Source organism: Flavobacterium pygoscelis (assembly GCF_023162025.1).
Taxonomy (GTDB): domain Bacteria; phylum Bacteroidota; class Bacteroidia; order Flavobacteriales; family Flavobacteriaceae; genus Flavobacterium; species Flavobacterium pygoscelis.
Map to the genome: position 1 here is coordinate 233,616 of NZ_JALNUB010000002.1, position 57,671 is coordinate 291,286.

General features: G+C 31.7%; 39 protein-coding genes and 1 other RNA gene (1 of these 40 only partly in view). 13 read left to right on the plus strand and 27 right to left on the minus strand.

Annotated elements, in window-relative coordinates:
- Positions 1–211 precede the first annotated feature (211 nt).
- Both MW871_RS03305 and tamL read left to right on the plus strand, forming a co-directional pair.
- Complete coding sequence (locus MW871_RS03305; RefSeq protein WP_282454593.1) at positions 212–5,215, plus strand: translocation/assembly module TamB domain-containing protein; 5,004 nt, start codon at positions 212–214, stop codon at positions 5,213–5,215.
- Entirely contained in the window at positions 5,208–7,502 is a 2,295-nt protein-coding gene (gene tamL, locus MW871_RS03310) for a translocation and assembly module lipoprotein TamL (protein WP_248427550.1), read from the plus strand. The genes MW871_RS03305 and tamL overlap by 8 nt, the downstream gene beginning before the upstream one ends.
- 193 nt (positions 7,503–7,695) lie before the next feature.
- Here the strand turns inward: tamL and MW871_RS03315 are convergent, their stop codons facing one another.
- Positions 7,696–9,315 (minus strand): ABC-F family ATP-binding cassette domain-containing protein, encoded by a 1,620-nt coding sequence (locus MW871_RS03315; RefSeq protein ID WP_188050390.1) that lies wholly within the window; start codon positions 9,313–9,315, stop codon positions 7,696–7,698.
- Between the two features lie 273 nt (positions 9,316–9,588).
- Between MW871_RS03315 and MW871_RS03320 the strand changes: the two genes are divergently transcribed.
- Complete coding sequence (locus MW871_RS03320; protein WP_188050389.1) at positions 9,589–10,305, plus strand: ion transporter; 717 nt, start codon at positions 9,589–9,591, stop codon at positions 10,303–10,305.
- 150 nt (positions 10,306–10,455) lie between these two features.
- On the opposite strand, the gene MW871_RS03325 is transcribed toward MW871_RS03320, so the two are convergent.
- The 4 genes from MW871_RS03325 to MW871_RS03340 form a co-directional block, all read right to left on the minus strand.
- A complete protein-coding gene (locus tag MW871_RS03325; RefSeq protein ID WP_248427551.1) occupies positions 10,456–12,528 on the minus strand; it encodes a beta-N-acetylhexosaminidase in 2,073 nt (690 codons plus the stop codon).
- A 27-nt stretch (positions 12,529–12,555) separates the two neighbouring features.
- Positions 12,556–14,493 (minus strand): glucosamine-6-phosphate deaminase, encoded by a 1,938-nt coding sequence (gene nagB, locus MW871_RS03330; protein ID WP_248427552.1) that lies wholly within the window; start codon positions 14,491–14,493, stop codon positions 12,556–12,558.
- Between the two features lie 388 nt (positions 14,494–14,881).
- The gene (locus tag MW871_RS03335; protein ID WP_248427553.1) at positions 14,882–16,462 is read right to left on the minus strand and encodes a RagB/SusD family nutrient uptake outer membrane protein; all 1,581 of its coding nucleotides are present in this window, start codon (positions 16,460–16,462) and stop codon (positions 14,882–14,884) included.
- Between the two features lie 128 nt (positions 16,463–16,590).
- The gene (locus tag MW871_RS03340) at positions 16,591–19,632 is read right to left on the minus strand and encodes a SusC/RagA family TonB-linked outer membrane protein (RefSeq protein ID WP_248427554.1); all 3,042 of its coding nucleotides are present in this window, start codon (positions 19,630–19,632) and stop codon (positions 16,591–16,593) included.
- A 340-nt stretch (positions 19,633–19,972) separates the two neighbouring features.
- Between MW871_RS03340 and MW871_RS03345 the strand changes: the two genes are divergently transcribed.
- The 3 genes from MW871_RS03345 to MW871_RS03355 all read left to right on the plus strand — a co-directional run bounded on the left by MW871_RS03345 (position 19,973) and on the right by MW871_RS03355 (position 23,541).
- The gene (locus tag MW871_RS03345; protein ID WP_210646261.1) at positions 19,973–21,025 is read left to right on the plus strand and encodes a sensor histidine kinase; all 1,053 of its coding nucleotides are present in this window, start codon (positions 19,973–19,975) and stop codon (positions 21,023–21,025) included.
- Positions 21,015–21,716 (plus strand): LytR/AlgR family response regulator transcription factor, encoded by a 702-nt coding sequence (locus tag MW871_RS03350; protein WP_248427555.1) that lies wholly within the window; start codon positions 21,015–21,017, stop codon positions 21,714–21,716. Before MW871_RS03345 ends, MW871_RS03350 begins: the two co-directional genes overlap by 11 nt.
- 163 nt (positions 21,717–21,879) lie before the next feature.
- Positions 21,880–23,541: an MFS transporter gene (locus MW871_RS03355; RefSeq protein ID WP_248427556.1), complete on the plus strand. Its 1,662-nt coding sequence runs from the start codon at positions 21,880–21,882 to the stop codon at positions 23,539–23,541.
- 85 nt (positions 23,542–23,626) lie between these two features.
- On the opposite strand, the gene fsa is transcribed toward MW871_RS03355, so the two are convergent.
- The 3 genes from fsa to ffs form a co-directional block, all read right to left on the minus strand.
- Complete coding sequence (gene fsa / locus MW871_RS03360; protein WP_035672771.1) at positions 23,627–24,283, minus strand: fructose-6-phosphate aldolase; 657 nt, start codon at positions 24,281–24,283, stop codon at positions 23,627–23,629.
- 202 nt (positions 24,284–24,485) lie between these two features.
- Complete coding sequence (locus MW871_RS03365; protein ID WP_248427557.1) at positions 24,486–25,289, minus strand: SDR family oxidoreductase; 804 nt, start codon at positions 25,287–25,289, stop codon at positions 24,486–24,488.
- Positions 25,290–25,399: 110 nt separating this feature from the next.
- Positions 25,400–25,497, minus strand: an RNA gene (gene ffs / locus MW871_RS03370) — signal recognition particle sRNA small type.
- A gap of 88 nt (positions 25,498–25,585) precedes the next feature.
- On the opposite strand from ffs, the gene MW871_RS03375 reads away from it, so the two are divergent.
- Positions 25,586–26,659, plus strand: coding sequence for a glutaminyl-peptide cyclotransferase (locus MW871_RS03375; RefSeq protein WP_248427558.1), 1,074 nt, complete (start codon positions 25,586–25,588; stop codon positions 26,657–26,659).
- Between the two features lie 203 nt (positions 26,660–26,862).
- Positions 26,863–28,101: an imidazolonepropionase gene (hutI, locus tag MW871_RS03380; protein WP_248427559.1), complete on the plus strand. Its 1,239-nt coding sequence runs from the start codon at positions 26,863–26,865 to the stop codon at positions 28,099–28,101.
- Between the two features lie 47 nt (positions 28,102–28,148).
- Here the strand turns inward: hutI and MW871_RS03385 are convergent, their stop codons facing one another.
- Positions 28,149–29,033: a hypothetical protein gene (locus MW871_RS03385; RefSeq protein WP_210646255.1), complete on the minus strand. Its 885-nt coding sequence runs from the start codon at positions 29,031–29,033 to the stop codon at positions 28,149–28,151.
- A gap of 91 nt (positions 29,034–29,124) precedes the next feature.
- Between MW871_RS03385 and MW871_RS03390 the strand changes: the two genes are divergently transcribed.
- Both MW871_RS03390 and MW871_RS03395 read left to right on the plus strand, forming a co-directional pair.
- Positions 29,125–30,165, plus strand: coding sequence for a formimidoylglutamase (locus MW871_RS03390; RefSeq protein ID WP_188050378.1), 1,041 nt, complete (start codon positions 29,125–29,127; stop codon positions 30,163–30,165).
- A gap of 130 nt (positions 30,166–30,295) precedes the next feature.
- Complete coding sequence (locus MW871_RS03395; RefSeq protein WP_188050377.1) at positions 30,296–31,549, plus strand: DEAD/DEAH box helicase; 1,254 nt, start codon at positions 30,296–30,298, stop codon at positions 31,547–31,549.
- Between the two features lie 132 nt (positions 31,550–31,681).
- Here MW871_RS03395 and MW871_RS03400 read toward each other — a convergent pair whose 3' ends face one another.
- The 3 genes from MW871_RS03400 to aroC all read right to left on the minus strand — a co-directional run bounded on the left by MW871_RS03400 (position 31,682) and on the right by aroC (position 36,485).
- Positions 31,682–33,880, minus strand: coding sequence for a response regulator (locus tag MW871_RS03400; protein ID WP_248427560.1), 2,199 nt, complete (start codon positions 33,878–33,880; stop codon positions 31,682–31,684).
- A 170-nt stretch (positions 33,881–34,050) separates the two neighbouring features.
- The gene (locus tag MW871_RS03405) at positions 34,051–35,331 is read right to left on the minus strand and encodes a dicarboxylate/amino acid:cation symporter (protein ID WP_188050375.1); all 1,281 of its coding nucleotides are present in this window, start codon (positions 35,329–35,331) and stop codon (positions 34,051–34,053) included.
- A 95-nt stretch (positions 35,332–35,426) separates the two neighbouring features.
- Positions 35,427–36,485 carry a chorismate synthase gene (gene aroC, locus MW871_RS03410; protein ID WP_188050374.1) on the minus strand — a complete coding sequence of 353 codons (1,059 nt, stop codon included), beginning with the start codon at positions 36,483–36,485 and terminating at the stop codon, positions 35,427–35,429.
- 363 nt (positions 36,486–36,848) lie between these two features.
- Here aroC and MW871_RS03415 point away from each other — a divergent pair, with 363 nt between their 5' ends.
- The gene (locus tag MW871_RS03415) at positions 36,849–37,355 is read left to right on the plus strand and encodes a hypothetical protein (RefSeq protein WP_188050373.1); all 507 of its coding nucleotides are present in this window, start codon (positions 36,849–36,851) and stop codon (positions 37,353–37,355) included.
- A 47-nt stretch (positions 37,356–37,402) separates the two neighbouring features.
- On the opposite strand, the gene MW871_RS03420 is transcribed toward MW871_RS03415, so the two are convergent.
- From MW871_RS03420 to MW871_RS03480, 13 genes are all read right to left on the minus strand, one after another.
- On the minus strand, positions 37,403–37,834 hold the full coding sequence (locus MW871_RS03420; RefSeq protein ID WP_248427561.1) for a protease complex subunit PrcB family protein: 432 nt from the start codon (positions 37,832–37,834) through the stop codon (positions 37,403–37,405).
- A 70-nt stretch (positions 37,835–37,904) separates the two neighbouring features.
- Positions 37,905–39,038, minus strand: a complete 1,134-nt coding sequence (gene bshA / locus MW871_RS03425; protein WP_248427562.1) for an N-acetyl-alpha-D-glucosaminyl L-malate synthase BshA — start codon at positions 39,036–39,038, stop codon at positions 37,905–37,907.
- A 79-nt stretch (positions 39,039–39,117) separates the two neighbouring features.
- Entirely contained in the window at positions 39,118–41,139 is a 2,022-nt protein-coding gene (locus tag MW871_RS03430; RefSeq protein WP_248427563.1) for a heavy metal translocating P-type ATPase, read from the minus strand.
- Positions 41,123–42,316 carry an MFS transporter gene (locus MW871_RS03435; protein WP_248427564.1) on the minus strand — a complete coding sequence of 398 codons (1,194 nt, stop codon included), beginning with the start codon at positions 42,314–42,316 and terminating at the stop codon, positions 41,123–41,125. The genes MW871_RS03430 and MW871_RS03435 overlap by 17 nt, the downstream gene beginning before the upstream one ends.
- Positions 42,317–42,353: 37 nt before the next feature.
- Positions 42,354–42,992: a phosphatase PAP2 family protein gene (locus MW871_RS03440; RefSeq protein WP_248427565.1), complete on the minus strand. Its 639-nt coding sequence runs from the start codon at positions 42,990–42,992 to the stop codon at positions 42,354–42,356.
- A gap of 158 nt (positions 42,993–43,150) precedes the next feature.
- The gene (locus tag MW871_RS03445) at positions 43,151–46,147 is read right to left on the minus strand and encodes a serine hydrolase domain-containing protein (protein ID WP_248427566.1); all 2,997 of its coding nucleotides are present in this window, start codon (positions 46,145–46,147) and stop codon (positions 43,151–43,153) included.
- A 15-nt stretch (positions 46,148–46,162) separates the two neighbouring features.
- Positions 46,163–46,645 carry an ABC transporter ATPase gene (locus tag MW871_RS03450; RefSeq protein ID WP_188050367.1) on the minus strand — a complete coding sequence of 161 codons (483 nt, stop codon included), beginning with the start codon at positions 46,643–46,645 and terminating at the stop codon, positions 46,163–46,165.
- Positions 46,646–46,677: 32 nt separating this feature from the next.
- A complete protein-coding gene (locus MW871_RS03455) occupies positions 46,678–47,421 on the minus strand; it encodes a phosphatase PAP2 family protein (RefSeq protein WP_248427567.1) in 744 nt (247 codons plus the stop codon).
- Between the two features lie 64 nt (positions 47,422–47,485).
- On the minus strand, positions 47,486–48,277 hold the full coding sequence (locus tag MW871_RS03460; protein ID WP_188050365.1) for a (Fe-S)-binding protein: 792 nt from the start codon (positions 48,275–48,277) through the stop codon (positions 47,486–47,488).
- Between the two features lie 68 nt (positions 48,278–48,345).
- A complete protein-coding gene (locus MW871_RS03465) occupies positions 48,346–49,680 on the minus strand; it encodes a 4Fe-4S dicluster domain-containing protein (protein WP_248427568.1) in 1,335 nt (444 codons plus the stop codon).
- Positions 49,681–49,685: 5 nt separating this feature from the next.
- On the minus strand, positions 49,686–50,651 hold the full coding sequence (locus MW871_RS03470) for an MlaD family protein (protein WP_248427569.1): 966 nt from the start codon (positions 50,649–50,651) through the stop codon (positions 49,686–49,688).
- Positions 50,652–50,701: 50 nt separating this feature from the next.
- The gene (locus tag MW871_RS03475; RefSeq protein WP_248427570.1) at positions 50,702–51,856 is read right to left on the minus strand and encodes an N-acetylmuramoyl-L-alanine amidase family protein; all 1,155 of its coding nucleotides are present in this window, start codon (positions 51,854–51,856) and stop codon (positions 50,702–50,704) included.
- A gap of 49 nt (positions 51,857–51,905) precedes the next feature.
- A complete protein-coding gene (locus MW871_RS03480; RefSeq protein WP_210646245.1) occupies positions 51,906–53,072 on the minus strand; it encodes an N-acetylmuramoyl-L-alanine amidase family protein in 1,167 nt (388 codons plus the stop codon).
- Between the two features lie 129 nt (positions 53,073–53,201).
- Here MW871_RS03480 and MW871_RS03485 point away from each other — a divergent pair, with 129 nt between their 5' ends.
- Both MW871_RS03485 and MW871_RS03490 read left to right on the plus strand, forming a co-directional pair.
- Positions 53,202–55,898 (plus strand): putative LPS assembly protein LptD, encoded by a 2,697-nt coding sequence (locus MW871_RS03485; RefSeq protein ID WP_236023933.1) that lies wholly within the window; start codon positions 53,202–53,204, stop codon positions 55,896–55,898.
- Positions 55,899–55,956: 58 nt separating this feature from the next.
- Complete coding sequence (locus tag MW871_RS03490) at positions 55,957–56,337, plus strand: RidA family protein (protein WP_248427571.1); 381 nt, start codon at positions 55,957–55,959, stop codon at positions 56,335–56,337.
- Between the two features lie 65 nt (positions 56,338–56,402).
- Here the strand turns inward: MW871_RS03490 and MW871_RS03495 are convergent, their stop codons facing one another.
- Positions 56,403–57,254, minus strand: coding sequence for an N-acetylglucosamine kinase (locus MW871_RS03495; RefSeq protein ID WP_188050360.1), 852 nt, complete (start codon positions 57,252–57,254; stop codon positions 56,403–56,405).
- Positions 57,255–57,381: 127 nt separating this feature from the next.
- On the minus strand, positions 57,382–57,671 hold the 3' end of the coding sequence (gene gap, locus MW871_RS03500) for a type I glyceraldehyde-3-phosphate dehydrogenase (protein WP_248427572.1). Its footprint extends 715 nt past the window's final position; only the last 290 of its 1,005 coding nucleotides appear in the window; the start codon falls outside the window, past its right edge — the gene reads right to left on this strand; its stop codon occupies positions 57,382–57,384.

Here is a 57,671-nt window from a genome sequence, read left to right on the forward strand (position 1 = left end):
TAGACAACTACTTTTTTTATTAAATTTCAGTTCAACAAATACACTTTAGTATTAACATTAGAAAGTAAGAAACCCTAAATTTTATAATTTTAATCGTAAATTTTATAAAGAGTTGTACCGCTAATTTTTGATCTTTACCAACTAGTGCGTTTAGCGATGAAATTGTAATTCTGATTTAATTTTGCTATTTTTAACCAAAAAATTGCCTCGATTGAAAAAATATTTAAAGAAAAGTCTCAAAATTTTGCTTTGGATAATAGGATCTATTATTCTATTATTCCTTCTATTGGTTATCGCACTTCAGATTCCTTCTATACAAAATTTAGCAAAAAATAAAGCGGTTACCTACCTGCAGGAAAAAATTAAAACTAAGGTTCAGATAAATAGGATCGAAATTGGTTTGCCTAAAAAAATCATTTTGGAGGGCGTTTATTTTGAAGATCAGAAAAAAGACACGCTTCTTGCTGGAGAAAAACTAGCAGTCGATATCAGTTTATTTCAATTACTAAATAATAAAGTAGAAATCAACTCTGTTCATTTAGAAGGAATTACAGCTAATTTAAAAAGAGATTCGAAATCTGTTTTTAACTTTGACTACATTATAAAAGCATTTACTTCTCCTGATAAGCCAAAAAGTGATTCTCCTCCTATGGAATTTTCTGTAGCCGAAATAGAATTAGATCGTATCCGTTTGAAGTATAATGATCAAATTACCAAGAATAATATAGATGTAAATCTGACTTATTTTCAAACAAAGATTAAGACTTTTGATTTAGCCCAAATGAATTTTGAAATTCCTAAAGCTAAAATCAATGGTTTAAAATTAAAATTGCAGCAAGGTATTGCTGACGCATCCAAAAAAACTAAAAAAGCTACTGTAAATAATGAGCCAGAATCATTGCTAAAATTAAAATTAGGTGAAATTGATTTGGCTAAGATTGACTTTGATTATAAAAGTGAAGAGACCAAATTAGCTACTACTTTTTATTTGAAAAAACTGCTTGCAAAAATTGATAAAATGGATCTCAATAATCAATTTGCTATAGTGGAACGTTTGGATATAAAAGGACTAAAAGGAAATCTATCTATTGATAAATCAGACAAAATAGAATCTAAAAAACCAGCATCAAATGATGATTCCAATAACTGGCAAATAAAAGTAAATACAACAGAATTAGAAAAAATTAATTTTCGTTTTGACAAAAATAGTGTTGCTGCAACTCAAAAAGGAATTGACTACAATCACTTAAATATTACCAATCTTAATTTAAAAGCTAAAGCCTTAAATTACAACCCTGAAAATATTTCGGGAACGGTAAATTCATTAACGGTAAAGGATAAAAGCGGTTTAAACATACAAGCTATGACCACAGAATTTTTCTATGGTAATAAGAATGCTTTTTTTAAGAAATTATATTTAAAAACTCCCCAAACCGAATTAAAAAATGAAATTAGAATAGGATATCCATCAATAGCTTCTTTAGCAAAAAATCCTGGAGAATTAGGACTAAATGCCAATCTTAAGAAAAGTAAGTTAGGCATCAAAGATATTTTGCTCTTCGCTCCTACTTTGGCAAATACGAGTCCCTTTAATAGTAATCAAGATGCAATTTTGTTAATTGATGGTGTCATTAACGGAAAACTAAAAAATTTAGAATTTCCTGGTATTAACATCAGCGGATTTGGGAACACCAATTTGATAGCCAGCGGAAGCATTGTTGGTTTGCCCGATATTAATAAAACTGTTTTCGATTTAGACATTAAAGAATTAAATTCAACACAGAAAGATTTTCTTAGTTTTTTACCAAAAGGGACAATTCCGAACTCTATACAATTGCCCTCTAAATTTAGCGCAAAAGGAACCTTTAAAGGAATGATCGCTAACTTTAGTACAAAAATGAATTTGACAAGTAGTTTTGGTAATGCCAAAATAAATGCCTCTTTTGATCAAAGCAGAAAAAAATACGAACGATATAATGCACAAACTGAATTAATTAATTTTGATTTGGGTAAATTAATCAAAAATGATTCAGTTGGAAAAGTTACGCTAAAAGCTAACATTAAGGGAACAGGTTTTGATCCCAAAACCGCCACAGCATCATTAAACGGGAATATTATAAAAGCCTATTATAATAAATACACTTATACAAACCTTATTTTAAAAGGTGCAATTACCAACGGAAAATTTAATGCAGTTGCCTCAGCAAATGATCCTAATCTAACCTTTGACTTAGTGAGTAATGGAAGTTTTAAAGATAAATATCCTGTTGCAAAATTAAAGTTGAATGTAGATATTGCGGATTTAGAAAAACTAAATCTTCATGCTGGACCATTAAAAATAAGAGGCGCAATAGACGCTGATATTCAGTCGGCAAATTTAGATTATTTAAACGGATCTGTTTACGCACACAGCATCAGTGTTGTTGATGCAAAAGAAGAATTTGCTATTGATTCTATAAATATTATTGCAAAATCAACAGCTGAGAAAAATATATTATCTATAAAATCTCCTTTTTTAGTTGCAGATGTAGATGGGAAATATAGTTTTTCTAAAATAGGTAAAGCGCTCAGTAATTCTATTGCAAAATATTATGATGCAAATCCTAAATCTAAAAAAACAGTAGTTGAGAAGCAGCAATTTACTTTTAAAGTGAATGTAAAAGATGATCCAATTTTATACAAGTTAATTCCAAATTTAAAAAGTTTAGAACCCATAATTATTAAAGGAAAATACAATTCAGTTAATGATTCCATTGTTATTAATGGTGCAATTCCTAAACTTATTTATGGAGAAAATACGATTACTAATGCTGTTTTAAAAGTAGAAACAAAAGACAAATCCTTAGTATATAATGTAGTCATCGATGATATACAAAACAAACAATTTCAATTGCCTTACACTAGTATTTCTGGAGTAGTAGAGAAAAATAGCGTAGGTTATACTTTGCAGGTAAAAGATTTAAAAGAAGTAGAACGCTATTTAATTGCTGGAACTTTAAAAAGTATAGATGGTAGCAATGAAGTTAGTCTTGATCCGAGTAAATTAGTGCTAAATTACGACGGATGGTCCATTGCACCCGAAAATGTAATTCGTTTTGGAGACAAAGGCATTTATGTTGGACAATTTGATTTGAGTAAAGCCGGAAGCACCATAAAAATACAATCAGAAACGAATGTTCCCAATGCTCCTATTGCGGTCAATTTTAAGGATTTTGAAATTAGCACCATCACTAGTTTCATCGAGAAAAAAGATTTACAATTCAGAGGTACAATTAATGGAAATGCAGAAGTTAAAAATTTAGATAAAAGTCCGCTTTTCACTTCTGATTTAAATATTGAAAATTTTGCATTCAAAAACGATACAATTGGTACAATTAGTATAAAAGTCAATAATAACATTGCCAATCGATACGATGCAAAAATTGCCATAACGGGGCAAGGCAATCAATTAAATCTGGAAGGATTTTATAAAGCCACTGAGGCAAGTTTTGATATGGATCTGAATATTGAAAAATTGAATTTAAAAAGTATTCAAGGATTTACATTAGATAACCTAGCGGAGAGTACTGGATTCTTGAACGGAAACTTTAAAATCACAGGTAATACAAAACAACCTTTGATTCTTGGAGAGTTAAAATTTAATGATGTTGGCTTTAAAGCAACTGCCCTCAACGCCACATTTAAATCTATAAATGATAAAATTAGATTTACAAGCGATGCCATTATTTTCAATGATTTTACTGTTAAGGATCAAAATGATAATGACTTAGTAGTGAACGGAAAAATAAACAGTAGTAATTTTAGTAATTTTGGTTTCAATTTAACTGTAGATGCTGATAATTTCCAAGCAGTTAATTCAAAGGCAAAAGACAACGATTTGTATTATGGTGCCCTTTTTATGGACAACCATCTAAAAGTAACAGGAACACTTGATAATCCGATTGTAGAAGGAACTATCAAGATTAATAAAGACACCAAATTTACAGTAGTATTACCACAATCTGATCCGTCTATAGCGGATAGAGAAGGAATTATAGAATTTATAGATCAAGATAAACCTAAAATAGTTCAAAAATTGGCTTTATCCGATGTCAGTAGTGAAATGGATATTAAAGGTATAAATGCGTCTGTAAACATCGAAATTGATAAAGATGCAGAACTATCAATGGTTATTGATAAAGCAAATGGAGATTTCTTAAAATTAAAAGGAGAAGCACAACTTAATGGTGGTATTGACCCTTCTGGAAAAACTACGCTGACTGGTAGATATGAATTATCCCAAGGAAGTTACGAAATGAGTTTTAACGCTATTAAGAGAAAATTTGATATTAAAGAAGGAAGTTATATTCTCTGGACTGGCGAGCCAACCATGGCTGATATAAACATAACGGCTATCTATAAAACTGAAGCTGCTCCAATAGATTTAGTGAGCGACCAACTTGGTGCAATAACAAATGAAGTTAGAAATACTTACAAGCAAAAAATTCCTTTTGAAACGAATTTAAAAATGACAGGAGAGTTAATGAAACCAAACATTTCCTTTGATGTCGTTTTACCAGAAGGAAACAATAGCGTTTCTACAGAAATTATAAATACTACTCAAGCTAAATTAACACAATTGCGTCAGCAACCTGATGAAATGAACAAGCAAGTTTTTGCCTTGCTACTTTTAAATCGTTTTATTGGAGAAAATCCATTTGCGAGTGAAACTGGTGGTACCAACGTTTCCTCTTTGGCACGTGAAAGTGCGAGTAAAATTTTATCACAACAACTTAATAATTTAGCTGGTGACTTAATTGAAGGTGTTGAACTTAATTTTGATATAGACAGTTCTGATGATTATACCACAGGACAGCGAGAAAACAAAACAGATTTGAATGTTGGTGTCTCTAAAAAACTATTAAATGACCGTCTAAAAGTTACTGTAGGTAGTAGTTTTGGAATCGAAGGCCCACAGCAAACCAATCAGAATGCAAACAATATAGCAGGTGATATTTCTATAGATTATCAACTAACGAAAGACGGAAGGTATAAAATGAGAGCCTATCGAGTTAATAAATATCAAGTGGCACTTCAAGGAGAAGTAGTAGAAACGGGTATTGCTTTTATAATAACGATGGATTATAATAAATTCAAAGAATTATTTTCGAAAAGTGAATCGAAAAAAGTTGCAAAAAAAAACAAAGAGGAATCGAAAAAAAAATCAAATGAATAAGTATCCTTTTATATATACCTTTTTTTTAATTGTACTCGTTTCATCTTGTAGTAACACTCGTTTCTTGTCAGAAGGAGATTTACTATATACTGGAGCTACAGTAAAAGTCGAGGGAAAAGAAGTGAGTAAGAAAGAAAGAAAAGCATTAAAAAGCAAATTACAAGAACTCGTTCGGCCAAAACCTAATGCAAAAATATTAGGATTAAGACCTAAATTATACATTTACAATATTGCTGGTGAAACGAAAAAAGATAAAGGTTTTCGTTATTGGTTAAAAAATAAAGTGGGAGAACCGCCCGTATTGTATAGTCAAGTAGATCTTGAATACAACAAAAGTGTTTTACAAAACTTCTCAGAAAACAATGGCTACTTTAATGCAAAAACAAGTGCCGACTCTACTCGAAGAGGAAAAAAAGCAACAGCAGAATACACCGTAAAGCCTGCAAGACAATATAAGATCAACGAAGTTAAATTTCCAACTGACTCATCAGTATTAGCAACAGCCGTAAGAAAGACCTCTAAAAGAAGTCTCTTAAAGAAAGATCAAGCATTTAATCTTGATGTTATAAAAGAGGAAAGAGCTCGTATTGACGGACGATTAAAAGAAAAAGGATTCTTTTACTTTAATCCTGATTATTTATTAGTTCAAGTAGATAGTACCGTAGCAGATCATCAGGTAGACCTTATCGTAAAAATAAAAGAAGCAACACCTAAGATGGCTGAAACGCCTTATCAAATTAATAAAATCATTGTTTATCCAAATTACTCTATTGGCGTTGATAGTCTGATAGACAATAAAAACTCTATTGTTAAATACAATGATATTACCATTATAGACTCGACAAAAATGTTCAAACCTCGAGTTTTTGATCGTACTTTAAATTTTTCAAAAGGAGATTTATACAATCGCACCGATCATAATTTGTCTTTAAATCGTTTAGTAAACTTAGGAACATTTAAATTTGTAAAAAATCAGTTTAAGGTTTCTGATACTATCGGAAACTACTTAGATGCTTATTATTTTCTTACGCCATTACCTAAAAAGTCTTTACGTTTAGAATTGTTAGCAAAAACTAATTCAGCCAATTATACTGGAACGGAATTAAACTTAAATTGGAGTAATAGAAATGCGATTGGTGGTGCAGAATTACTCACTATTTCAGCATTTGGAGGTCTTGAAGTACAAGTATCGGGACAAAATAACGGTTTTAATGTTTATCGTTTTGGATCAGAAGCCAATTTAATATGGCCTAGATTAGTGGCTCCTTTTAGATTTCATTCTCCAAGTGGATTTGTACCAAAAACGAAACTAACCTTAGGATACGAATATCAAAACAGAACTAAATTATATTCCTTACAGACTTTTAAAGGTTCTTTTGGTTACTTATGGAAAGAAAGTGAAAGAAAAGAACACTTATTAAATCTAACGGAAATCACTTATGCTAGTCCACGGAACGTAACTGCATTGTATTTGGATCAAATTCAAGCCAATCAATCCTTACAAAAAGTAATTGATAAACAATTAATTTTTGGGCCAACCTATTCCTATACTTATACGAACACAGTACAAAAAAGAAAGAAAAACACTTTTTACTATAAAGGAACAGTCGATTTAGCAGGAAATATTACAGGATTAGCTACTGGTGCCGACACTAAAAAGGGAAATACGATTAACATTTTTAATGTTCCTTTTAGTCAATTTATAAAAATTGAAAATGATTTTAGACATTATTATAAATTAGGTCCCGATTCTCAAATAGCTAGTAGGATTATTGTAGGCGCTGGTTATGCGTATGGAAACTCAACAGAAATGCCATTTATAAAACAATTTTTTATTGGTGGTACCAATAGCTTACGCGCTTTTAGAGCTCGTTCTATAGGTCCGGGAACATTTGATGGATCTACTACGGCTACGAACACATTTTTACCAGATCAATCTGGAGATATAAAATTAGAATTGAATACGGAATACCGAGCTAAAATATATGGTTTGGTAAAAGGAGCATTATTCATAGATGCTGGAAATATTTGGTTACTAAATGAAAACGCAGATAAACCTGGAGCTAAATTTTCAAAAAAATTTATTAGCGAATTAGCAGTTGGAGCTGGAGTTGGACTGCGTTTTGACTTCTCATTTTTAGTATTAAGAACCGACTTGGCATTCCCAATTCGCAAACCCTATTTATCAGAAGGCAATCGCTGGGTATTGGATAAAGTAGATTTTGGTAGCGGTTCTTGGAGAAAAGAAAATCTGATATTCAATTTAGCTATTGGTTATCCTTTTTAATTAAGTTGAATTATTATTTAAACTACATAAAAAAACATACTACCAATTAAGTTAATTTATAATGCGATGGCCACGAAGGCACAAAGACACAAATACTTTTTATAACTTTTTGATGAGGCGACACTAACAAAAGCACAAAAAAAAACCTCCTGAAATTCAGGAGATTTTTTTTGACTTATTATAAAGTATCTTTTTATACTGTATACATTTTAACTCTTAATTCTTGAACTTTTTCATCATCAAGATAATCATCAAAAGTCATATATCTATCAATGGCTCCGTTTGGTGTTAATTCGATAACTCTATTAGCAACCGTTTGAGAGAATTCGTGATCATGAGTAGTAAAAATCACAGAACCCTTAAAGTTTTTCAAAGAGTTATTAAAAGCAGTAATAGACTCTAGATCTAAGTGATTCGTAGGCTCATCCAACATTAATACATTCGCTCTTTCCATCATCATACGAGACAACATACAACGCACTTTTTCTCCTCCTGACAAAACTCTACAGGTTTTTAAAGCTTCTTCTCCAGAGAAAATCATTTTACCTAGAAAACTACGAATGTTAACCTCATCGCGCTCTTCTTCTGTTTTTACCCATTGACGCAACCAATCTACTAAAGTATAATCACTTTCAAAAAAAGAATGATTTTCTACCGGTAAATACGCTTGGTTTGTAGTAACTCCCCAATCAAAAGTACCTGAATCTGCTGTTTTGTTTCCGTTTAAGATTTCATAAAATGCAGTCGTAGCACGGGAATCTTTAGAGAAAAGAACAATCTTATCTCCTTTTGCCATATTTAAGTCGACTCCTTTAAACAAAACATCTCCTTCTATAGAAGCACTTAAGTTTTGAACATTCAAAATTTGATCTCCTGCCTCACGCTCTTGATCAAAAATGATTGCTGGATAACGACGACTTGATGGTTTAATCTCGGATATATTCAACTTACTAATCATTTTTTTACGGGAAGTAGCTTGTTTTGATTTGGCTACATTCGCACTAAAACGACGAATAAATTCTTCTAATTCTTGTTTCTTTTCTTCTGCTTTCTTGTTTTGTTGCGCTCTTTGTTTTGCCGCTAATTGGCTTGACTCATACCAAAATGTGTAATTTCCAGAATAGTGATTTATTTTACTAAAATCAATATCCGAAATGTGTGTACAAACCGAATCCAAGAAGTGTCTATCGTGAGAAACTACAATTACTGTATTTTCATAATTTGCTAAGAAATTTTCTAACCAAGCAATGGTTTCAAAATCCAGGTCATTGGTAGGCTCATCCATAATAAGCAAATCTGGATTTCCAAATAAAGCTTGTGCCAAAAGTACACGTACTTTTATTTTCCCCTCTAAATCGCCCATTAACGTATAATGATGCTCCTCTGTAATTCCAAGATTGGATAGCATAGATGCTGCATCTGAATCCGCATTCCATCCATTCATTTCCTCAAATTGCACTTGCAACTCCCCTATTCTATCTGCATTTTTATCATCGTAATCAAGATATAAAGCATCCATTTCTTTTTTGATAGCGTAAAGGGTTTTATTCCCCATCATTACCGTTTCAAGAACCGTACTTTCGTCAAACATATTGTGGTTTTGGTTTAAAACCGACATCCGTTTTCCTGGTTCTAAATGAATATGTCCTGAAGTAGGATCCATTTCACCGGCAATTATTTTAAGAAAAGTAGATTTTCCAGCACCGTTTGCTCCAATAACACCATAGATATTACCGTGAGTGAAGGTTGTATTTACTTCGTCAAACAAAATTCTTTTGCCAAACTGAACTGATAAATTATTAACTGTTAACATGAATATCTTTTTATAAAATTTTGGCAAAAGTACGAAAAAAATACTGATTTTTAACCATTTTAAAACACGCATTAGTGATTTGCTAATAGACCTTTTAAAGCGTGCAATCCCGAAAAACTTTTACTAATCAGTACTTCTGGATTTTAAAATACTTCTTTTTTTTACCACTCGTTTTCTAGTTCAAAAACCAAATAAAATGTTTTTTATACCTTGGCATTCCATTTTTTTAGTAAAACAGTTTGCTGGAAAAGAATCTTTTTAAAGAATAAAAAAATGAAGAGAAATAAATTACGTTTGATAATCGAAGACAATACAACCAGAAAAGGAAGAATTTTTGACTATTTTATTCAAATCTTAATCTTAATTTCTTTAGTCGCTTTTTCTATAGAAACCTTACCAGACAATTCTTTACAAACTAAAAAAATACTTGCAACTATAGAATTGATCAGTATTGTGATTTTTAGCATTGAATATCTACTGCGAATTTATGTTGCTGAAAAACCTCTAAAATATATTTTTAGTTTTTATGGAATTGTAGATATATTATCGATTCTTCCTTTTTATCTAAGTGCCACTTTCAACTTAAAAGCTTTACGAGCTTTTAGAATATTTCGAATATTTAGGGCTTTCAAATTAGTTCGATACAATAAGGCACTAAATAGGTTCAGCAGGGCATTCACTATCATAAAAGAGGAATTAGTGCTATTTTTTATGATTACCTTAATTTTAGTATTTCTAACATCATCAGGGATTTACTTTTTTGAAAACGAAGCGCAACCCAAAGTGTTTAGCTCCTTATTTCATAGTTTATGGTGGTCGATCGTAACCTTAACTACAGTCGGATATGGTGATGTTTATCCAATCACTTTAGGTGGTAAAATCTTTACTTTTTTTGTACTTATAATTGGTGTGGGTATTGTTACAATTCCAGCAGGATTAGTAGCTACAGCATTAACAAAAGCGAGAACTTTAGAGGAAAAAGAAGAATAAAAACAATTATTGCGTCGTATTTTTACTAACAGAAAAAACCTGATAAAAAATACCAGGTCATCCAATTGACATATTAAAAAAGGCCATCTTCAGTTAAACCAAAACCAAATTAAATCTAACTAATTCAAATACGTCAAATATTATTAGATTCTATGAACATATTAACTTTTTCAAACTAGCATAAACCGCTAATTCTACATCTGCATGCTCTTTAGAATTGCATTGTTTTAATAATTGATTTAATAAATCAGAATTAGCTACTTGATTCTTCTCCATAACCAACAAAAGTTGTTCCGATACATCGCTTAAACTTTTTGACAACGGTAAAATAGGTTGTACCTGAGGAGCATTATAACTTATTTGAACTAAATCTTTATTGATTTGAATCCATTTTTTCAAAAAACTGCTAACCAAAACCGCATTATTCTTATTCTTATCTGCTAAATAAAGAGAAACGGCGGCATCAAAATCTAAAGCTGCTGAGGCATCTGGAGTACAAGCATCGGCAAACAAAGTTAGAGGTGAATAGGTTTGGTATTCTGTTCCTCCTGCATTTCTGGAATAAATTTTTAATGGTTCACACAGATTTGAAAAATCTTGAATAGCTGTTATATCTCGATTTTTGCTAATATTTCTTAAAATCACTTCTTTATTTCTAAGGTGCGTAATGCCAAGCTCTTCTAATCTAAAAGATACTGTTTTAATTCTCTTGTGCATACTTTGCAAATCATTTACGTCTGCATTAGACCATAATCTTTCTGCAATGGCTGCCGTTCTTGGCCAAATTCTAGAATCTAACGTCAATGGTGTCGCAAGTTCTGTCCACATAGTCGCCTCTCCACCTAATATTTTTGCTTTTTCTTCAGGTGTAAGATTGCTATTTTGAGGAATTGGATCATTCAAATAATGATCATTTATACTCTGCATTAAATCGATATAATACCCGTTTGACAATACCGTTTTATAGCCATTTTTAGCTGCATTTGCAACCGATTCTCCTACTGGGATTCCTTCATTTGGACCTTTCCAGGAATGAATAATAGCATTTTTAGACATATCTTTTGTCATGATCTCTTCCCAACCCATCAATTGTTTTTTATATTTTTTAAGCATCGGAACTAACTGCATGGTAAAGTAGGTTTGAAGATCGTGATTAGTTACTAATTTATTTTTCTTTTTAAATTCCTGAATTTTAGGATTTGAATCCCAATCTTTTCCTTCATTTTCGTCTCCACCAATATGAAAATAAGCGCCAGGAAATAAAGGACAAACCTCATCAAAAACTTCACTCAAAAACTGATAGGTTTTAGGATTTGAGGGATCTAATGTTGGATTAAAAATACCTGCATTTCTTTCGATTGAATAATTTGATAAGGACAACAATCCTTGTTTCTTCTCTGCATTTGCATTAGAAAAAGGAAGGACTTTACTTCCCATTTCGGGATAGGCTGTCAAGATAGCCGAAGCATGTCCTGGTACATCAATTTCTGGGACTACAAGAATTCCTCTTTGATCAGCATATTTCACAATACTTCTGATTTCTTCCTGAGTGTAAAACAATCCGTCTGATGCCAATTCCGTTAATTTTGGATGTTTTTTTAGCTGTATTCTCCAACCTTGATCGTCTGTTAAATGCCAGTGAAAAACATTCATTTTTACGGCTGCCATTGCATCCAAATTTCTTTTAATTACATCAACTGGCTGAAAATGTCTTGCCACATCAATCATAAGTCCACGCCAAGTAAATCTTGGTAAATCTGTAATTTTTACTGTTGGAAAATAATAAGAAGTACTATTGTTTTGCAACAGTTGTAATAATGTTTCTAAACCATGAAGTGCACCAAGATCTGAAGTTGCATTAATAATGATCTTATCCGATTGTATTTCTAACTGATAACTTTCATCTTCATATAATTCTATTTTTCCGCTTTGAACACAATTTATTTGTAATTCTGCCGAAGGTTCTTGATTTATTTTGGTTATAAAATCTTGCTGAAAAAACAATCCGGTTCTTCCATCCAATCTTCTTAAAAAACGAGTTACACCAACAAAAATTCTAGGATTGGGATTGCCTGTAATATTTACTTTGAAATTTTTGTTAATTGTAAAAGTACCATCAGTCAAATTTATATTTTTGGGCCAAGGCATCAAATCTAATTGCTCTTTTTTTATTTGAGCATTCGATACAAAAGCTACCAATAGTAAGATTAGGGAGTATTTCATATTGTAGGAACTAAATTAAATGTTGTTTTAATAATCATAACGCTTAAATGCTTCAATCGCTTCATATTCAGCAAGCCCTAAATCATCGTACAGTTTTGCGGTGTTTTTATTTCGGTCTTCGGCTCTTACCCAAAACTCTCGAGAATCATTTCCTTGAAACATAACTCTGTCTTTTTGAGATTGATGGTATAAAATAGCGTGCCTTTTTAGCAAAACCTCATCTGGACTCAAAGGAACAGCCATATCTATTTCGTGTAAATCCCATTCGTGCCAAGCGCCACGGTACAACCACAACCAGCAATCTTTCATGTAAAGTTCTGATTTTAATTGTTTCATGGCAGCAAAAATCGCGTTCAAACAAACCTCGTGTGTACCATGTGGATCTGCTAGATCTCCAGCAGCAAAAACTTGATGGGGCTTAATTTTAGCAATTATAGCTGCGACAATAGCAACATCTACGTTTCCTAATGGATTTTTCTTAATTTGACCCGTTTCATAAAAAGGAAGATCTAAAAAATGGGTGTTTTCATCTTTTAAACCAATATATCTTGTGGCGGCATAGGATTCTCTTCGTCGGATTAATCCCTTTAGTTTTCGAACTTCAAGAGAGTCAATTTGATTTTCTTTTTTATTATTAAGAAAATGAATTATCGACTCAAAATCGAGAACACTTTTTTCTTTTGCAATAAAATCATTCGAAACCTCTGCAAATTTTAATGCTTCATCATCTGTAACTGCTATGTTACCCGAAGTTTGATAAACTACGTGAACATCATGACCTTGTTTTATTAATTTTGAAAAAGTACCTCCCATAGAAATTACATCATCATCTGGATGTGGACTAAAAAGGATGATTCTTTTTTTGGCTGGAGTAGCTCTTTCTGGTCTGTGAGAATCATCTGTATTAGGCTTTCCTCCTGGCCATCCCGTTATGGTATGTTGCAATACATTAAACATATTGATGTTTAAATCATAAGCGGAACCTTCCTGTGCCAAAAGATCTGACATACCGTTATTATTGTAATCTCTATCTGTTAATTTTAAAATAGATTGCTCTGTTTTCTGGCATAACCAAACGATTGCTTTACTTTTTAATTCTTGTGTCCAAATGCATTCGCCCACTAACCAAGGAGTTTTGAAACGAGTTAACTCGGAAGCAGCAAATTGGTCTAAAACGAATGTCGCATTGGTATGATTTTGTAAGAATGTAGCAGGAATATCCGAGCTAATATTTCCTTGAATGGTTCTCTTTATAATTTCTCCTTTGTTTTGTCCCCAAGCCATTAGTACAATCCTCTTAGATCTCATAATTGTAGAAACTCCCATTGTAATTGCTCTTTTAGGAACATTATCAATTCCGTTAAAATCAGAAGAAGCATCTACTCTTGTAATATGATCTAAAGTAATGATTCGGGTTCCTGAATTGATGTGAGATCCTGGCTCATTGAATCCAACGTGACCCGTACGCCCAATTCCTAATAATTGAAAATCTAATCCGCCGGCATTTTTGATCCTCATTTCATAATCCACACAATATTGGTTTAACTCCTCTATTGCTACTGTTCCGTCAGGAATATTGATATTCTCAGGATTAATATCAATATGATTAAAGAGATGTTGGTGCATGAAATAATGATAACTTTTGCTATTTTCTTTGGTCATTGGATAGTATTCATCCAAATTAAAAGTAGTAACATTGGTAAAGCTAAGTCCTTCCTCTTTGTGCATACGTACTAATTCTTCATAAACTTTTATCGGGGAAGAACCGGTAGCTAAACCAAGAACACATTTTTTGTTTTTTTCTTGTTTATTTCTTATTAATTGCGCTATTTCCTGAGCAACAATTAGAGAACCATCAATAGAATTTTTGAAGATTTCATTATGAATTTTTTCAAATCTGGTGTCTTCAAATTTTCCTGCGCTTTTATAACTTATATCAGATTTAATTTCTAAAGTATTTTTCATTATTATTTTTTTTCAATTGGCTAGCATTTCTTGAAATTATTGTTCTCTAAATTGATGCTAGAGTTCAAATCGTTTTAATCTGAATTATTCAGATCAAAAAAGCTACTCTTCATTTTTTAGTTCCGCTTTATTCTTCTGGAAGCACTGGCCTATTTTGTTTGTACGTTTATTTATTATCAGATTGGATAATCACATTGGGTATAGTATCGTTATATACTAAATCATACAAACTATTCCGTTTTTAAATTGACTATAGGATTAAATTACAGCTGGTTTTACAAATAATTCTAATAAAATTGGATTGTAAAATTTATGTAATTTCAAAATAAAAAAAGGCATAAGCATGGAAATACTTATGCCAATTCTATTCCTTTTTTATTTCCTTTTTTTAGAATTTATTAATACCTGTATCCCACCAAAGTTTAGTACCACCAGTATCTGGACCACCTAAAAGTTGAAGCCCTTTAGCATATCCCATTGGATTTGATGTTTTCTCATTTACAGGAAAGTTTAATCTTTTGACAAAAGTTCCCACCGGAATCTTTCCTGCTGAATAATTGTTTACCGGTAAAAATAATTTAGGATATCCTGTTCTTCTAGTATCTGCCCAAGCTTCTTGACCGTCAGGGAAACCTGCAATCCATTTTTGAGTAATAATTTTTTGTAGTTTCACTTCATTAGAAACAGCATCAGACCATTTAACAGTTACTAAATTTTGAGCTGCAATGTTATTTGCCGCATTTAATGGATCTGAGAAGTTAGCTGGCATAGAAACATCATCACTTAGGTAAGCAGCAACTCCACTAGTACTTAACTGTGCGAAAGAGGTTGTTATACCTGACTCATAAAAACTCTGTGCAGTACCACCAACATTCCAACCTTTTAAAGCTCCTTCCGATTTCAAGAAGTGGGATTCAGCAGCACAAAACCAAGGTATCATTCCATTTTCGACAATAGGACCAATTATAGAGAATTGATCCGCTTTTGAAAATCTATATTCATCATTTACCAAAGATCCCATTCTGATACCTTGAAAAGTACCATTTTTTGCCGTCTTAAAAAACATGGCTCTTCTTGGATCATTATATCCGTTCATGATAGACGTTATGGCTCCGCCAGCAGCAATATCAGCCCACGGTCCGCTAAAAGTAGCAACAGGATGATCTGCTAAGTAAAGCATATTATCATCATTAGAACTAATAACTCCATAACCTGTTAAAGCCGCTTCACCTTCTGTTTTTGCTTTTGCTGGATCAATATTTGAGATGCGCATTGCCAAACGCAAACGCAATGAATTAGCAAATTTTATCCATTTTACAATACTTCCTTTTGCGGTAGTTCCATCTGTCTTGTCATTTGCATCAGGGAAAAATGTAGTAGTACCACTAGCCACTTTTGCATTCAATATATCTGTAGCCGTTTTTAATTCCGCAAAAAATTGGTTGTAAACAGCTTGTTGAGAATCATAAGGAGTGGATCCATCAGGATTACCAAAACCAGAATATACAATTGGTCCATAATAATCTGTGGTTTTATGCATTGCATAGACTTTCAAAATCAAAGACCAAGCATAAAATTGTGGGTACTTGTCTTTAGTTAATTTTTCAAGATTATAAGCATAAACCATTTCATTTTGATACTTCTGAACCCATTCTGCTTGGTTCCAACCATCTGTAAGAGCATAAGTAGAGTTATTACTATTTCCAGCAAAATCATGCTGAGTTGCCATGTATCCAGAGAATATATCGGCACTTAAATTGAACTGAATATCGCCTTGCCAATCATCGGCAACAAGAATATACATGGAACGTTCCATCTTTTTAATCGGTCCTTTGACATGATTAAAATCTTGTTCTAACTGTGCATTACTAAAATTAGAATCGCTAGTATTTATATTTTCAAAATCACCTGTACAGCTCCCTAAAGAAAGGGATATGAATGTACCTAAGATTAATAATTTATTTTTCATTTGTGGATTTTTTTATTGATTAAAATCATTTTCGTTGACTTGTAAGCAACTGTTTTGAGTTCAGCTATTTATTTTAAAGTTGAAAAAACAAACATCTTACAATCAAAAAACGGAGTTCTTTAATAGAATTAGAAAGTTAAATTTAAATTAACACCAATACTTCTTGTTGAAGGAGCTCCAAAAATGTCCACTCCTTGTAAACCTTCTCCCGTACTTAATGTCACGTTTGGATCGAATGGGGCATCTTTGTAAAAGAAAAATAAATTTTTACCTACTACAGAAAGGTTTACGGTATTAAAAATGGTGCTTTTACTAAAATCAAAAGAATAGCCCAATGAAATTTCTCCTAGTTTAATATTGGTTGCTTTGTACATATATTCTCCCGTAGCACCACTTCTGTCACCCACTTGATTGTAATACTCTTTAGCTGACATTGTAGTTACTGCGTTACCATTAATATCAACAGCGTTTATTGCAACACCACCTGCATCTCGAGCGTCTCCTGAAGCTTTAGAAACACCATAAAAATCTAACATAGCTTCAGTCATACTCATTACATGACCACCAAATCTTCCATTTACAAGAACATTTAAAAATGCTTTTTTGTATTTGAAGGTGTTAGAGAAACCTAACATAAAGTCTGGATTAGAACTTCCTAAATCAACAAATTCGGTTTTTTGAATGCGACCGTCGGCATCTAATACAATTTGGCCTTTGTCATTTCTTAGAATATTTTTTCCTTGTATTTCTCCAAATGGTTTACCAACTTCTAATACATATCTATAACTGTTTGGATCACCATTTGTTAGAATAACAGTATTAACAGCTCCTTGAGCACCAGCTCCTAAATCTAAAACTGTATTCTTGTTCGAAGCAAAATTTAAACCTAAATCCCATGAAAAATTATCTAAAACTACTGGCTTTGCAAATAATGTAATCTCTAATCCTTTATTTTGTATACTTCCGGCATTAAAAGCATAATTAGCGTATCCTGTAGTGTTAGGAATTGGAGCTGGAGCTTGTATCAATTGATTTTTAGTTTCGTTTTGGTAGTATGTAAAATCAAAACCCAATCTGTTATTAAAAAATCTCCATTCTGTACCCAACTCATAAGAGTTTTGTTTTTCTGGTTTCAAAGACGATCCTGGACTTGGTCCTACTTGCGGAATACCCAGTTGACCTCCGTTACCAACTGTATTTAAAGGAGTTGTTAAATAAGCACCAACATCATTACCAACTTGAGCATAGGAAGCTCTGAATTTTGCAAAACTAATTGTTTCTGGCAATGAAACCATTTCACTTAAAATCCCTGTAAGACCTACTGACGGATAAAAGAAACCTAAATTATCTGTATTTACTAAGGTTGAAGACCAATCGTTTCTACCTGTTACATCCAGAAAAAGAATTTCTTTGTAGTCAAAAGTGGCACTAGCAAATACCGATTGAACTTCTTTTTTGGCACCTACAATTTGATTATTTTTACCTGCAGAGTCAAAATTACCTGTGTTAAACCAGTTAGCATAAACCAATCCGCCTTTTGTAGTACCGGAATCACTTGTAATTGCATCATTAATTGTTGATTTAGTTAAACTCGTACCAATGTTAGCATTGAATGAAAAATCAGCATTGATTTTAGTTGAAATAGTAGCAATTAAATCGGCATACAATTGAGAACTTTCGCTGTCAGAATAAATATATCTTCCATTTGCACCAGATAAGGTTAGATTTGTACTAGCATACATTCTTTTGTCAAATGAATTATTTAATTTATTATATCCTCCTCTAGTTTTAAAACTTAACCAATCATTCGCTTTATAAGTAATTGCTGCAGATGAAATTAAAGATTGATTTTTATCAATAGATCGGTTTCTATTTTGAATCCAAAAAGGATTTTGAATAATATCACTAGTACCCGTTGGCCAATTTTGTACCATTAAGTTTCTTGCTGGATCAAAAACTTCATAATTGTTTTTATAAGTATCAAAATCATTCCCTCTTGGAAATAAATACACACCCGTTAATGGATTAAAATACAATGCATTTACTGGTTTATTGTTAATTTTTTGTTCCGCATAAGACAAAGACGCGTCAACAGTTACTCTATCATCAAACATTTTAATACTTTGACGTAGCGCAATATTGTTTTTCTTAAACTCATTTGTTGACATAACACCATCAACTTTAGTATTGGCATAAGTTAGACTCGTTGTCATTTTATCTGTTCCACCGTTTATCGAAACAGAATTAATGTAGGTCATACCAGTATTATAAAAATCTTTTACATGATTTGGTGACTTTTTTGCAGCGCCCCAAGAAGTAGTAGCACCAGCTTCTGCAGCATAAGAAGTTTGAAACTCAGGTAAAGAAACTACATTATCAACAAATACACTTGAATTATAATTAGCTGTAACTTTACCCTCTTTACCTCTTTTGGTGGTGACTAAGATTACACCATTAGCTCCTTGAGAACCATATAATGCAGCTGCCGAAGCTCCTTTTAGTACCGTAATAGATTCTATATCATCTGGATTCATCATAGAAATGGCATCTCCACCGTCTCTATTTCCACCAGCTGTATCTCCAAAAACTTGATTCCCTTGAGACGAAGAGGTATTTAACATTGGTATTCCATCAATTACATACAATGGTTGATTGTTTGTAGCAGATGTATTTCCTCTAATAGTAACTTTTACAGAACCACCTGCTCCAGAAGCACTTTTCTCTACGGTTAAACCTGCCACTTTTCCGGACAGACTATTTACTAAGTTTGCATCTTTAACTCTGGTAACTTCATCTCCTTTGACCTCCTGAGCAGAATAGGTTAAGGATTTTTTAGATTTCTTAATTCCCAATGACGTAACCACAACCTCATTAAGTTTATTTTCTGAGGACTCTTTCAATCGTACTTTAATTACTTCGTCTCCAACAACAACATTTTGTTGATCGAAACCGATGTAAGAAATTACTAAAGTCCTTCCTTTCTCTGCTTTAATAGAGAAGTTACCATCAAGATCAGTAACAGTTCCGTTTTTTTCACCAAGTACATTTACATTAGCACCAGGCAATGGCGAACCACTTCCGTCCGTCACAGAACCTTTAATTGTTTTCATTTGAGCAAGCGAAACCTGCGCACTGAAAAGAATCATAAAGATTAAAATAATTTTTTTCATTATAAATGATTTATTTTGTTAGTTATAGTGTAAATCTAATTGTTAAAACATTCTTAAAAAAACAAAATATACTAACAACCATAAAATCAACATTAACCACTTACTTTAATAAACAATGCGTAAATTTTGTGAAATTTAACAGTGAGATCGCAACTATATTCAACCAACGACACTCTTTCTACTACGAAATGCTTTTTGAAAGTCTTTACCAATTTATTTTTAAATTATTTTAAATTTTGGTACTATAAAATTCGATTTTTGGTTTCAAATTCCTTAAAGTTGCAAAACATTCTTATTTGAATTTGTAAAAAACAATCTCTTATCAATAAATTATTTAGTATTGAACCTCATTAAAAAAATAAAATTTAATACCGAATTTAGAAACCATTTTGGTTTTTGGATTATCTTTTTTTTAATCAACTTTTTACGTTGGGGATCTTATTTTGATAATTATCCGTATTCTTTCAAATCCAATCTGATCGAGTTTTCATTACACATTCCTTTTGTGTACTTTAATTTGTTAGTACTCATTCCGCGTTACATTGTAAAATTTGAATATTACAAATACACTCTGGCTCTATTAGGCAGTTTAGCAGTAATCTATATATTAAAGACAGGTTTGACGTATTATATGATTTCTGAGAATATTTGGCCAGAAGCCAATAAAATGTATCATCCTTTTGATATTAATCATATTGTAGCGGTTACCATTGGTGAAATTTATGTTCTATCGATAGCGTCTTCCGTTTTTTCTACTATGAATTGGTTAAAAGAAAGAGATCGCAACACGATTATGAAAAAGAATCAGTCTAAAATGAAACTAAAATATTTAAAGACTCAAATACAACCTCACTTTTTTTTTAATACACTCAATAACCTATATGCTTTATCTTTAGAATCTTCAAAAAAAGTTCCCGATGTAATTCTAAAACTTTCCCGATTGATGGAATACATTCTGTATGACGTTAAGGGAACTAAGATGGTCGATTTGACTAAAGAGATTGATTACATACAGAATTATATAGAAATTGAAAAGCTTCGTTTTGAAAACGTAGAAGTCGCAGTAAATATAGAATCGAATATCGACGACATAAAAATCCCTCCCTTATTGGTGATTACGCTAATAGAAAATGCATTCAAACATGGTGGTCCTTGTAACAGTAATCTTAGAATCAAAATCAATTGTAAAGTTATTGACAACACAATACTGGAATTTGAAATACTAAATAATTTTGTACTTTCACAAAATGCTAAAACTAAAAAAGGCATTGGTTTATCAAATACTAAAAAGAGATTGAAATTAATTTTTCAGAATAATTTTACCTTAGAAAAAACAGTTAAATTCAATTATTATATCATTCGTTTACAAATACCTGTTCAAAATGAAGATTAAATGTGTTTTGATTGACGATGAGCCATTGGCTACAAAAATTTTGCAAAATTATTTCACAAATTTTGCAGACTTTGAAATTATTGGCATTTTTCACAATGCCATAGAAGCGCTCGATTTTATAAACAATAATACGATTGATATTGTCTTTTTAGACATACACATGCCTTTGATGACAGGATTTGAATTGATCCGATTGATTGAGAATAAAACTAAGATTGTAATTACAACTGCTTTTAGAGAGTTTGCTGCAGAGAGTTACGAATTAGATGTGTTGGATTATTTAGTAAAACCTATTCCGCTTCCTCGTTTTATAAAATGCATTCATAAAATTGAAGCTGATTTTAATTTAAAGAATAATCTTAAAGTAGAAACACCTAGATTAGATCCTCATATTTTTATCAAAGTAGATAAAAAAATGGTCAAAATAATTATTGATGAAATTCTTTTTATTGAGGGCATGAAAGAATATATAAAAGTAGTAACTGCTGATAAAACCTATATTACCCACAAATCTCTTACCGCTCTATCCGAAGAATTACCTGAAGATAAATTTACTCGCATTCATAAATCGTATATAATTGCCATTAATAAAGTAAAATTTATAGAGGGCAATAGAATACAAGTGCATTCATACATATTACCAATTGGCCGAAATTATAGTAAGGATGTAAAAATTAGAATTTTAGAGTAATTGCAATTTTACAACCAACACATTTTGCAGTTGGTAAAAGAAATACTGTCGATGGTATAATATAAGTCATTTTTATAATGAATTACTTTTTTTTAATTTTCCTAAAAGATACATTTACGGATGGAACAAATTATTAACCTAAAAAATTAACCAAACAAAAATTATGAATACAGAAAAAACTCAGTCTAACAATTCTGCGCTTTACACGCTAATAACCGTATTTTTCTTTTGGGGTTTTATTGGCGCATCAAATGGTGTTTTTATTCCGTTTTGTAAAGCTAAATTTGGGTTAGACCAATTTCAAAGTCAGCTAATTGATTTTGCCTTTTATGGCGCTTACTATATTGGTGCATTGTTACTTTTTATTTTAAGTAGTATTGCTAAAAAAGACATTTTAAATGGATGGGGATTCAAAAAAGGAATTATCTATGGTCTATTAATAAGCACTTTTGGCGCAGCGTTAATGATTCTTGCAGTAACTGAAGGAAATTATCTTTTTATTCTTGGAGCTTTATTCATTGTTGCCCTTGGTTTTTCATTACAACAAACTTCGGCACAGCCATTTGCTGCTTCTCTTGGAGAGCCGCATACGGCATCAAGTAGGTTAAACCTTGCTGGAGGAATCAACTCATTGGGAACAACGATAGGACCAATAGTAGTTTCTATAGCATTATTTGGTGTAATTGCTGGAGTAAATATTGAAGAATATGCTCAAAAACCAGATTCATTAGAGTCTATGAGAATTTTATATGTATTTGTAGGTGGTTTATTTTTATTGGCAGCTGCATTATTTCATTTTTCAAAAAAACTGCCCGCTGGGAAAACGGATGCTACCTTTGAAATGGCAAACAAAGCCATCAAGACGCTTATTGCTATTACGGTAATTTTAGTAATTATTTTTGCTTATATCTTTTCTCGATACGAAGACCCAACCTTTATTACCCATTTTATCGAAAATAAAGAAAAAGATTATTTAGGATTAGCACTTACTATTTCAACGCTATTAGTAGTTGTTATTGGTCTCTTTTTTGCAAATACTACAGCACAAAAAAATCCAGAAGGTTGGGGCGCCATGAAATATCCTCAGTTAGTTTTGGGAATGGTAGCGCTTTTTGCCTACGTAGGTGTAGAAGTAACGATAGGAAGTAATCTTGGTGAATTATTGGTAACTCCTGATTTTGGATCTATTTCTGGGCCTGGTCTTGCTCCTTATATGTCAATGTACTGGGGAAGTTTAATGATTGGTCGTTGGGCGGGAGCAATTACTGTATTCAATCCGTCGTCTATGGTAAAGAAAATATTATTAATTGTAGTTCCTTATGTGGCATTTGGTGTTATACTAACTGCTAATGCAATTTCTGGACAAGATGTTACTCCGTTATATGCTTATGCATTTGTAATTTTATTTCAAATAACTGGTTTCTTTTTAGGTAAAGATCAACCTTCAAGAACGCTAATGATATTTGGATTAATGGGAATGACAGCTATGATTATAGGATTACTTACTACAGGTACAATTGCTATTTTTGCCTTTATGAGTGGTGGGTTATTCCTAAGTATCATGTGGCCTTGTATTTTCTCATTAGCAATTGCAGGATTAGGTAAATATACTTCACAAGGTTCCGCCTTTTTAGTAATGATGATTTTAGGTGGCGGAATTATTCCTCCATTACAAGGAAAATTAGCTGATATTATAGGCATTCATGCTTCGTACTTTATTCCTGTACTTTGCTTCTCCTTTATTGCATTCTATGGTTGGAAAGTGATTAGAATTTTAGAGAAACAAGGAATTGGAAAAGAAATAGAAATGGGTGGTGGTCACTAATTAAAATAAAACCAATAAAAAATCCCATTTGCCGCGGCGAATGGGATTTTTTTATAATAATATAGAAATCTAAAAAATATACTTTTTATTTATTCCCTTTTTCAAAATCAGCAACAAATTGAGCTAATCCGATATCAGTAAGTGGGTGTTTCAATAATCCGTAAATTGCAGAAAGTGGTCCCGTCATAACATCAGCACCAATCTTAGCACAATTCACAATATGCATGGTGTGACGCACTGAAGCAGCAAGAATTTGAGTTTCATAACCGTAGTTGTCATAAATTAATCTAATTTCTTCAATCAAAGCCAAACCATCGGTAGATACGTCATCTAAACGACCAATGAACGGAGAAACATAAGTAGCTCCCGCTTTAGCAGCTAATAAAGCTTGTCCCGCTGAGAATACTAAAGTTACATTTGTTTTAATTCCTTTATCCGAAAAGTATTTAGCAGCCATAACACCTTCTTTAGTCATAGGCAATTTTACCACTATTTGATCGTGTAAATCAGCTAACTCCTCTCCTTCTTTAATCATTCCGTCGTAATCCAAAGCATTCACTTCGGCACTTACATCACCATCAACCAAATTACAAATGTCAACATAGTGTTTCAAAATGCTGTTTTTTCCTGTAATTCCCTCTTTCGCCATCAACGATGGGTTTGTAGTAACGCCATCTAAAACGCCTAATGCTTGTGCTTCTTTAATCTGAGCTAAATTAGCCGTGTCAATAAAAAATTTCATAATTTTTGTATTTAATTGTGTGTTTTATAATTTGGGCGTGTTCGCCGCGGCGAAACGGGCTTTGCGCTACAAGTCCTCAAATAATTCCGCTGATGCTACATTATACTATGGACTTTTCACTACAAATGAAATTCACTGAACTCCTATAAAAAATAGACGCTTAGTAAAGTAATCCCTCACGCTATTAAAATTCAGTGCAAAATTACAATTTATAATGATTCATAAGCATTTTTTCATACACTATATCAGGCAAAACTCTTTTTAAAACGATTGAAAATTTTTGCATAAAAACCCCAACCTTATAATGGATTTTTGGATTTGAAGATTGAATAATTTTATAAACTGCTTCCGCCATTTCGTTAGGATTACTGCCAGAATCAACATGTTCATCCATAGTACGTAAGGTATTTTCATAAGGAAGTTTATAATCAGAATCCTGAATTACTGGTGCATGAAAACGACCAGAAGCGATATTGGTTGCAAAATCTCCTGGCGCCACATTGGTGATCTTGATTCCCAATGCCTTTACTTCCATTCGTAAAGCTTCTGTAATCAGTTCTAAAGCCCCTTTGGAGGCGGAATAAACACTTCTGTAAGGCAATCCCATATACCCAGCTATAGAGGTAATATTGATAATTAATCCAGATTTTTGTTTACGCATTTGTGGCAAAACTGCTTTCATAACTGCAATAGGACCAAAAAAATTCGTTTCAAAATTATTTTTGATTTCCTCCATTGGAATTTCTTCCAAAGGTCCTGTTATTCCAACACCAGCATTATTAATTACAATATCAATTTTTCCCGACAAAGCAATAACTTTGGCTACAGCCAAACCAATCGAATTAGAATCTCTGACATCTAAAGCTACTAAGGGAAAAACCGAATTCAAAACACGTTCAGGATTTCTACTGGTACCATAAACAACAAAACCTTTATGATGCAAAAATTCACCTATAGATTTCCCAATTCCTGAAGAACCTCCTGTAATAAGAACTACTTTACCCATTTGCTATACTATTTAATACGAAAGGTCCAAAAATAAAAAAATCCTCCCGAAGGAAGACTATTATTATCTTTATTTCAAAAAAAAATCTTCCAAAAAAGAAGATTTATAAAAAATGGCAAGCGACCTACATCGCACCGCTCAACCACGTACCCTTGCTATGTTCCCATCCTGGGGGAGTCTGCAGGAGCTGGTCGTGTAGGACTTGCCGGTGCAAATATACAACACTTTTTATATTTTTGCAATACCTTTGCAGCTATAAAATATCGTTGTATATTGTTCTATCAAAAATTTAAACTATGAAAAATCATAACTTCCTATTTATCATTTTATTAGGAATCACATTATCCAATTGCGGTGATACAAAAAAAGGTGAAAATTCTATATTTACTATTGATAATAGTGCTTTTAAGGAGCAATATCAGCCACAAGAGTCTCTTAAATTAGCTATATTAAATCCAAATAACAAAGCGGTAGATAGTATCACTTACTTTGTAAATGATAAAAAAGTAGCAACAATGAAAGGAGTTGAAAAACTAAACTTTGATTTAAAAGAGCAAAAATTAGGCTATCAAAACCTTAAAGCAAAGGTTTATTATGATAATGAATTTTCTGAAGCTACTGCAAGAGTTGAGCTAGTTTCTAATGTACAACCTAAATTATTAAAGTATAAAATTGTAAATACTTACCCTCATGATTATGAAGCGTACACTCAAGGTTTAGAATTTTATCGTGACACATTATATGAAGGAACAGGAAATGGAAGTGGTCCAACTGGTAAAAGAGGTGTTTCGAGTTTAAGAAAAACAGATTATAAAACTGGTAAAGTTTACAAAAAAGTAGAACTTGCGGATCAGTATTTCGGTGAAGGGATCACAATTCTAAATAACAAAGTCTACCAACTAACTTGGCAAAATAACGAAGGCTATATTTATAATGCCGATACTTTCAAGAAAGAAAAAACATTCCCGTACTTTAAACAAATTGAAGGTTGGGGACTTACAAATGACGGAACTTATTTATACCAATCGGACGGAACGGAGAAAATTTGGAAATTAGACCCTAAAACACTCAAAGAAGTAGATTATATTAACGTTTACTCTTATGAAACCAAAATAAAGGCAGTGAATGAATTGGAATGGATTAATGGTAAAATCTACGGAAATATCTATCAAAAAGATGCGATTGCTATTATAGATCCAAAAAGCGGAATTGTTGAAGCAATTATCAATCTTGTTGACCTAAAAAGTAAAGTCAGTCATTTACCTGACACTGATGTTTTAAACGGAATTGCTTACAATCCTAAAACTAAAACCATTTTTGTAACTGGAAAAAACTGGGATAAAATGTTTGAAATTTCAGTTTCAGAGTAACATAATTTAGAGTATTACTACTTGCCAGAAAGATGCGAAGACACTAAGTTAAATTCTGTATAAATTAAAATTGATTTATAAATTTTTCCACGAAGGCACTAAGTCCACTAAATTAAATTTAAAATTTGTGCCTTAGTGCCTTCGTTGCGTAAAAAAAAATTGTAAAACAGACATTGAAATCTACCTAAAACAAACCCACAAAAATGACAACTTTAATCACAAATATTAAGGAATTACTCCAAGTTAGAGCAATTAGTGTTGCTAAAGTTTCTGGAGCAGAAATGGCTATTCTTCCAACTATAAAAAATGCTTATTTAGTTATCAAAGACAATTTTATTGCTGATTTTGGATCAATGAATGATGTACCAAAAATAGACACAGATAAGATTATTGATGCAACCGGAAAAATAGTGCTACCATCTTGGTGTGACAGTCATACTCATATTGTATATGCTGGAAATCGAGAGCAAGAATTTGTAGATCGCATCAACGGATTGACCTACGAAGAAATTGCCAATCGCGGTGGTGGAATTTTAAACTCGGCAAAAAAACTCAACGAAACTTCTGAAGAGGAAATTTATCAGCAATCAAAAGCACGTTTAGAAGAAGTGATGCGTTTAGGAACTGGCGCCGTAGAGATTAAATCGGGTTATGGACTAACCGTAGAAGGAGAACTTAAAATGCTTCGTGTTATTCAACAATTAGCTCAAAATTATTCTATAACGATTAAAGCTACCTTTCTTGGCGCTCATGCTATTCCAACAGCATACAAAGAAAATAGAAAAGGATATATAGATTGCATGTTAAATGAAATGCTTCCTGAAATTGCTAAAAACAAACTCGCAGACTTCATAGATGTATTTTGTGAAACCGGTTATTTTACTGTTGCCGAAACAGAAGCCATTATGGAAGCTGGAATCAAACTAGGTTTAAAACCCAAAATTCACGTAAATCAATTTAACTCTATTGGAGGAATTCAAGCTGGAGTAAAATACCAAGCACTTTCTGTAGATCATCTAGAAGTTATGACTAAAGAAGATATTATGGCTCTAAAAAACACCGAAACAATGCCAGTCGCATTGCCATCATGCTCTTATTTTCTGAGTATTCCTTACACACCTGCACGCGAAATGATCGCTCAAGGACTACCAATAGCATTGGCTACAGATTATAACCCTGGATCAACTCCCTCAGGAAATATGAATTTTGTGGTAGCAAAAGCCTGTATCAAAATGAGGATGACTCCAGAAGAAGCTATAAATGCAGCAACAATAAATGGTGCTTATGCCATGGGAATTTCAGAAACTCATGGAACTATTACTATTGGCAAAAAAGCAAATCTCATTATCACAAAACCCATTCCCTCCTATTACCAATTGCCCTACGCTTTTGGTAGTAATCTAATTGAAACGATTATCATAGAAGGTGAAATTTTGGCATAAAAAAAAGAGGAACATTACGTTCCTCTTTTTTTTATTCTATTTTAAGACTATCTCAAATTAAAACTTGTTTTAGAAACCAATTGATCTTTATCAAAAATATTGATAAAATAAGTTCCTTTAGCAAAATCTTTACCTTTTAAATCCTCAGAAACTTGAATTGTTTTGTTTTCATAATTAACATTAGTAATAAAACTGTACGTCAAAATATTTTGTCCAAAAGTCTCTGTTTTCTTATCACCTAAAACATTATTTTTACTGTCAATTACTTGTACATAATAGCTTTTAGCACCAGATTTTGCAATAGCATTTTCAGCAATTGTAAAGTTAACTCTCAAAACATCAGCTCTACTAGCTTTATCTGTTTCAATTTGTTTTCCTGAACTTTTTAATTTATACGCAGAACCTCTTGTGTTTAAAACCGTTAGTTTAGAACCCATTTCTACTGCTTTAGACAATTCTTCGTTTTGACCTGTTAATGCTTCTACATTTTTCTTAGTCTCTCCTAAAACCACTACTGTACTATCACGTTGTGAGGTTAGTGTAGTGTTTGCCTTTTTTAAAGTCTCATTTTCTGCCATTAATACTTTCATATTTGATTGCAAGGCAACAAATTGAGTTTTGTATTTTGATAATGAAGCGACATCACCTTTAGATTTACTTAAATCAGCCATTAGATTAACAACTTTGTCTCTTTCTTGAATTAATTCGTCAGACATCGATGTGTTTTCTGAAATAGCAGCATCATAAGTCGATTTTAGCTCTTCTAGATCCTTCATGACTAATTCTTTTTCAGTCATAGTTGATTTCAATTCTGTTTTAACGGTATCCGCGTCAGAGGTCATTTTAAATATGTATATTAAACTTCCTACTAATAAAATAGCTAATACTGCTACTACTGCCTTAAGACTTGAATTGCTTTTTTGATTTTCCATATAGATTTTTTTTTTCAAATTTAATAATATATAATTATCTAATAACGAAACTTAACACAATTATAGTATTTTTGGAAAAAATATTTTTTTAATGGAAAAAATTATCCCTTTCACGATCAAAGATCTATCAAAAATAACAAATCATAGAAGTGGTGAAATAAAATTTGGAGAGAAAATGATAACTATTCCAAAAGATACTGATTCTCTTGAATTTATAAAAACTTGTGAAGCCAAATATGTATTATTTGGAATTCCAGAAGATATAGGCGTTCGAGCAAATTATGGTAGACCTGGAGCAGCATCAGCTTGGGAAAGTGCCATAAAAAACATCGCTAACATACAACACAACCGTTTTTGCAAAGGCAATCAACTGGTTGTTTTAGGACAACTGGATGTAACTCAAGTTATGAAAAATGTCGAATTACTAGATTTTAATGACATTGATGATCGTTCAAAATTAAGTCAATTGGTTGACAAAATCGATAAAGACGTTTCGCATATAATTTTTAATCTTATCAAATTAGGTAAAATACCTATTGTAATTGGTGGTGGTCATAATAATTCCTACGGAAATATAAAAGGTACCGCCCTAGCAAAAGGGAAACCAATAAATGCAATTAATTTTGATGCACATTCTGATTTTAGAATTTTAGAGGGACGTCACAGCGGAAATGGCTTTTCATATGCCTATGAAGAAGGATTTCTTAAAAAATATTTCATTTTTGGTTTGCATGAAAATTACATTTCCAAAAGTGTTTTAGATATTATCAAAAAAATAGAAGACCGAGTTCGTTTTAATACGTATGATAGTGTAAATATAAGAAGAGAAAAAGAATTTGATCATGAGATGGAACAAGCTTTAGACTTTATTAATGATGATTTCTATGGCTTAGAAATTGACTTAGATGCCATTCCTAATATTGCCAGTAGTGCAATGACAATGAGCGGATTCTCGGTAGAACAACTTAGACAGTTTATTTCCTATTTTGGAAAAACCAAAAACGTATCTTATCTGCACATTTGTGAAGGAGCTCCAGATTTAGGAGAAGAAAAAAACAACCACTTAATTGGTAAACTCATCGGATATCTTGTAACCGATTTTATGAAATCGAACAGTGCAGCACTTTCATAAGCCAATCAATATTTACGCACAACAGCTATAATTGAGGTTTTGAACAAGTTATAAATAAGCATCAAAAATAATAATACTATCTTTGTTGCCTTATCTATGTACTTAATACAAGATATTTAATATTAAAATTATGTTATTCGAAGATTTATCGCTCTCAAAAAGTATACAAAAAGCCGTATTTGAACAAGGCTATATAGAAGCAACCCCAATACAAGAACAAGCAATACCTATCGTTTTATCAGGACGTGATCTAATTGGTTGCGCTCAAACAGGAACCGGAAAAACGGCAGCTTTTGCAATACCTATTATTCATCAACTGCATAGAATTGTAGGTTCGTCTAAAAAAGCTAGTCCAATTCGCGCCCTTGTTATTACACCAACAAGAGAATTGGCAGTCCAAATAGGACAAAATTTTGATCAATATGCAAAATACACTAACCTAGTACAACTTACTATTTTTGGTGGCGTTTCTCAAGTTCCTCAAGTAGAAATGCTAAAAAAAGGAATCGATATTCTAATTGCAACTCCAGGCCGTTTATTAGATTTAGTAAAACAAGGATTTATAGATCTAGATCATTTACATACATTAGTACTCGATGAAGCAGATCAAATGCTTGATATGGGATTTGTAAATGATGTCAAAAAAATTGTAAAACTAACACCTAATAATAGACAAACACTTTTTTTCTCAGCAACAATGCCAACTGCTATCAGAGAATTAGCAGAAATGTTTCTTAAAGATCCTGCAACTGTTAGCGTGTCACCCGTTTCATCTACTGCCGAAAGTGTAGAACAAAGAGTTTATTTTGTCGAAAAAGGAGAAAAAAGAAATTTATTATACCACTTAATAAAAAATGAAAACTTGTCTAATGTTTTGGTTTTTTCGAGAACCAAGCATGGAGCCGACAATGTTGTAAAAGCGTTGCGTAAGCATGATATTGCAGCCGAAGCCATTCATGGAGATAAATCTCAAAATGCTAGACAACGCGTTTTAGATGGTTTCAAAAATAAAGAAGTTAACGTATTAGTAGCTACTGATATTGCGGCAAGAGGAATTGATATTGATCAGTTACCATTTGTAATTAATTTTGACTTACCCAATGTGCCTGAAACTTATGTTCATAGGATTGGAAGAACGGGTCGTGCTGGAAATGTAGGTGTTGCCATATCTTTTTGTGGAAAAGACGAACATCAGTATTGGAAAGACATTCAGAGATTAATCAAAGTAGATGTAAAAATAGTAAGTGATCATCCTTATGGTTGGCATTCAGGAAGCCCAGAAACAGCTCCTGGTGCAAAACAAAGTAATTCTAACAGAAGTGCAGGTGCTCATAAATCTAGAAAATCGGAAGTTTCTAAACAAAATAAAAAACGTTGGTATTAGTCTAATTTTTATTTTAAATAGATTAATTATATCTGAATCAATAATTTATAAATCGCTGGATCTGAAATTTAAAACTTTCTAATCCAGCGATTTTTTTATTATTTTTGAAATAACAATCTTTCCAGAAATTGATTAATTTTTAGAAATTAAAATAGTAATCATATCAACTAATTTAATAGCATCAAATGGTTTCATTATAATATCGTTAATTCCAGCCGAAATAGCTTCTTCAGTAATTTCAGCCTTATCAAATGCTGTTAATGCTACTATTGGCGTTATAATTCCTTTAGAACGAATCTTTCGAGTTGTGTCAAAACCATTTATCAAAGGCATATTAATATCCATTAAAATAATATCGAAATATTCTTTCTCTAAAATTTCAATGGCAGCATAACCATTATCAACCACACTACATTTAAAGTTGTTTTTTTCAATGGTTTTTTTGGTAACCAACTGGTTGATGCGATTGTCCTCTACAACCAAAACATTTACAGTATTGGGAGAATGACTAAGATTGACTTGAATACTGTTTATAATATCAATTGTTTTTTCAGGATTGTATTCAAAACCTATAACAAATTTAAAAATCGAACCTTTATTAATAGAACTTTCTACCGAAATAGAACTATCAAACAATTCTAAGAGTTGTTTCACTATTGAAAGTCCTAACCCGGTTCCTTGATAATCAGTTTCTTTCCTTCGAATTTGTACAAACTTATCAAAAATCTTTTCTTGATCTTCTACAGCAATTCCAATACCATTGTCTGCAATTATAAATGCTATAAAATATGTTTTGTGAACTGTTTTAATCAAGTTAGCACTTATACTTACTTCTCCATTGGATGTGAATTTTAGCGCGTTGCTTACCAAATTCATTATAATTTGCGAAAACCTCAGTTTATCACCAATCAAATAGTCCGGAATATCAGGATCAATGTTCACTACAATGCTGTTATTGTTCTGTTTTGCTAAAAAGGAAAGAGAGCTTTTTACCAGATTAATTTCATCTAAAAGATTAAAAGTTAAATTTTCTAGGACAATTCTTTTATCTTCAATTTTATTAATTTGGAGAATATCATTTACTAATGATAGCAAGTATCTAGCAGAAAATTTCAGAGAACTTAAATAAGGACTATTGGCTAATTCTTTGTGTTCTTCTGCCAAGATGTTTGTAATTCCGACGACACCATACAAAGGAGTTCTCAGCTCGTGACTTACCGTAGATACAAATTGAGATTTTAGCTTAGAGGCTACCTCTGCTTTTTCTATAGCAATCAATAATTGTTTGTTTGAATGGGAAAGATCTGCATTGGATTTCTTCTTTAAATTATTATTTTTAAATAAAGAATAAATTAACAACAGTAAGATAACAGATATCGCTAAAAATAAAAATAATATTGTTTTTGATTTTCCAAGCAATATCAGATTAGCTTTTTTTTCGGCTTCAAACTTATCAATTTCTCTTTTATAGTCTTCTAATTCTAAATTTACACCAACACTATTAGCTTGATCAATTTTATCTTTACTGTAAAGCGCGTCTGTAATTTCATTGTATTTTGATAGGTTTAGATACCCATTTTTAAAATCTCCGTTTCCAATTAAAAATTTAGAATATTCTAAATGAGCAAAAGATAAATCTGATTTTTGATCGGTTTCATTTCCAAGTTTTATAGCCTTTAAAAAAAATGTATTAGCTTTTTCATTATTTCCCTCATGCGCATAATACATTGCATTGAGCATGCTTATTGCAGCAAAACTGGAATCATCACCCTTTTTTGACTTGTGATTATTAATATATTTTAAACTATCATATCCTTTTTCAAAATTTTTAATATCAAAATACGCCCAAGTAATATTTAATTTTGTCATGAAAATTTGATTTGTATCGGCTATTTTCTGACTGTATTTTAATGAGTTTTGGTAATACGCAATTCCTTTTAGATATTGCTTTTTTTCAAAACAATAAATATTTCCTAGGTTATTGTATATTTTATTGCTTAAAGTATCAAACTCTATTTTTTTGGCATTAAATAAGGCTTTGTTATAAAAAAAAATAGCTTTTTCAAATTGTGCAAGTTCTGCATAGTTAGCAGCAATAGTATTGTATGAGATGGCTATAGATGAAAAATCATTTGCTAAGATGGCTTCATGCAAGGCTATTTTTGAAATCTCGAGTGATTTACTAAAATTTGTCTCTTTTAGATATTGAGAAGCTTGATCTGTTAAAACAGTAATTTCTTTTTTGGAAAAGGTAATTGTCTGCGCTAGTATGTTATTATCAAAAAAAACAGACAATACAACGAATAGCAAAACAATACGATTCAGATACATAGCTAAAATTTATTTATCAAATATACCTTTTATTAGCAAAATAAAAATTTTATTTAAACAAATTTATTATACAGAATAAGTGTACATAAAAATAAAATTAGGCATAAAAAAACCTGTTCACAAATAAGGAACAGGTTTAGTATATAAGTTGACAATAACTAGTTAAAATATTATTCTAAAGTAGGCACTTCTACTTCTTTATCACCTTCCCATTGTCCTACAACAGAAGTAGCTAGAGCATTTCCTAATACATTTGTTGCACTACGAAACATATCGCAAAAATGGTCAATTGGCAAAATCAAAGCAATTCCTTCAATAGGAATATCAAACATACCGCAAGTTGCTGCAACAACAACTAAACTAGCTCTTGGAACACCAGCAATTCCTTTACTCGTAAGCATTAGTACTAACAGCATAGTCATCTGCGTTCCTAAGTCTAAATGTATTCCGTACGCTTGTGCGATAAAAATACTTGCAAAAGTCATATACATCATACTTCCATCTAAGTTAAAAGAATAACCCAGTGGCAACATAAAGGAAACAATCTTGTCTTTGACACCAAAGCGTTCTAATTCTTCTGTTAATTTTGGAAAAACAGCCTCGCTACTTGTAGTTCCGAAAGCAATAATTAAAGGGCTTATAATTCTTTTTAGTAAAACAGTCATTCTGCTTTTAAGAAAAATATAACCTACAAGAATTAAGACCACCCAAAGTGATGAAATTCCAATTAAAAAAGAGCCAAAGAACTTGAAATAGGTAATCGCTAATTCTTGAAAATCTCGTACTGCAAAAACTCCTGCAATCGCTCCAAAAACTCCAATTGGAGCAAATTTCATAACATAATTAACCATTTTAAGGACAATATGAGATGTCTTTTCTAGAGCATTAGTAACTGGTTTTACGTATTCTCCCAATGAAGCAGCTGCAAGACCAAAGAAAATAGAGAAAATTACAATTTGTAAAATCTCATTGGTAGCCATGGCTTCAAAAATACTTTTAGGAACAATATGCTCAATAAAATTTTCGAATGAAATATTTTGGGTTTTACCAGTAACTTCTGAAGCCGAAGCCAAATCAATACTTGGTAAATTAAGTCCTACACCTGGTTTAAGTACGTTTACAAAAAACATTCCTAATAATAAAGATATAAATGAAGCTGTAAAAAACCACCCCATTGCCTTACCACCAATTCTACCTACTGCTTTTATATCGCCAAGTTTAGCAATTCCTACAACCAAAGTTGTAAAGACTAACGGAGAAATAATCATTTGCACTAATCGAATAAAAACAGTCGCTAAGATTTTAATTTTTTTACTAAAGGCTTCTGCATCGGCTGGTGAAATATAATTGTGTATGATGATGCCTAAAATAGCACCCAAAACCATAGCAATTAATATTTGTCCTGTTAATCCTGAAAAGAAGGATGTTTTCTTTATTGTATTGGTATCCATTAAATTTAGATATTTAGTTTTATAGTGGTATAATTACTTTATCATTATAAAATTTGACGTGCAATTACTACTAGAAAAAATGTTAAAGATTAATATTAATATATTTTGTTAATCAAATAAAAATCAGCTAATACAATGGCTGCCATTGCTTCAACTATTGGCACAGCACGTGGAACAACGCAAGGATCGTGACGTCCTTTTCCTGTCATTTCAGTGATTATTCCTTTATTGTCTAATGATTCTTGTTTTTGCATTATAGTTGCCACCGGTTTGAAAGCAACACGGAAATAAATATCCATTCCGTTACTAATACCACCTTGAATTCCACCAGAAAGATTTGTCTTAGTTGTTCCATCTGGATTGTACAAATCATTATGCTCGCTTCCCTTCATTTTGGCACCACAAAATCCACTTCCAAATTCAAAACCTTTGACTGCATTAATGGATAACATTGCTTTTCCTAGTTCAGCATGAAGTTTGTCAAACACAGGTTCACCTAGTCCAATTGGTACATTTTGAATCACACAAGTTACGGTACCACCAACAGTATCACCTTGTTTTCTAATGTCACGAATGTAATCTTCCATTTTCGTTGCCATTTCGATATCAGGACAACGTACAGGATTACTTTCTGTTTTTGAAAAATCTAAATCTTGGTAAGGTTTCTCTAAAAATAGAGGTCCAACAGAAGAAACATATGCATTAATTTTTATCTCAGGTAAAATTTGTTTGGCTATTGCTCCTGCCACTACTCTACTAGCTGTTTCTCTGGCAGAACTGCGACCACCTCCTCTATAATCTCGTATTCCATATTTTTTTTCATAGACATAATCAGCGTGGCTAGGTCTAAAATTATCTTTTATATGAGAATAGTCATCTGATTTCTGATTGGTATTAGGTATAATAAAACCAATTGGTGTTCCTGTTGTTTTACCTTCAAAGATTCCAGACAAAAACTGAACATCATCTGGTTCTTTGCGTTGAGTAACAATTGAAGATTGACCAGGCTTGCGTCGAGACATCTCGAATTGAATATCTTCTAAATTTATTGCTATTCCCGGAGGACAACCATCTATTATTCCTCCTAAAGCTTCACCATGAGATTCCCCGAAAGTTGTTATTCTAAAAAGTGTTCCGTAGCTATTACCTGCCATTATAAATAGTTTTAAACAAAAGTAACGTTTTAGTTTAAAGTTCAAAATTTTTGAGTTTAAACTTTTGAAAAACCAATACATTATTTAAGAATAAAATCTTTAAACTTTTCATTAATTAATTCCAACTTATATTACTCATATATTATTATTCCGTTTTAATTTTAATAGTGTAGAATTATCATTTATTTAATCTCAAAATTCTGTTTATATACTTTAACAAAAATTTACTTAGGTTTATTTGTTCATATAATAATTAATTATTGTTTTAAATCACAAATGTGGTAATTATATAAATAATAGCAATAATTCCATAAGAACCGGAAGTAGTTAAGAGTTACATTTGCGTCTTTAAAAACATACAATATGAAAAAAATTATTTTATCGGCATTAATGTTAATTGGATTAGCATTTACAGCTCAAGCACAGGATATATCTAAAAATGCTTTAGGTCTACGTTTAGGAGGAAATAATGGTTTTGGAGGAGAACTTTCTTATCAAAGAGGATTGTCTAAAAGTAATAGACTTGAATTAGATTTAGGATGGAGAAATAGAAATAATTATGAAAATAGTGGATACGATGACAATGCTATCAAACTAGCAGCTTTATACCAATGGGTATGGAACATTGATGGTGGTTTTAATTGGTATGCTGGTGTAGGTGGTGGAGTTGGTAACTATAGCTACGATGTTAAAAATGACAAACGTTATAGCGACACTTTTGTATTTGCAGCGGGTGATATCGGAATTGAATACAACTTTGATTTTCCTTTATTAATATCATTAGATTTCAGACCTGAGTTTGGAGGAAATGGTTACTACAAAAACAATTATGGTTCAGATATTGCTTTAGGACTAAGATTCCAGTTCTAATCTAAAAATATATTAAAAAAAGGCTATTCATCTGAATAGCCTTTTTTTTATTTAATAATGAGATGTTTTTTAGAATTTATTTTAACCACACAGAATGGATTTGTAAACCCTTGTGTTACCATTGCTCCTGGTTCAGGATTAGTTTCTTTTACAGTTACTATAATATCGTTATCTGTCTCAACTACATTTTCAATACCAATTGCATAACCTCCAGATGTCTTTTCTCCCATATTTAAAATAATAAAATTAGAGCTCTGAATGTCAGTATCTTTTATCTTATTTTTTAAATTATCATCCTCCTGTAACATTTTGATTTCATTAGGTTCAGAAAGTATTTCAAAAAAATGAATACTCGCTCCTCCATTAGATTGCTGCGTTAATACTTCATAAAGTTTATTATGACCTTCATTTTTTGTAGCATTAGTTGTACTACAAGAAAATAAGGTTATGGCAAATAAGGATAGAAAAGTTTTTTTCATTTAATAATTATTTAATTAGTATCGATGACTTTTAATGGTCTTGTAATTTTTAATGACTTTATACCGCTGTTTATAAATATTTATTAATAGCTTTTTGATAAAGGTCTTCATAAAGAGGAAGTATATTTTTAATATCAAACTGTTTTGCAACGGATAAAGCATTCTCTTTAAACTTTTCTAATGTAGCATCATCTTTTAAAATTTTTAAAGCATTTTTTGCCATATCTTCTATATTACCTACATTACTTAAGTAGCCTGATATTCCCTCAAAATTAACTTCTGGTAAACCACCTGAATTACTGGATATAACTGGAACACCGCAGGCCATAGCTTCGAGCGCGGCTAAACCAAAACTTTCGGTTTCTGATGGTAATAAAAATAGATCTGTTAAACATAAAATCTTATCAATTTCATTACTGTTTCCAAAGAAAATCACCTTGTCTTCAATACCCAATTCTTGGCATAAAACTTCTGCTTTTTCTTTTTCGGGACCATCTCCAACCATCATCAATTTAGCTGGAATTTCTTTTTGAATGTTGTAGAAAATTTTGATAACATCAGGAATGCGTTTTACTTTTCTGAAGTTACTGATATGGGTAATAATTCGTTCCTCTTGTTTGGCCATAACCGAACGTTGACAAGGAACGCCAGCATCTTTTAAATTTTTATTCAATTCGATAAAATTGGGAATCACTTCAATTTCATTTTTTATATTGAATAACTTTAAGGTATCTTCTTTCAAACTTTGAGAAACAGAGGTTACAAAATCCGATTTATTGATACTAAAAGTCACAGCAGGCTTATAAAAAGGATGACTTCCGACCAAGGTAATATCTGTTCCGTGAAGTGTGGTAACCATAGGAAGATTTATACCTTCATCTTTTAACATTTGTTTAGCCATGTAACCTGCATAAGCATGCGGAATAGCGTAATGTACATGTAGCAATTCAATTTTATATAACTTTACCATATCGACTAATTTGCTAGATAAAGCTAATTCATAAGGCTGGTAATGAAATAATGGATATTCTGGAACGTTTACTTCGTGGTAATGTACGTTAGGACTTAATAAGGCTAAACGTACGGGTTGGCTGTAAGTTATAAAATGTATTTCATGACCGCGGCGGGCCAATTCTAAACCTAATTCTGTAGCTACTACGCCACTTCCTCCAAATGTAGGATAACAAACTATTGCTATTTTCATGTATGTAATTTAATAAAAACGAATTTAACAAAATAGCGCTGAGTTTTATTGAAATTTAAGTTAAAAAAAAGATCCTCATTTAAAATTTCATTCGCTGGATTCTAACTGCGTTTAAAATGGCCAATAAAGCTACGCCAACATCAGCGAAAACGGCCTCCCACATGGTTGCTAATCCTCCCGCACCCATTATTAAAACAACCAATTTTACCACAAAAGCCAAAGTTATATTTTGCCAGACAATTTGTTTTGTCTTCCTACCAATGTTGATTGCCGTAAAAATTTTAGTTGGCTGATCATTTTGTATGACAATATCAGCCGTTTCAATTGTGGCATCACTTCCTAATCCTCCCATTGCAATTCCAGCATCTGCCAAAGCTATAACCGGAGCATCATTTACTCCGTCTCCTACAAAGGCTACTTTTACTTTTCGACTTAACATGGCTTCTACTTTTTCGACTTTATTTTCGGGTAGTAAATTTCCAAAAGCTTCGTCAATATTTAATTCTTTGGCTACAGCCGAAACTACCGCCTGATTATCTCCTGAAAGTAAAATTGTTTTAATTTTTAGTTTGTGTAAACTTTCAATAGCCGTTTTAGCGTCTTCTTTTATTTCATCCGCAATAATAAAATGACCTGCATATTTTTGATTGATCGCTACGAGGATTGTAGTGTACGGTATCGAATCTAATTCTAAATCATAATTGATATTCAATTCCTTCATCAATTTAGGATTGCCAACTGCAATTTCTTTTCCATCTATAACTCCTTTCAATCCCATTCCAGGAATTTCTATTACATCGGCAACAACAATCTCCTTATAGTTATCTTTAGCATATTGTACTATTGCTGAACCTACTGGATGAGTTGATTTCGCTTCAATTGCGGCAGTATATTGTACTAAATCAGTTTCGGAAAGACCAATAGCAACTACTTTTTGCACTTTAAAAACCCCTTTAGTCAAGGTCCCTGTTTTGTCCATTACTACTACTTGAATAGCCGCCATTACGTCTAGAAATGTGGATCCTTTAAACAATATTCCGTTTTTACTAGCAGCTCCTATTCCGCCAAAATAGCCTAGCGGAATGGATATAACCAAAGCACAAGGACACGAAATAACTAAGAAAATTAAGGCTCTGTACAACCAATCTTTAAATATATAATCGTCAACAAATAGCATTGGAATCAAACATATTCCTATCGCCAGATAGACAATTATTGGTGTATAAATCTTGGCAAACTTTCTAATAAATAATTCTGTAGGTGCTTTTTTGGTGGTAGCTTCTTGAACCATTTCTAGAATTTTAGACAACTTACTGTCTTTAAATTCAGTTGTTACTTCTACAAGAGCAAGAGCGTTAAGATTGATCATTCCGGCTAGAATAGTCTCTCCTTTAAATTTAGAATCAGGTTTACTTTCTCCGGTTAATGCAGCCGTATTAAAAGTCGCATGATCCGAAAGTAATTTACCATCTAAAGCTAATTTCTCTCCTGGTTTTAATTCAATAATTTCGCCAATCGTAACTTCAGAAGCTTGCTTTGAAATGATTTTATTTCCTTCTAAAACATTAGCTACATCTGGTCTTTGATCTAATAATGATTTAATATTTGATTTGGCTTTTCTTACTGCTAGCATTTGAAACAGTTCTCCAATAGAGTAAAACAACATTACAGCAACTCCTTCAGCATATTGACCAATGCCAAAAGCACCAACAGTTGCAATGCTCATTAGAAAAAATTCAGAAAAGATGCCACCCTTTCTAATACTTTGAATCGCCTCTTTCAAAACAGGTAATCCAACAGGCAAGTAAGCAACAATGTACCAAATAATTCTGATCCAGTCTTTAAACCAAGATGGAGCAATTATATGATCGAATAACAAGCCAACGATCAATAAAACGAAACTGATTATAGAGGGTAAAAATAATTGTATTGTACTTCCGTTTGTTTCGCCATGGTCGTGGTCGTGTCCAGAATGATCTTCAGAATCCTCTTCTGAAGAACAACAACCGGAAGTTGTATGAGTATTTTTATGAGTTGTTTTTTTCTTTGGAGTACAGCACTCCTCATTATATTGATCTTCTTGATTATCTGAATGTTTCATTTTTAATAATTTTATCTTTCATGAAGAAAGAAAAGTAAATAATAACTAGAACTGTAGCAATTCCAGTTGTAATAAAAGTAGCAGAGGCTCCAAACTGGTACCAAATTAGACCCGCCAAAGAACTCGCAATAAGCGCACTTATACTTTGAAAACCACTATAAGTTCCTATCGCAGTAGCAGTGTCTTTCTTGTCACTAATATTGCTAATCCATGCTTTTGATATTCCTTCAGTGGCTGCAGCATAAACGCCGTATAAAAAGAAGAATAAAATAATAAAATATTTGTTTTCGGTAAAAGTCATTCCAAAATAAACCACAGCAAATAAGGTTAGGCCAAAAATAAACATTTTTTTTAAGCCTACTTTATCCGCTAGAATACCAATTGGTAAAGAAACAACAGCATAAACCAAATTATAAAAGATGTAAATTCCGATTACATAAGTATCGTTAAGACCCATTTGTTTTGCTTTTAATAATAAAAAAATATCAGAACTATTAAATGCAGCAAATACTAATAATCCGATTACCGTTTTTTTATATTCAGATGGACTTAATTTCCAGTAGTTTAAAAAAGAGAAAAAAGAAACTTTTTTTATTGCAATTGGCTTACTATTCCTTTTATCTTTTAATAAAAATGACACTAAAACGGCTAATAAACCGGGAAGAAATGCCATATAAAAAAGATTTTTATATTCTTGTGGATAATAATATAAATATACGAGAGCAATTACAGGTCCCAGAACTGCACCCAAAGTATCCATTGCTCTATGAAATCCAAAAATTTTACCTTTCGTTTCGGGAGTCGCTTCATCTGATAAAATGGCATCTCTAGCACCAGTGCGAATTCCTTTTCCAAAACGATCAATGGTTCTGGCAAAAAATATCCACATCGGAAAAATAAATAAAGCCATCATCGGTTTTGAAATTGCACTTAATCCATAACCAAACTGAACAAAGGGAGTCCGCTTGCCTGAGTTATCAGATAATTTGCCAAAATAACTTTTACTTAAACCTGCTAAGGCTTCGGCAAAACCCTCTAGAACTCCTATTAAAACAATCGAAAAGCCAATTGTTTTGAGGTAAATAGGCATAATGGGATATAGCATTTCGCTTGCCATATCAGTAAATAAACTTACTAATGATAGTATCCAAACCGATCTTGAAATATACTTTAACATTCCCATCTTTCGATAATTTTATTTCGTAAAAGCTATTTCAATTCGTTGTTTTAAGAACTTTTTGTTCTTCATTACTGTTCTTATTGATCCACTTATTTAATTTATAACTCAGGTAAGCCGATCCACTACCTATTATTGCTCCTGCTAAAACATCAGAAGGATAATGAACACCCAAGTGCATTCTAGAATACCCTACGGCAGAAGCCCATGCAAATGAAGGAGCAATAATGTACCATTTTGGATATTCCATACTTAATGATGTGGCAGTGGCAAATGCTACAGAGGTATGCCCTGAAGGAAATGAAAACCCAGGTCCGGCAGTTCCTTTTTCAATATCAGTGTATGCATCAAAAGGACGTTGCCTTTTTGTTGTATATTTTAAAGCAGTAGTAATAAAAGCCGAAACTACAAATGATTCACCAATAAATAAGGCTGTATTTTTGGTAGTGCTGTCTTTTTTTATAAGTCCTACAGAATAAATAATTAAAGGGGTTGCAATACTAATGGGTAAAGCACTATTGGTAACAACTCTAAACGTGCCGTCTAAGGAGGTATTCCTGTTTACATTAATATTACGCAAAATATCGACATCAATGTTTTGTGCATTCATAAGACTGACACAAAAAAACAATCCCAAAAAGTTAATGATTTTCAAAAAAGAAGTCGTTGCATTCATACCGAAATTTTTCCTATCAAATGTAACATATTCTGATTAAAAAAACTCATAGGATTTAGAAAACAAACATTAGATTTTAGTAGCTTAAACTTTAGAAATCTAAAATCAATTTAATAATTATTCTACAATTAAAAAAGAAAATAAAGCATATTGATTTATTACCTAATAATTGCATCATAAATAACTTGCTGTATGTTTTCACGAATGTTAGCCTTAGACAATCTATTTTCTGTAGCTACTGGAAAAGTTCTATTAGATAAAAATACATACACAATTTGAGTTTCTGGATCTGCCCAAGCCATTGTACCAGTGTAACCGGTATGACCAAAACTAGTCATTGAAGCACATCCGCAGGTAGGACCCGAAGTACCTAGTTGAGGCTTGTCAAAACCTACGCCTCGCCTATTACCTTCTGCACAAAAGTAACAAGTATTAAAATCATCAAATGTTTTTTCAGAAAAATATTGTTGATTTCCGTAACTTCCTTTTTGTAGATAAAGTTCCATTATTTTAGCAACATCCATAGCATTTGAAAATACACCTGCATGTCCTGAAACACCGCCTTCTAAAGCAGCTGTTAAATCATTTACATATCCTTGCAAAAGCTGATGACGGAAATAAGCATCTGTTTCTGTTGGTGGAATTCTATTTTTATCAAATTTTGCCAATGGATTAAAACTAGAATTATTCATACCTAACGAACGATAAAAATTTTCTTGAATTAAAACATCTAATGTTTTACCAGTTGTTTTCTCTAAATAATCCTTCAAGATCATGAAGGTTAAATCACTATATTTATATTCTTTTTTTATGGAAATTTTACTTTTTACAATCATTTTCATGATGGTATCGCTAAAATCATTTCTAATAAAAAGACTATCTCCTAACTGTTTTGTAAAATTAACTTCCGGTATTTTTCTAAAATAATCTTCAGATGGTTTTTTAGACTTATTCAATGCAGCTTTATAAAATGGTAATCCAGCAGGTAATCCAGCATAATGTGACAATAAATCCTTGAAACTGATATTTTGTTTATTAGAATCCTTAAAAATAGGAGACATTGATCCCAATGTAGTTCCCAAATTTATTTTATGTTGATCATAAGCTATCATAACATTGGGCAAAGTGCCCAAAATTTTAGTTAATGATGCTACATCATAAATATCCGAATTTTGAACTTTAATCTTTTTATCGTAAGTGTGATATCCAAATGATTTTTGGTAAATTACCTTACCTGCTTTGGCTACTAAAACCTGAATTCCAGGTGTCATCTTATCCGCAATTGCTTTATTGGCAATACCATCAATTTTTGACAATATTTGGGAATTCATACCAACATTTTCTGCAGTAGTAAATCCTAATCGATTTAGTTTTTCTGTTGAAAGTCCATCATTAACTTTAAAAAAAGAATTAATAGAAACGGGTAATTTACCTTTTGCTTCAATCGCACCAAAAATTAATTCAGCAGAAACAATTTGAGAAATAGGACTATTTTGATAAGAAACTACCAATCCTTCAATACTATCAAAATTATCAAATGCCAACAATGAATAAGGTTTGGCAAAAACGTTTAAAATCACATTATTATTCTTAGCCAAAGCAACTATCTTAAGTAACTCATCTACTCTTAAATCATCATTCTTGAAGGCAATATCAGATTTATGATAGCCAATTATTACAGTTGTGTAAGAACTTAATTTAACCTGCAAACTGTCTATATTTTTATCATCTACTACAGTAACATCAGCATATTTTTGAAGCGTTGATACATACTTATCATTGTTATCATCACCAATTTTTACATAAGCTATCTTTTGTTTATCCAAATTTTTGATAGGCAATACTGCATCTGTATTTTTTAATACTGTAATGGCATTTTCATACAATTGATATTGTAGCGCCTCATTTGATACCAAATTTAAATCCGAATATAAATTTTCTGTTTCAATGGGTTTATAGGAGTTCAAACCAGCTTTGTATTTAAACTTGAGAATTTTTTTTACAGAAAAAGCCAATCTTTCCTCCGTGAATAAATCAAGGGAAAAAGCGAGCTTAAATTTCTGAATTGTAGCAGGAACATTTTCAGGAAATAATAAAATATCATTTCCAGCCATAAAGGCTTCAAAATTAACTTCACTAGGAACTTTAAAATCACTTACTCCTTTCATGTTTAAAGCATCTGTGAAAATAAGCCCTTTAAAACCTAATTCTTTTTGAAGCACATTTGTAACAATATTATATGAAAGAGAAGAAGGAAAATTAGGTCGTGATTCTAAACTAGGAACATTTAAATGCCCCACCATAACTGATGAAAGACCTTCATGAAACATTTTATGATAGGGATAGAATTCAAGTTCTTCTAACCTTTCTCTTGAAGCATTTATTGTTGGCAATTCTTTATGTGAATCCTTTGAGGTATCACCATGACCAGGAAAATGTTTTCCAGTGGCAAATATATCCTGACTTTGAATTCCTTTCATCAAAGCAATAGCGTGGTCAGTAACCTTAAATTTATCTTCTCCAAAAGAACGAAATCCAATAATAGGATTTTTGGGATTAGAATTAATATCTAAAACGGGAGCAAAATTAAACTGTAAACCCAATCGTTTACTTTGCATTCCCATCTGGGTACCAAGTTTTTCTATTAATTGCATGTCCTGAATGGCTCCAAGGGTCATATTCCAAGGATAGCGATAGGTAGAATCAATGCGCATGCCTAATCCCCACTCTGCATCAATACCTATAAATAAAGGTGTTTTTGACAAAGCTTGATACCTATTTGTTAATTTAGCTTGACGAACAGGTCCACCTTGAAAAAAAATTAATCCGCCTATTTTATTTTCTTGAATGAGTTTATCAATAGCAGCGTAATGTTTAGCATCTTTATTCGAATAAGCTGCAATCATGAATAATTGCCCTATTTTTTCATCTAAAGACATTCCGTTATAAACACTATCTACCCATTTTTCACCTTCAGAAACTAAATCAAAAAGTATTGGAGTATTAGTAATGGCAATGCTATCAAGGTTTTGATCTTTGACGGGAACGTTGGTTACAAGTATTTTATTCTTATTAATTTTTGTACCAACACAACTAGTAGCAACAAAAAGAAATAAGACATAAAAGGTAAATATTTTGATGCCTATTTTTCTCATTGGATAGTTATAATTTTAAAAGAAACGGCTATGCCAGCTATCAATTGCAGGAACTTCCCATGATTCATTAAATTCTTCGATATTATTTACCAAATTATTAAATACAATAGTATTCTCTGTAACGGCTTTATCCTTTACCATTTTTTTGAAATCAATCAGTGGTTTATGAGCAATATGTTCCCCTAACTTAAAAGTAACATTCATTTTATCCAGTAAATCAACACCATATTTCTGTTCTAAACTCTGGATAAACTCTACTGAAGAATCAATAGAACAACCTGTAGCCGCCTGAACGTCTTGATTTACGGCAATTATAATAAATCGATTGTATTTTAATTGGTAAGATGATTCTAAACTCGTACCATGTGCTGCCCATTCTTCAAGAAAAGATTGTAAAGCTGTTTCTATTTCAGAAAATTCGGCATCCGAAAATTTTCTATTCGATTGATAAATCCAAATTTTAGATTCTTCGGGTAAATTTTCAAAAGGAACGTACATAATATTTATTTTTTATTGATTTTTAACAACTATTAAAATGCAGAGACAAGTCCAAATCCTACTTGTTTACCATCATAATAAGGTATAAATACTGTTTTTTTATTCGTATTATTTTTTTTTGAAGACAACAAATTATTTACTGTAGGATACAACCAATAGGCTGCTTTTGTACTCAATATACCAATCCCTGCTCCAGCAACTACATCGGTAAGCCAATGTTTATTATTATACATTCTAAATGCTCCAGTACCTGCTGCTACTAAATATCCGGATATACCATACCATATTGAGGTGTCCTTATATTCTTGATACAACAACTCAGCACCCATAAAAGCAGTTGCTGTATGTCCTGAAGGAAAAGAATTCATACTTGAACCATCAGGTCTTTCAACCTTAAAAGTATGTTTAAAACTATTAACCGCTATTCCCATAATTAAATAAGAGGTAGCCAAAATTATCGTTTTATCTCTAAAGTTATTTTTTCCTTTGATTCCAAAAGCATCTAAAGCATATACAGAAGCCAATGGTACATATTGTGAAAAATCATCAATAGTAAACTTTTTATCAATGTCTTCTCGAACCTCTTCTCTAATTTGAGAATTAAAAGATTCTAATTGATCATTACCAATTCCTATAATTCCATAGCCTATTAAAACTGATGGAATAATTAGCTGCTTTACTTTAAAATGCAGTTGTTTATTTGTTTTTAAATCAAGACTATCCTGTGTATTAAACCTATCAATAGTTTGAGCATGTATACTAAAACTAATTAGCATTATTATGAAATATAGTATGCCTTTATAAACCATAATACAATCTAATAAAAGTTAGTCTTATTACTTACAAATCCTGTGCATTAGCAATCAACTCAGCAATATCCATTACTTTTACATCACCTTCTTTTTCTTTAACCTTAATACCATCAGTCATCATCGTATTACAAAAAGGGCAACCTGTGGCAATTATTTCTGATTGTGTTTCTAAGGCATCTTCTGTTCTTTCGACATTTATTTCTTTGTTACCAGGTTCTGCGTCTTTAAACATCTGAGCTCCACCTGCACCACAGCATAATCCATTAGCTTTAGAACGTTTCATCTCTACTAACTCAGCATCTAGCTTAAGAATTAAATCTCTTGGAGCTTCGTATACTTTATTTGCTCTTCCCAAATAACAAGGGTCATGAAAAGTAATACGTTTTCCTTTAAACTGTCCGCCTTCAATAGTAAGTCTTCCATCATCTAGTAAAGATTTTAGAAATTCTGTATGATGAACTACTTCATATACACCACCTAATTCTGGGTATTCATTTTTTAGAGTATTGAAACAATGTGGGCAAGCAGTAACAATTTTTTTTGCTTCATATGCATTTAAAACCTCGATATTCATCATGGCTTGCATTTGAAATAGAAATTCATTTCCAGCTCTTTTAGCTGGATCTCCAGTACAACTTTCTTCAGTACCTAAAACTGCAAAAGAAATATTAGCGCGGTTTAAAATACGAACAAATGCTTTGGTTATTTTTTTGGCTCTATCATCAAAACTTCCGGAACAACCCACCCAAAATAAAACTTCTGGTTGTTTACCCTGAGCTAACATTTCGGCCATTGTTGGCACTATTAAATTCTCTGACATAACGTTGTTTTTTTCAAATGGTTAAAATGTAATTTTAACTTTATTTAGTATTACTAATTTACTTTCGATTAATTTTCATTTTTCCAATTCAATCTGTCTTGCTGATTGTATTGCCATGGTGCACCATTATTCTCAACATTTGTCATCATTGCATTCAAAGGCATAGGTGCTGCAGATTGCTCCATAACTAAATAACGTCTCATGTCCATTATTATAGAAAGAGGACTTATGTTTACTGGACATTCCTCAACACATGCATTACATGAAGTACAAGCCCAAAGCTCTTCAGGAGAAATATAATCGTTTAATAATGATTTATTGTCTGGCACAAAAACTCCTTTGTTGTCGTCTATATTTTTTCCTACTTCTACAAGTCTGTCTCTTGTATCCATCATAATTTTTCGAGGAGAAAGTTTTTTTCCTGTAATATTAGCTGGACAAACAGAGGTACATCTACCACATTCTGTACAGGTGTAAGCATTTAGTAATTGAACCCAGTTTAAATCTTGAACATCACTTGCTCCAAATTTACTTGGCGTTGCATTTTCATCAACAGGTGCTGCTGCAAATGGATCTGCATTAGGGTCCATCATTAATTTTACTTCCTTAGTTACTGATTCTAAATTATCAAACTGTCCTAAAGGTTTTAGATTGGCAAAATAGGTATTAGGGAATGCTAAAAGAATATGTAAGTGTTTAGAGAAATACAAATAGTTCATAAAAATCAAGATTCCTGTAATGTGTAACCACCAGAAAATCTCAGTCATTAGCATCACTGATTCATTAGAAACTCCGTTAAATATAGGAGCAATAAATTGACTTACAGGAAAAGAACCTGCTTTAATAAAGTGAGAAAAACCACCTGGTACATTTTGTAAATGCAAATCTGAGGCATTCATCAATAAAAATAAAGTCATTAAAACGACTTCAAAATATAAGATATAATTACCATCACTTTTTGGCCAACCCTTTAAATCAGAGCTAATGAATCTTTTTAATTTAATAACATTTCTTCTAATCCAAAAAACAGAAACAGCAACTAATACTAAAACTGCTAAAATTTCAAAAGAAGCGATTAGAACATTATAAGTAGTTCCTAAAAACGCGAAAATACGATGTGTTCCAAAAAGGCCATCAATTATAATTTCTAATAATTCAATATTAATAATTATAAAACCTAAATAAACTATAATATGTAGTATTCCTGCAACTGGTCTTTTAACCATTTTAGACTGACCTAAAGCAATCATAGCCATATTAGTCCATCTTGCTTTTGGATTATCAGATCGATTTACATCAGTACCAAGATTGATGTTTCTTCGTATCTTTTGAACACTCCTGAAAAAATAACCAAATCCAATAATTAAAAGGATTGCAAATAAAATATTGTCTAAATAACTCATAATTACTAATTTTTTACAGTAGATACAGAGTCCTTTTCAGGAGCCACATAAGGTTTATTTTTCTTTCCAAAAACAGATATATTAACGTAACGTGTTGGGTTAAGTCGTACATCTTGTAATAATAATTCTAGTTCTTTTGTTGAAGTTTTAATATTTTGATAAAAAGCTTCATCGTTTAGTAATTTACCCATAGAACCTTTTCCAGATTCTAACCCAGTAACAATACCATCTACTTTTGCTAAAGTTGTATTTAGATTTTGTACTGTTTTACCTAAATCTGCTTTATTAAGAGAGGAAGATATTTTAGAAAAATCATCACTTATTTTACTAAAGTTAGTAACAACTCCGTTTATTTGAGTTTTATTAGTATCTAATAAACCATTTACACTTTTTGAAGCAATATGAAATTGTTCTATGGTTTTGCTCAATTCAGCTAGCGTAAGTTTTAAATCTTGTTGCCCTTTTTGGTCTAAAACATTATTAAGTCCAGAAATTAATTTTTCAGTACTACCTAATAATTTCTCAAGCTTTTCTTGTAGTGGCGCTAATTGATCTCCTACTTTATCAGTAAGACCCATTTTCACACCTGCTCGTAACTTTTGTCCATCAACTGCTAAAGTTTTATCAGCAAAGTTCGGGATTATTGCAATTTGTTTTCCACCAATAAAACCGGGCTCATAAATAGATGCCACACTCGATTGAGAGATTGGGAAATCAGTTTTTAACTGTAATTCTACCAACAAAGCACCTGTGTTTTCATTAATAGTAATACTACTTACTTTACCCACGACTAAACCATTTAAAGTAACTGGAGCAGAGGTAGCCAAACCTTCTACACTTTTATATTCAACATAAAAAGTTTTGTAATTAGTAAATAGGTCTCTTCCTTTAAGGAAACTGTAGCCCCAAATAAATAATAATATAGATGCTATAACTAAAATAGCTGTTTTAATTTCTCGTGTTATTTTCAAAATTTAAGTATTTTTTACAAATTTAATATAAAATATTTGACTTGTTACTATTATTTAAGCGCTTCTTCAAGACTAATATTTTTTCCGTCTTTGAATACAATTATATACGCTGAAGAATAGCCTTTGGATTGCACTTCTTTCAAATTCTTTTTGGCTTCACTGTAATCTGATGTGGCTCCATAGGAATATTTATAAAAGCTTGCGTTAGTAGATCTTACCGATACGTTTTTTAATCCTTTAAAGTTTGACGGAACTAATTTAAGATTTTGTTTTCCCGTCGCAAACTGAACTTTAAAGAGAATGCCATCATCTTCAACCTTTAGTTTTTTTTTATTATTGGTCTCCTCAAGAACACTATTTTTTGCTTTTTCTTTTGTTGATGTAACATTTCCTTTTTTGTATTTACTTTGTTCCATGTTTTTATTGTAACCAGAACCAAAATATTCTTTTTTATAGGAAATAATTGCAGTAGCAATAGCTTTGGCCATATTTTCCTGACCCGCAGCAGAATTAAGATAGATTCCTTCTTTTTTATTAGATAAAAAGCCTAATTCGATCAATACACTTGGCATATAAGCAGCGTCTAAAACCCATAAAGGAGTTTGTTTTATACCTCTTGATTTACGATTCAGTTGATTTATAAAATTATTTTCGATCTTAGAGGCCAATTGAATACTTCGATCTAAGAAATCCTCTTGTAACATCTTTAATCCTATAAGCGTTTCGGGTTTTTTGGGATCAAATCCTTTATAAGTTTGCTTATAGTTTTTCTCAAACAATATTACAGAATTCTCTTGTTTAGCAATTTCTAGATTCCCCTGACTTCTGGCTAACCCCATAACAAAAGTTTCAGTACCATAAGGGATGGGATTTTTTACTGAATTACAATGTATAGATACAAATAAATTGGCATGAAGCGTATTTGCTTTTCTGGGTCTATCTACTAATTCGATAAAAACATCTGTTTTTCTGGTATGAATTACATCGATGTCTTTTTCTTTTTTAAGATATTTTTCTAATTTCAATGCAGTTTTTAGAGCAATTTCTTTTTCTATAAATCCATTATAGGAATTTCCTGGATCTTTACCACCATGTCCCGCATCTAGAATAACAACAAATTTAGTATTTGATTGAGAAAAAATGGATAAAGAAAAAAGTAAAAATAGGATTATATATAAGAATTTAATCTTTCTAATTAACTTCAAAATAGTAGTATGTTTGATTAAAATTTGAATTTATTATTTTAAAATGTAATTATTTAATAGCGTCCTGAACATTAATCTTTTCACCATTTTTATAAGCAATTAAAAATGCAGTATTATATCCTTTTCTTTTAGCTTCTTGCAAATCTTGTTTGGCTTCATTATAATCTGTTGTTTCGCCATACATGTATTTGTAAACATTATTTTCAAAACTAACTGAAATATTTTTTAAGCCATTAAAATTACTCGGACTTAACTCAACCTTTTTAATAGTAGCAGAAAGTTGAACTTTAAAAATAGGTTTCCCATTATCTTCAACCGGTTTTTTAGTCAATATTGGTTCTTCTGATGGAGTCGTAATTTTTGGCCTTACTGGAGTATTATCAGGAATTGGTTTTTCATTTATTTTTTGAGAAGGCAATTCTCCTGTTATTTCTATTTCTCCGTTCCCATAATATTCTTTCTTATAGCTTACAATCGCATCAGCAATGGCTTTAGCAATTTCATTTTGGCCTTCTTCTGAGTTCAATAAATTTCCTTCAATAGTATTAGAAATAAACCCAGTTTCTATCAATACTCTCGGCATGTATGCTTTATGAAGAACCATAAAAGGAGCTTGCTTTACACCTCCACCTCTTATTTTTTTTCCTAAATCAGCAAACGCATCTTCAATTTTACTGGCCAATGAAATACTATTATCAAGGTATTCTTCTTGCATCAAAGTCATTCCGATCATGGTTTCAGGAGAATTAGGATCAAACCCTTCATATTTTTGCTTATAATCTTTCTCTAAAGTGATTACAGAGTTCTCTTTTTGAGCCGCCGCAAGATTGGAAGCTACTTTACTTAAACCCATTACATAAGTCTCAGTTCCATCCGCAGCTGTATTTCTATTAGCATTACAGTGAATAGAAACAAAAATATTAGCGTTAAATCTATTGGCAATATTCGCTCTTTCGATCAAATCTATAAATACATCCGTTTTACGAGTGTAATTAATCTGCATTTGCGGAGTAGCTTCTAATATTTTTCCAACTTTTAAAACAATAGCAAGTGCAATATTTTTTTCAATACGTCCTTCATAGACAGCACCAAAATCATGTGCGCCATGACCTGCGTCTAAAGTAACTTTGAAAGTAGTAGATTGACTGAATACTGATGCCGAAATCACCATTAAAATAAAAGTTACAATTATTTTAATTTTATATATTTTATGCATAAAGCTATAAGTTAATTTAATTAAAAGACTTCTGTCATAAATTTATTTGACTATTTTTGACGAATAATAATATGTAATTCTGAGAATTCAAAAAACAAGCCAGAAATTACAAAAATAGCATTTAAACCTTTGTATACAAACTTATTTAATATCGTTTTACTATCATTTTTCCTGTCATTAGGTTCTGGTAAATTATACGCACAAGATATAATCAAAAAAAACACAGCTATACCTGCTAGTAAACAGACAGATAGCACTAAAAAAACAGTTAGTACTGCTCAAAATCCTTTACTAACTACTAAAAAAGAAAATGACACGATCAAAAAAGATACTGTTTTAGCTAAAAAGCCCTTTTTAGACGGGAAAGTAAAGTACAAAGCTGAAAAATATGCAAAAATAGATCAAAAGAAAAAACTGATCACTTTATATGATAATGCCGAATTATATTATCAGGACATCGAGTTAAAATCGGGAATAATAGTAATGGACTATGAAAAAAATGAGGTTTATGCCGGTAGAATAAAAGATTCTACAGGTAAATATACTCAGTTTCCAAATTTTAAGCAAGGTGCCAATGTTATTGAACCTGATTCTATTCGTTTTAATTTCAAAACTAAAAAAGCATTAATTTGGAATTCTAGATCAGAACAAGGGGAATTTAGAATTAAAGCTGCAGTCACAAAAAAAGAAAATGACTCTGTTTATTTCTTAAAAGGCGCACGATTTACTACCTCAAAAGACATTGATAATCCAGAATATTATTTCCAAACTAATAAAGTTAAATTTATTCCAGGAAAAAAAGTAGTCACGGGATTAACTAATATGGTAATTGCAAATGTTCCAACGCCCATTGCTTTACCTTTTGCTTTTTTTCCTATGAGCAAAGAAACCAGTATTTCTGGTCTTATATTACCTAGTTACAATGACTCTAATCAAAGGGGTTTTTCACTTCAAAATTTAGGTTATTATTTTGCTTTAAGTGATAATTATGACTTAACGGTTTTAGGAGATTACTATACCAATGGAAGTTATGGAATGCGATTTGAATCCAGTTATGCAAAAAGATATAATTTTAGAGGGAACGTAAATGTTCGATTTGAAAATTTAATTACTAGCGAAAGAGGGTATCCAGATTATTTGAAACAGAATATTTATAACATTCAATGGTCACACTCTAAAGATTCTAAATCTAGCCCTAACTCAAGTTTTTCTGCTTCTGTAAATCTTGGGAGTAGTAAATATTTTAAGCAATCGATCAATCAGGTCAATATTGGTTCCAATTTAAATAATACATTAAGTTCATCAGTTTCTTATTCTAAAACGTTTAATTCTGTTCCGCAAGTGAGAATGTCATTGACTGCAACACATTCACAAAACACGCAAACAGAAGAAATCAATATGACTTTACCAACTTTACAGTTGAGTGTTGATCGAATATATCCTTTTGTGGGAAAAGATGGTCTTAAAAAAGGCTTCTTTAAAAACATTAATTTACAATACAACTTAAACGGTCGTAATAGCATTGTAACTACAGACTCATTATTCTTTAAACCTCAAATGTTTAGAGACGCAAAAATTGGATTTCAACACAGCATTCCATTAAGCACTAACTTTAAAATATTCAAGTATTTTAGTGCTTCAACCGCTGTAAATTACGAGGAAATTTGGTATACAAAAACTATAGAAAAAAGTTATGATACCGATCAAAGCAAAGTAGTTGACAAAATCGTTAATGGTTTTGATGCCTTTAGAACCTATTCTTTTTCATCAAGTGTAGGAACAACAATTTATGGTACTTTTAATTTTGGTCAAGACAAAAGAATAAAGTCGATACGACACGTCATGAGACCATCTGTATCGTATGGTTACACACCGAGTTTCGAAAAATATTACGACACTTATTCTTCGGATGCTAGTGGTAGAATGGACAAACAATATTCTAGATTTGAAAATGGAATTTTTGGTGCTCCTGGTTTGAATAATTCTCAGAATATAGGTTTTGATTTAAGCAATACTTTTGAAGCCAAAGTAACTGATCGAGATAGCACTAAAACAGAGCCTAAGAAAATTATGTTACTGAACAACTTAAATCTTTCTACAAGTTACAATCTAAATGCAGACGGAGTTACCACTCTTGCTCTTGCTCCGGTTCGTGTAAGCGGTGGAACGCAGTTGTTTGAGAACAAAATGAATGTGAATTTTGGCGCCACATTAGATCCTTATGCTATTGACAACTCCGGTAAAAGAATCAATAAATTTAATATTGATAACGGAGGAAGTCTTTTTAGAATGACAAGTTCTAATATGACTATAAACTACTCTCTTTCGAGTAGCGGAAAAGAAGATAAAAACAAAGAAAAGAATACCCAAAGTCAACGAAATGGTGGTCGAGAAGATGATTTATTTGGTACCAATAAAGATTTAGGCGACACTAGAAAAAGTCAGTTTAATGATGAAGACAGTGATGTTGTAGATAAAATTTCAGAATTTTTCAACTCCAAATTGCCTTGGGACATGACTTTTGCTTATTCATTAACCTATGGAAATAACAATCGCGAAAATAAAATTATAGGAAATTCGATTATGATTTCTGCCAATGCAGATATAACTCCAAAATGGAAAGCAGGCGTATCTACTGGTTATGATTTTGTACAAAATGGAGTAACTTTTACACAACTTCGTTTTGAGAGAGATTTGCTAAGTTGGAGAATGGACTTTAACTGGTCTCCTTTTGGAAATAATGCAAATTGGGGCTTTTTCATCGGAATAAAATCTGGTGTGTTGAGCGACATCAAATGGGATAAAAGAAGCGTTATTAATCGATAAAAAGTAAGTTTATTAAATTTAGCAACGCTCAATTGTAGTATTAAAAACAAGAAAAAACATGAAAAAAATTATTTTTACAGAGAATGCTCCTGCGCCAATTGGCCCATACAGTCAAGCTGTTTTAAAAGGAAATACACTATATACTTCAGGACAAATCGCAATAAATCCAGCAACTGGAACATTAATTACGGAAACAATTGAAAGCGAAACAGAACAAGTAATGCAAAACATGAAATCTGTTTTGACTGCTGCAGGAATGACCTTTGAAAACGTGGTCAAAACTACGATATTCATTATGGACATGAATGATTTCGCAAAAATAAATGAAGTATATGGTTCTTACTTTAATGAAAAAACGGCTCCAGCCCGTGAAACAGTTCAAGTAGCTTGTTTGCCCAAAAATGTAAATGTAGAAATCTCAATGATAGCCATTTTATAAGACAATTAAAGAGAAATAGAGATTCCAACATCCAAATATAAGTAGGATGTTGGATTTTTTTTTACTTATTTATTAGTTACATGATAAGCAATTAGTCCATCTATTGGTCTACGCAATACATTCCCTAATTTCAACTCATATTTATCAAAAGTTTCTTGTAATTCCTCCTTTAAATAGAAAGCAATAGAACCTACAAAATGTACTGGTACTTCTTTACAATTATCATATTGCTTAATATAATTTTTGACAAAAGATTTCATTCCTTTAAAGATAATTTTTCTACAAAATTCCGTGTCTTTATTTTGAATTAAAAACTTAGCGTAAGTTGCAAGATAAGCATTAGGATTAGCCTCTTTGTACAATTTACTTTTTACAGCATCTGCATTCAAATCATATTCTTTTTCAAATTTAAGAGCGAGTTCCAAAGGCATTTTATTAAAATAATATTTTCGGATCAATTCTTTTCCAAAAACATTACCACTGCAATCATCCATTACAATATACCCTAAAGATTGTACTTTTTGATGTAATTCTTTACCGTCAAAATAACTACAGTTTGATCCTGTACCTAGAATACTTACAATTGCTTTTTCGCCCTTGGGAGTTGTCGCGTATACGGCTGCATAAGTATCCTCTTCAACAGATATAATCGCATTTGTAAAATATTCTTTAAAAATTTGTGACAACATAAGCTTCATACGTTCGGTGCCACAACCAGCGCCATAAAAAAACAAATGAGTAGCTTCTTTTTTGTTTTGTAAAATATCAAAACGATCATTTAACCGATCAATAATTTCATTGCCTTCAAGTATTTCTGGATTTAATCCTAAAGTTTGAGTTGTAAACAATACTTTACCCTCTTCGTTTATTGCAATCCAATCGGCTTTGGTAGAGCCACTATCAACTATTAATCTCATCTTGTGTTGTTTTTTATTTTGTGGTTTGGGTTAGAATTTAGTCATTTACTACTGATCAAAAATAGGTAATGATAAAAAATAAAATCCCGTTAAAAATAAAGATAACGGGATTTGTAAATATATATAATTATTTTAGACCTGCAATATGAACAGAAAGATCAATTAGTTTACTGGAATAGCCATATTCATTATCGTACCAAGATATAATTTTGAAAAAAGTGCTATTCAATCCAATACCAGCATTAGCATCTACAATAGAAGTTCTAGGATCGGATACAAAATCTTGTGACACCACTAAATCTTCAGTAAAGCCTAATACACCTTTCATTGTTGTTTCAGAAGCTGTTTTCAATACTGCCATTATTTCTTCATAAGAAGTTTCTTTAGCAACTTTTACAGTTAAATCTACCACCGAAA

Excerpts from the sequence above, each read along its gene's own strand:
- tamL (WP_248427550.1), top strand. The coding sequence starts at position 5,208 with ATGAATAAGTATCCTTTTATATATACCTTTTTTTTAATTGTACTCGTT.
- MW871_RS03315 (WP_188050390.1), bottom strand. The coding sequence starts at position 9,315 with ATGTTAACAGTTAATAATTTATCAGTTCAGTTTGGCAAAAGAATTTTG.
- MW871_RS03320 (WP_188050389.1), top strand. The coding sequence starts at position 9,589 with ATGAAGAGAAATAAATTACGTTTGATAATCGAAGACAATACAACCAGA.
- MW871_RS03325 (WP_248427551.1), bottom strand. The coding sequence starts at position 12,528 with ATGAAATACTCCCTAATCTTACTATTGGTAGCTTTTGTATCGAATGCT.
- nagB (WP_248427552.1), bottom strand. The coding sequence starts at position 14,493 with ATGAAAAATACTTTAGAAATTAAATCTGATATAAGTTATAAAAGCGCA.
- MW871_RS03335 (WP_248427553.1), bottom strand. The coding sequence starts at position 16,462 with ATGAAAAATAAATTATTAATCTTAGGTACATTCATATCCCTTTCTTTA.
- MW871_RS03340 (WP_248427554.1), bottom strand. The coding sequence starts at position 19,632 with ATGAAAAAAATTATTTTAATCTTTATGATTCTTTTCAGTGCGCAGGTT.
- MW871_RS03350 (WP_248427555.1), top strand. The coding sequence starts at position 21,015 with ATGAAGATTAAATGTGTTTTGATTGACGATGAGCCATTGGCTACAAAA.
- MW871_RS03355 (WP_248427556.1), top strand. The coding sequence starts at position 21,880 with ATGAATACAGAAAAAACTCAGTCTAACAATTCTGCGCTTTACACGCTA.
- fsa (WP_035672771.1), bottom strand. The coding sequence starts at position 24,283 with ATGAAATTTTTTATTGACACGGCTAATTTAGCTCAGATTAAAGAAGCA.
- MW871_RS03365 (WP_248427557.1), bottom strand. The coding sequence starts at position 25,289 with ATGGGTAAAGTAGTTCTTATTACAGGAGGTTCTTCAGGAATTGGGAAA.
- MW871_RS03375 (WP_248427558.1), top strand. The coding sequence starts at position 25,586 with ATGAAAAATCATAACTTCCTATTTATCATTTTATTAGGAATCACATTA.
- hutI (WP_248427559.1), top strand. The coding sequence starts at position 26,863 with ATGACAACTTTAATCACAAATATTAAGGAATTACTCCAAGTTAGAGCA.
- MW871_RS03385 (WP_210646255.1), bottom strand. The coding sequence starts at position 29,033 with ATGGAAAATCAAAAAAGCAATTCAAGTCTTAAGGCAGTAGTAGCAGTA.
- MW871_RS03390 (WP_188050378.1), top strand. The coding sequence starts at position 29,125 with ATGGAAAAAATTATCCCTTTCACGATCAAAGATCTATCAAAAATAACA.
- MW871_RS03395 (WP_188050377.1), top strand. The coding sequence starts at position 30,296 with ATGTTATTCGAAGATTTATCGCTCTCAAAAAGTATACAAAAAGCCGTA.
- MW871_RS03400 (WP_248427560.1), bottom strand. The coding sequence starts at position 33,880 with ATGTATCTGAATCGTATTGTTTTGCTATTCGTTGTATTGTCTGTTTTT.
- MW871_RS03405 (WP_188050375.1), bottom strand. The coding sequence starts at position 35,331 with ATGGATACCAATACAATAAAGAAAACATCCTTCTTTTCAGGATTAACA.
- aroC (WP_188050374.1), bottom strand. The coding sequence starts at position 36,485 with ATGGCAGGTAATAGCTACGGAACACTTTTTAGAATAACAACTTTCGGG.
- MW871_RS03415 (WP_188050373.1), top strand. The coding sequence starts at position 36,849 with ATGAAAAAAATTATTTTATCGGCATTAATGTTAATTGGATTAGCATTT.
- MW871_RS03420 (WP_248427561.1), bottom strand. The coding sequence starts at position 37,834 with ATGAAAAAAACTTTTCTATCCTTATTTGCCATAACCTTATTTTCTTGT.
- bshA (WP_248427562.1), bottom strand. The coding sequence starts at position 39,038 with ATGAAAATAGCAATAGTTTGTTATCCTACATTTGGAGGAAGTGGCGTA.
- MW871_RS03430 (WP_248427563.1), bottom strand. The coding sequence starts at position 41,139 with ATGAAACATTCAGATAATCAAGAAGATCAATATAATGAGGAGTGCTGT.
- MW871_RS03435 (WP_248427564.1), bottom strand. The coding sequence starts at position 42,316 with ATGTTAAAGTATATTTCAAGATCGGTTTGGATACTATCATTAGTAAGT.
- MW871_RS03440 (WP_248427565.1), bottom strand. The coding sequence starts at position 42,992 with ATGAATGCAACGACTTCTTTTTTGAAAATCATTAACTTTTTGGGATTG.
- MW871_RS03445 (WP_248427566.1), bottom strand. The coding sequence starts at position 46,147 with ATGAGAAAAATAGGCATCAAAATATTTACCTTTTATGTCTTATTTCTT.
- MW871_RS03450 (WP_188050367.1), bottom strand. The coding sequence starts at position 46,645 with ATGTACGTTCCTTTTGAAAATTTACCCGAAGAATCTAAAATTTGGATT.
- MW871_RS03455 (WP_248427567.1), bottom strand. The coding sequence starts at position 47,421 with ATGCTAATTAGTTTTAGTATACATGCTCAAACTATTGATAGGTTTAAT.
- MW871_RS03460 (WP_188050365.1), bottom strand. The coding sequence starts at position 48,277 with ATGTCAGAGAATTTAATAGTGCCAACAATGGCCGAAATGTTAGCTCAG.
- MW871_RS03465 (WP_248427568.1), bottom strand. The coding sequence starts at position 49,680 with ATGAGTTATTTAGACAATATTTTATTTGCAATCCTTTTAATTATTGGA.
- MW871_RS03480 (WP_210646245.1), bottom strand. The coding sequence starts at position 53,072 with ATGCATAAAATATATAAAATTAAAATAATTGTAACTTTTATTTTAATG.
- MW871_RS03490 (WP_248427571.1), top strand. The coding sequence starts at position 55,957 with ATGAAAAAAATTATTTTTACAGAGAATGCTCCTGCGCCAATTGGCCCA.
- MW871_RS03495 (WP_188050360.1), bottom strand. The coding sequence starts at position 57,254 with ATGAGATTAATAGTTGATAGTGGCTCTACCAAAGCCGATTGGATTGCA.